This window comes from Micromonospora sp. MH99, from assembly GCF_021442385.1.
Classification (GTDB): domain Bacteria; phylum Actinomycetota; class Actinomycetes; order Mycobacteriales; family Micromonosporaceae; genus Micromonospora.
Window position 1 is genome coordinate 1 of record NZ_MUZA01000058.1, and the last position, 40,817, is coordinate 40,817.

The following is a 40,817-nucleotide window of genomic DNA, read 5'->3' on the forward strand; positions in this document are numbered from 1 at the left end:
GTCGCCCCGGCCAGGCTCAGCGGGTACACCTGCACGCCGGCCGCGGCGAGCAGCGCGCTGAGCCGCGCGCCCCCGGCGTCGTCGGCGAGCGCGGTGACCAGCACCACCTCGGCGCCCTGCGCGGCCGCGAAGACCGCCGCGAGGCCGGCGCCGCCGGGCCGGTCGACGGCCGACGTCTCGTCGAGCACCGGGACCGGGGAGTCCGGGCAGAGGCGGTTCACCACCCCTTCCACGTCCCGATCGAGCAGGGTGTCCCCGACCACCACCACGGGTCCCCTCACGCTTTCCTCCTCATCCTCACGCGTCGACCTGCTGTCCGGCCCCGCCGTCGAGCACCACCTCGACCCCGGTCCGCACCGGCCCGGACGCGAGCCGACCGGCCGGCGCCGGCTCGGCGGGCACGTTCGCGGCGGCACCTGTCACGGCGAGCGCTGCGGGCAGTTCCTGTTCGAGGTACTCGCAGAGCAGATGGCTGGTCACGAGATGCAGCTCCTGGACGACCTGACTGTCGGCCGACGGCACCGCCAGTACCTCGTCGCAGGCGTCGGCGAGCGGGTTGGGGGCGGGCCCGGTGAGCGCCCAGGTGGCGAGGCCGGCGTCGCGCGCCGCGTGCGCGGCGGCGAGCAGGTTGCCGCTGGTGCCGCTGGTGCTGAGCAGCAACAGGACGTCGCCGGGCCGGCCGTGGGCGCGCACCTGGCGGGCGTAGACATCGGCGTAGCCGTAGTCGTTGGCGATGGCGGTGACCGCGCTGCTCTCGGCGTGCAGGGCGATGGCCGACAGGGGCTGGCGGTCGTCGCGCAGCTTGCCCACCAGCTCTGCGGTGAGGTGCTGGGCCTCGGCGGCGCTGCCACCGTTGCCGGCGACGAGCAGCCGTCCACCGCTGGCCAGCCGGTGCGCCAGGGCCGCGCCCCAGCGCGCCAGCTGCGGTTCACACCTGCGGTACGGCGCCAGTGCCGCGGCGAGGTTGGTCAGGTGCACGTCGAGCGGGCTGCCCGCCGGCATCAGGCCACCACCCGGCTCGGCCGCCGCACGGCGGCGACCTCGCCGTACACCTCGGCCAGGCGTTCCGCGGTGACCGCCCAGGAGTAGCGCGACCGGACCCGCTCGCGCGCCGCCGTGGCGTACCGGAAGCGGCGGATCCGGTCGTCGAGCAGCCGCTGGATCGCGGCGGCGAGGGCGTTGGGGTCCCGGGCCGGTACGAGGTCGCCGGTCGTGCCGTCGACGACTGTGTCGCGGATGCCGCCCACGGCGGTGCCGACCACCGGTACGCCGCACGCCATCGCCTCCAGCGGGGTCAACCCGAACGGCTCGTACCAGGGCGCGGCGACCAGCAGGTCCGCCGAGCGGTACCAGCGGCCCATCTCCTCCCGGGGCACCGCGCCGACGAGGTGCACCCGGTCGGCGACCCCGCACGACTCGGCCAGGGCGCGCAGCCTGCGGGCGTACGGGTCGGTCTCCAGCAGCCCCTCGGGCGGGCCGCCGGCCACCACACACTCGGCGTCGGGCACCAGCGCCATCGCACGGACCACCGTCTGGAAACCCTTGCGCTCGACCAGCCGGCCGACGGTCAGGATCCGGGCCCGGCCCGGCGCACGGTCGGCGACCGGCCCGAGCGGGGAGAACGAGGCGAGGTTCACCCCGGAGGGCACGACCGTCATCCGGGACCGGGGCACGCCCATCCGGACCAGCTCTCCAACCTCGTCGCGGCACTGGGCGACCACCCGGTCCACCGAGCGGCCCAGCTCCCGCTCGTAGGAGATGCGCCGGGCCGGACTGGTGTCCTGCACGCCCTGGTAGCGGCGCTTGACCGTGCCCAGCGCGTGGTACGTCTGCACCACCGGCACCCCGGTCTGCCGACCGGCGTTCAACGCGGCCAGGCCACTCATCCAGAAGTGCGCGTGGATCACCTCGGGCGTCCAGTCCCCGCCGCGCCACCGCTCGACCAGCCAGCGGCTGAACTCCCGCATGTGCGGCAGCAGCGCGTCCTTCGCGACCGGCTCGGCCGGACCGGCCGGCACGTGCACCACGTCGTACCCGTCCGGGGCGCGCACGGTCACCGGCAGGTCGAGGGCGTCGCGGCGGGTGTAGACCCGCACCTCGTGCCCGGCGGCGACGAGCGCGGCGGACAGCTCGGCGACGTGCGTGTTCTGGCCGCCGGCGTCCTCGCCTCCGAGGATGGCGAGCGGGCTGGCGTGCTCCGAGATCATCGCGATCCGCATACTTCCTCCTCCAGCAGCCGGTCCCAGTCAGCGAGGAAACGGTCGAGGCCGTACCTGTCCCGCGCGGCGGCCCGTGCCGCCACGCCGGCCTGACGTGCGGCCGCCGGCTCGGCGATGAACCGGCGGGCGGCGTCGAGCAGGGTGTCCATCCGGGTGGCGAGCGCCCCCGCCTCCGGTGGCACCGCGGTCACGGCCTCGGTGGTGGCGAGCGCGACGACAGGCATGCCGATCGCCATCGCCTCGATGAGGCTGAGCCCGAGGGAGGTCCAGCGGCACAGGTGCAGGTACGCCCGCCGACGGGCCAACTCGGCGTGCATCCGGTCCTGGGGCACGTCGTCGTGGCTGGTGAGCCGGTCGGCGGGCAGCCCGAGATGGTCGGCGAGTCCCGCGACGCCCATGCCGAACACGTCCAGCGGCGCGATCGCGGCGAACTCGGGCAGCAGGTCCGTGCCGGTGACCCGACCCCGCCGCACCGGCTCGTTGATCACCACGGCGAGCCGGTCCAGTTCACCCGTGTACGACACGGCCGGCGCGACGATGCCGTGGTCGACCACCGTCGTGCGGGTCGCGCCGGTGTCCCAGAAGATCTGGTTGAACCCGGTGACGTGGGCGACGAGCAGGTCGGCGCGGTCGGCCATCGGGTGGCGGGTGTTCGGCACGTCGCCCTTGGGGGTGTTGTGCTCGACGTAGATGGCGGGCACGTCGCGCCCGGGGCGCCTCCCGAGCCACTGCTCGGCCAGGTCGATCTCCTCCGGACGTTGCAGGATGACCAGGTCGACGTCGCTGCCGGGCAGGTCGTCGGGGGCGACCTCGACGGCGCTGTCCGGCCACGGGTAGGTGCGGGCCCGGCCGAGGCCGTACGGGCCACGGTCGGGTGTGGTGGGGATCAGGTAGCGGTGGCTGCCGTGCACGAAGGACGTGGTCCAGGAGCCGTGCACGTGCCAGAGCAGGATGTTCATCGGTTGCCACCACCGCTGGGCACGAGCGTGCGTACCGCCTCGACCACCTCGGCCGGGTCGACGCCGCTCAGGCACGGGTGCCCCGGGACCGGGCAGGTGGCCGCCCGGGTGTCCCGGCAGGGCGCGCTCGCGTCGCCGAGCCGGACGGTGGGCACCCGGTACGGCCCCCACTGCCCGAACGGGACTGTCGGCGCGAACAGGCTCACGACCGGCACCCCGGCTGCGGCGGCCAGGTGCGCGGGTCCGGTGTTGCCGACCACCACGGCGGCGGCGTCCGCGACGAGCGCGGCCAGAGCGGCCAGGTCGGTCCGGCCGCCCAGGTCGGTGCCGCCCGCCGCCGCGACCCGGGCGGTGACCGTACGCTCGTCGGGCCCGCCGGTGACCAGCACCCGGTGCCCGGCGGCGGTCAGCGCGGCGGCGATCCGTGCCGCCAGCTCGGTCGGGCAGGCCCGGCTCGACGCGGCCGACCCTGGGTGCAGCACCACGTAACCGGGGTCACCGGCAGCGGCCGGGCGCGGCGCCACGGCGTCGGCCCGGAGCCGGAGCACTGGTTCGTCGCCGACCGGCAGCCGGTAGCCGGCCGCCGCGGCGAGCGAGAGCGCCCGCTCGGGTTCGGGGACGCCCACCGGCACCCGGTGGCGGATGTCCACCAGGGAGCCCGGGTAGTCGTCGCTGATCGCGGCGATCCGGGTGATCCCGGCCATCCGCAACAGCAACGCGAGCGGCAGGGCGGACTGGTGGAACGACGTGAACACCACCGCCTCGTCCGCGCCGACAGCGGCGAGACGGGCGGTCAGGTCCCGCATGGCGTCCGGGTCGACAGGTGCCGGCGCGGGGTCGATCCACGGCAGCGGGTGCTCGATGATCTCGTCGACGCCGGGCAGCAACTCGGCGGCGGCGCGTCCCCGGGGGCCGCACAGCAGCACCACCCGCCGCGCGCCGGCCGCGACGGCGCGGATCGCCGGCCCGGTGACCAGCACGTCCCCGGCCGAGTCCGACCGCACCACCAACGCCGTGCCCACCCGCTCGCCGATCTCGGCGGGTTGCACGGCCCGCTGGCGGCGCAGGATCTCGTCGACCGCCGAGGGCAGGTCCGCGGCCACCCAGCCGGCGGCGGCGATCTCCTCCGGTCGGGTCACCGGGGTCGGCACCAGCACCCCCGCCGCCCCGGCGGCCAGTGCGGCGCCCACGTCGCGGCCGATGTCGCCCACCAGGACACAGCGCGACGCGCTCGTGCCCAGCTCGCGGGCGGCGGCGTGCACCAGACCGGGCGCGGGCTTACGGCAGTCGCACCGGTCGGAGTCGTCGTGCGGGCAGACCAGCCAGGCGTCGAAGTCGCCCAGCAGCTCCTCCACGCGGGCGTGCACCGCCCGCATCTGCTCCTCGCTGAAGTAGCCCCGGGCCAGGCCCGACTGGTTGGTCACCACCGCCAGGCGCAACCCGGCGGCCCGCAGCCGGTCCAACGCGGCCCGCGCCCCGGGGACCGGACGGACCTTCTCCGGGTCGCCGTTGTACGGCACATCCTCGATCAGGGTGCCGTCGCGGTCGAGCAGGACCGCGTCGTACAGGACTCCCCCGGCGGGTGCGACAGGCCCGCGACCAGCCCGGCCAACACCGGCGTAAACCCGGGCTGACCTGCACTGATACGGATCCTCCTGGTCCTGTCGCACAGCCGGCGGGTTCCCGGCGCCCCGAGGAGTAAACGTCGTCGTCGGCGCCGTGGGCCAACGCCGCCGGCGGTGCCCCGGGTCGGCCTTACCCGCCACTTCCGAGAAGCTAACCCGCAGGTCCGTTAGCCTCCGCCGAGAGGCGGGTATGGGAGCCCAGTGGCGATAGTGGAGAAAGTGATCGACGCTGGCCCGCAGCAGGTGTTCGACGTGCTGGCCGACGGGTGGACGTACAGCGACTGGGTGGTCGGGACCGCGCACGTGCGCGACGTGGACGACGCCTGGCCGCGGGTGGGCAGCCAACTGCACCACCGGGCCGGGCCGTGGCCGTTCTCGTTGCAGGACGCCTCGACGGTGCTGGCCTGCGAGCCGCCGCACCGGCTGGTGCTGCGCGCCGGCCTGTGGCCGGCCGGCGAGGCGATCGTGGCGTTCACCCTGGAACCGGTCGACGGCGGCGCGACCCGCGTCCGCCTCGGCGAGGACTTCGCGGCCGGTCCGCTGCGCTGGGTGCGCAACAAGGCCAACGACCTGGTCCTGCACCTGCGTAACCGGGAGACGCTGGACCGGCTCTCGGACATCGCCACCCGACAGAAGGGTGCCCGGTGACGCAGACGGTGGTGGTGACCGGCGCGAGCGCCGGCGTGGGCCGCGCGGTGGCCTGCGCGTACGCGGCCCGGGGCGCCCGGCTCGCGCTGCTGGCCCGGGGCGCGGCCGGGCTGGCCGCCGCCGAGCGGGAGTGCCGTTCGCTGGGCGCCGCCGATGTACGGGTGTACCAGGTGGACGTCGCTGACGCCGGCGCCGTGCAGCAGGCCGCCGACGACGTGGTGCACCACTGGGACGCCATCGACGTGTGGATCAACAACGCCATGGTGTCGGTGTTCGCGCCGGCCTGGGAGATCCCGGCCCGCGAGTTCCGCCGGGTCACCGAGGTGACGTACCTGGGCACGGTGCACGGCACCCTGGCGGCGCTGCGGCACATGCGCGCCCGTGGTCGGGGCGCGATCGTGCAGGTGGGCTCCGCGCTGGCCTACCGGGGGATTCCGCTGCAGTCGGCGTACTGCGCGAGCAAGCACGCCGTGCAGGGGTTCAACGACTCGCTGCGGGCCGAGCTGCCGCACGACTGCCCGGGCGTGAAGCTGTCGATGGTGCAACTGCCCGCCGTGAACACGCCGCAGTTCTCCTGGGTGCGTACCCGGCTGCCCCGGCACCCACAGCCGGTGCCGCCGATCTTCGCGCCCGAGGTGGCGGCGCGGGCCATCGTCTGGGCCGCCGACCGGGGCACCCGGGAGTTGAACGTGGGCGGCCCGACGTGGCAGGCCCGCCTCGGCGACATCCTGATCCCCGGCCTGCTGGACCGCAAGCTGGCCCGCGACGGGTACGACAGCCAGCAGACCGGCGACGAGATCGACCCGGCGACCTGGCGGGACAACCTGGACCACCCCGGCGACGACGACCGGGACCGGGGCGCGGCGGGCATCTTCGGCGAGCAGGCTCGGCGGCGCTCGGCGGCGCTCTGGGTGGGCACTCACAAACCGGCGTTGTCCGGCCTCGCCCTCGCCGGCGTCGCGATGGCCCTCACGGCGATGGCCCGTCGCCTGCGCTGAGCGGGCCGCCACCTGCGGCCGCCCGATCGACGGGGAGCCTTTTCAATCCGGGTCGGGCAACTGGCTACCCTCTGAGGTAGCCCAGTCCGCAAACCGAGGATGTCCGACATGATCGAGCCCGTCCAACTGCCGTCGCCGTGGCGAGACGCACAGCTGACCGTCGTCGTGCCCACCTACAACGAGGCGGGCAACCTCCCGGCGCTGGTCGAGCGGCTGCTCGCGCTGCCGCTGCCGGGCCTGCGCATCCTCGTCGCCGACGACAACTCCCCCGACGGCACCGGCGAGGTGGCCGACAAGCTGGCCATCGAGTATCCGGAGCGGATCGAGGTGATGCACCGGGCCGGCAAGGAGGGCCTGGGTCGGGCGTACGTGGACGGGATGAGCCGGGCTCTCGAGGGCGGCGCCGAGTTCGTGGCACAGATGGACGCCGACCTGTCGCACCCGCCGGAGGCGCTGCCGGGGATGCTGGGCGCGCTGCTCTCCACCCAGGCCGGCGTGGTGATCGGCTCGCGGTACGTGCCCGGTGGCGAGCTGGACGAGAACTGGCCGCTGTACCGGCGCGCGCTCAGCGGATGGGCGAACCTCTACGTGCACACGCTGCTGCGGGTGCGCATCCGGGACCTGACCGCCGGCTTCAAGATCTGGCAGGCCGACGCGCTGAAGGACATCGGTCTGCACCGCGTGCAGTCCAACGGCTACAGCTTCCAGGTCGAGATGCACTACCTGGCGACCAAGCTGGGCCACACGATCCTGGAGGTGCCGATCCGCTTCGAGGAGCGGCGCGACGGCGTCTCCAAGATGACCACCGCGACCAAGGTCGAGAGCGCCCTGATGCCGTTCCGCCTCCGCAGCAAGCACCGCAACATCACCAACTGACGCACCTCGTCGACCGGGAGGTTCGCGTCGCGGACCTCCTGGTCGACGGATCAGGTCGGGGGGTAGACGGCTCGGTGCGCGGTGGCGATCGCCGCCGCGTAGGCGGTGCCGGTCAGCGCGCGGTCGCGGGCCAGGGCCGCGCGGGCCGCGTTCGCGCCCGGTGCGCCGTGCACCCCGCCGCCCGGGTGCGCCGACGAGCTGGCCAGAAAGAGCCGGTCCACCGGGGTGTCCGCCCTTCCCAGGCCGGGGATCGGGCGTAGAAACAGCTGCTGGTACGCGGCGGCGGTGCCCCCGCCGAGCGCGCCCCCGACCAGGCTCGGGTCGCCCTTTTCCAGCTCGGCGGGCCCGGCCACGTGCCGTCCCACGATGAGCTGCCGGAAGCCCGGGGCCGCCGCCTCCAGCACGTCCTCCATGCGCTGCACGTGCCCGGCGATCTCCTCGGCCCGCCAGTCCTGCCGGAACGGCAGATGGGTGTACGACCAGAGCGACTCGGTGCCCGGCGGCGAGTGGCTCGGGTCGGCCACGGACATCTGCCCGACCAGCAGGAACGGGTCGCGGGGCAGTTCGCCGCGGGCGAGCTCGCCGGCATAGCGGGTCAGTCCGTTCAGGTCCGCGCCGAGGTGCACGGTGCCGGCGCCGGCGACCTCCCGGTTGGTCCACGGCACCGGGGCGGAGAGCGCCCAGTCCACCTTCAGCGTCGAGCCGTCCCACCGGAAGTGCGCCAGGTCCTCGACCAGCCGGGACGGCAGCGCCGCCGGCCCGACGAGGTCGAGGTAGAGGGCCGGGGCCGGTACGTCGGCGAGGACGGCCCGGCGGGCCCGCCACAACGCGCCACCTGAGGTGCGCACGCCCATCGCCCGGCCGCGCGCGGTGAGCACCCGGTCGACCCGCGCGCCGTAGAGGATGCGGCCACCGCGCTCGGACAGGCGGGCCACCAGCGCGTTGGTGATCTGCCGCGCGCCGCCGTCGGGCACCGGCCAGCCGACCTGCTGGCCGAGCATGGCCAGCAGCCAGCCGTACACGCCGGAGCCGGCCTCTTCCGGGGACAGGTCGGTGTGCAGGGCGCAGCCGGCGAGCAGCGCCGGGCCGCCCGGACCGTCGAACAGCTCGTCGCCGAGCTTGCGCACGGGCACCACGAGTCGGCGGGCCAGTCGCAGGGCGCCCGCGACCCGTAGCCGGCGCAGCAGGCCCAGGCCGCCGCGCACCGGCGGGAACGGCGTGGTGATGGTGGTCAACATGGGCTCGGCCACGTCGAGCCAGTCGGTGTACGCGTTCAGCCAGCGCTTGCCGTCGCCGGGGGCGAACTGCTCCAGGGAGGCGGCCGTGACGTCGGGATCCCGGTTGATCACCGCCGCCCGGCCGTCGGGCAGCAGGTGTGCCAGCACGTCCGGGGCGTGCCGCCAGGACAGCCCGTACCGGCCCAGGTCGAGGCCGTCGAGCACGGGCGAGGCGTACCCCAGGGGGTAGAACGAGCTGTAGAGGTCGCTCAGGTAGCCCGGGGCGGTCACCTCGGCGGACTGGACCGCGCCGCCGGGTACGGCGGTCGCCTCCAGCACCACCACGTCCCACCCGGCGTCGGCCAGCAGGTTCGCCGCGACGAGGCCGTTGTGCCCGGCTCCGACGACGACGGCGTCCGCGCTCTGCGCGCCGGTGGTAGTCACCCGATCCGCCTACCCGGCGCGCAACCGGGCGAAACGCGTTTGTCTCGCCGGGGCCGGGGCATCCAGCGCCGCATGTACACGGTTGCGCAGCTGGTGGGCGGGGTGTGGGGCGCGGGCGGGGCCGGCGGCGAGCTGGTCGTCCACGATCCGGCGGACGGCGAACCGGTCAGCTCCGTGCCGGTGGCCACTGCCGACGAGGTCGGCAAGGCGGCCCAGGCGGCGCGGGAGGCGGCGGCCTCGTGGGCGGCGACCGCACCGGCGGAGCGGGCGGCGGCGCTGCACCGGGCGGCGGACGCGGTCGCGGCCGTCACCGACGAGCTGGCGGCGGCGGTCACCGCGGAGATGGGCAAGCCGCTCGCGGACGCCCGCGGCGGCGTCGAGGCGGGCATCGGCACCCTGCGACAGTACGCGGAGCTGGCCCCGCTGCGCGGCGGGCGGACGTTGAACGGCGCGGCGGACGCGGTGGACTTCATGACGCCCCAGCCGCGGGGCGTGGTCGCCGCCATCACCCCCTGGAACGACCCGGTGGCGGTCTCCTGCGGACTGCTCGGCGCGGCGGTGGTCACCGGCAACGTGGTGCTCTACAAACCCAGCGAGCGGACGCCGGCCACCGGCTGGCTGCTGGCGCGGGCCCTGGACGAGGCGCTGCCCGCCGGGGTGCTGTCCCTGCTCACCGGTGGTCCGGAGGTCGGCGCGGCACTGGCCGCACAGGACGTGGACGTGGTCGCGCACGTCGGTTCCACAGCCACCGGGCGTCAGATCGCCGCCGCCGCGGCCCGCACGGGCGCGAAGGTGCTGCTGGAGAACGGCGGCAGCGACCCGTTGGTCGTCGACGCGGGTGTCGACCCCGAATGGGCTGCGGAGCAGGCCGCGCTCGGGGCGTTCGCCAACGCCGGGCAGATCTGCGTCGCGGTGGAACGGATCTACGTGCACCGGGAGGTGGCCGACGACTTCGTGGCGGCGCTGGTGCGGCGGGCCGGCGCGCTGCGGGTCGGGCCGGGTCGGGACCCGGGCACCGAGCTGGGCCCGCTCGTCGACCGGCGGCACCGCGACCACGTGCACGGGCAGGTGAGCGCGGCGGTGGCGGCCGGCGGTGGTGGTCGACTCCTTCGACGAGGCACTGACCTGCGCGGCGGACTCGGAGTACGGGTTGGCCGCGACGGTGCTGACCGCGTCGATGAGCCATGCGCAGCGGGCCTGGCGGGAGCTGCCGGTGGGCACCGTGAAGATCAATTCGGTGTTCGGCGGGGCGCCCGGCGGTGCCGCGCATCCCCGTCGGGCCAGCGGGCAGGGCTTCGGGTACGGCCCGGAGCTGCTGGACGAGTTCAGCGCCACGAAGGCGGTGCACATCGAGGCGCCCGGCGGCGGGCACTGGTGAACGGTACGGGCGGACGCAGGGGTGGCGCGTCCGCCCGTACCGTGCTGTGTGTGGGTCAGTCGCCGCGAGCCTTGCGGGTGGCCCGGTCGTTGGCCTTCTCGATGGCCGTGACCAGCTCCGGCTTGGTCATGCTCGACCGGCCGGGTACGTCCAGCTTGCGGGCCACCGACATGAGGTGGTCCTTGCTGGCGTTGGCGTCCACCCCACCGGCGGTGGGTGCGCGCCGCTCCGGGCCGCCGCCGGCGGCCTGGCGGTCGCTCGGGCCCTTGCGGCCCTTCGGCTCCCAGTGGTCGCCCACCTTCTCGAACTGGTGCTTCACCGCGGCGAAGGCGGTGCGGTGCGACCGCTCGCCCTCGCCGTAGGTCTCCACCGCCGAGTCGTGTGTCTTCTCCCAGGTGCGCTGCGCCTTGTCCGGGGAGCGTCGCAGCGTGCTGGGCATGTCCTCGCGCCCGGGCATCTCGTCCTCCTGGATCCTCGACAGGGTCATTGATGACCGTTCCCCGCGGGCGGCACGGCAAACACGGCGATGTCGGCACGGGTTTGTCGATTTCCCACTCCGGGTACCGGCCCGCCAGGCCCGACCGGACGACCGGTCATCCGGTGGCCGGGGCGCAGGGAGCGGGCATGACGACCACGGAGCCCGGTACGACGCGCGACGGCGCGGACGACACGCGTGTTCCGCGCCGGGTGCGGCAGCTGAGCTGGCGGACGTGGCGTGGAGTACTGGTGCGCAGCGTGCAGAACTTCGTCACCGACAACTGCTCGGACTGGGCCGCCGCGCTGACCTACTACGGCGTTCTGGCGCTCTTTCCGTCCGCCATCGTGGTGGTGGCCCTGGTCGGTCTGGTCTCCACCGGAGAGCGGACCGTCGACACGGTCGTCGACCTCGCCAAGCAGGTGGGCGCCGGCTCGGTGCTGACCGACGACGAGAACGGCGTGATCGGGGTGATCCGGGCCGTGGTGCTCCAGCAGAGCAACCCCAAGCTGCTGCTGAGCTTCGGTCTGCTCGGCGCGCTGTGGTCCGCGTCGGGCTTCATCGGGGCGTTCACCCGGGCCTCCAACGCGATCTACGGGGTGACCGAGGGCCGACCGGTCTGGAAGCTGCGGCCGTTGCAGATCGGCCTGGCCGCGATCACCCTGGTGCTGCTCGCGGTGGTCGCCCTCGGGTTGATCGTCAGCGGGCCGGTCACCGACGCGGTCGGCGACCTGATCAACGCCGGTGGCCTCGCCCGCACGCTGTGGAGCGTGGCGAAGTGGCCGGTGCTCGCCATGATCATGATGGCGTTGCTGTCGCTGCTGTTCTGGATCGCCCCGAACGTCCGCCAGCCCCGGTTCCGCTGGCTCACCCCCGGCGGCGCGGTGGCCCTGGTCTCCTGGGCGGCGGTCTCCTTCGGCTTCGGCTTCTACGTGGCGACCTTCGCCTCGTACAAGACGACCTACGGCAGCCTGGGCGCGGCCATCGCGTTCCTGGTCTGGCTCTACCTGTCCAACTCCGCCCTCATGCTCGGGGTGCAGATCAACGCCGAGGTGCAGCGCGGCCGGCAGTTGCAGGCGGGCGAGAAGGACCCGGAGGATCCCGTGCTGCCACCACGAAAGGCCGCCGACTCCTAGGGCCTGTTGTCCGCCCGGATGTCCGGCCCGGGAGCCGGTTCGTGACGCGGTGCCGGTTTACCGGGCGGGGTGCCGGGTAGCGCAGAAGGCATGGAGCGTGGCAACAGCAAGCACGGACCGAGGATCGACGACCAGATGAGCCAGGAGGTCAGCGGCCTCGTGCAGGGGCCGGGGACCGGTGGCTCCCGGGTCGAGGAATCCCGAGTGCCGGAACCGGCCGGCGAGGACCAGCCGGAAACCACCACGGCCCCGGCGGGCGACCTGCGCACCGGCACGCCGCAGGGGATGAGTTCCACCGACGTCGAGCAGCGCAGCCGGCTCGGCCGGTTCATCTCCATGAGCGCGCTGCCCGGCGACCGACTGGTGCTCATCGCCAGCGCCCGGGAGAACGAGGCGCCCGACGACATCGTGGCGGCGCTGGAGCGGCTGCCCGAGGGCACCGAATACCAGACGGTCTCCGAGGTGTGGGCCGCGCTCGGCCACAAGAACGAGACAACTCGCTGGTGAGCAGGATCGTCCCCCGATCCGGCCATCACCAGCGACCAGAGGAGGGTTCCTGATGAGTGGCGTTACCGAACACGTCGAGGTTTCCGTACCCGTTCGCACCGCGTACGACCAGTGGACGCAGTTCGAGGAGTTCCCCCAGTTCATGGAGGGCGTGCAGGAGGTCCGGCAGCTCTCCGAGACGATGACCCACTGGACCGTCGACATCGCCGGCGTGAAGCGCGAGTTCGACGCCGAGATCACCGAGCAGCTGCCCGACGAGCGGGTCGCCTGGCGCTCCACCGGCGGCACCCAGCAGGCCGGCGTGGTGACCTTCCACCGCCTGGACGAGACCAAGACCCGGGTCACCCTCCAGCTCGAGTTCGAGCCGCACGGGGTGGTCGAGCAGGCCGGCGACAAGCTCGGCATCGTCGACCGGCGGGCCAAGGGCGATCTGGAGCGCTTCAAGACGTTCATCGAGCGGCGCGGTCAGGAGACCGGCGCCTGGCGTGGCTCGGTGGACCGCCCCCAGCCGTGATCCCGCACACCGCCCGAGGATGGCCGCCGGAGTTCCCGGCGGCCATCGCCGTCTCTCGGGCCGGCCGGTACCCGTTTGCGATCATCGCGCCCGGGTACGGCTGAGGTCATGACGGACGACAGGGTGTGGCGCGACGAGGAACGGCTTCCGCTGGAGGAGTTGGAGCGCGCCGTGGCGGGCTCCAGCATCGACGGGCAGGCCGACGACGTGACCGGCAACGACGCCGGTGAGGAGGCCGCCTTCGGGCACGGGCCCGCGGCGGCCGACCGGGGCGGACAGGCCGAGGGCGCGGGGCTGGAGCCGACCGACCCGGAGCGCGCCTACCGCCCCTCGACGACCGGTCGGACCGGACCGGACAACGGATAGTCCGCGTCATCGGGTCGAGCGGTCCGGGACCGGGACGGCGTCCCGGACGCGGCCGACCCGGCCGTTGACGGCCCGGACGCGGCCGACCCGGCCGCTGGAGGCCCGGACGCGTCAAGACCGGGCCCGGACGCATCGGAGCCGGGCCCGGCCTGCTCCGGTCCACTTCCGGCGGCGGGCCGGCGGGTGCCCAGCTCGTGGAGCACGATCAGCGCCAGCGCGAGCCCCAGCAGGGCCGAGCCGAGCACCTGCACGGACACGGTGCTGATCAGCACGCCGAGGCCCGTCGGGACGAGCGCCGCGCCCAGACCGGCGGCACCGATCTGCAACCCGATGGCCCGGTCCGCGTGCGCAGCGCCGACCCGGTCGGCGGTGGTGAGGGTGAGCAGCGGAAACACCGGCGCGGCGGCGAACCCGAGCACGACCAGGCCGAGCACGGCCAGCGCTGCCGACCCGGGCACCGCGATCAGTGCCGCACCGAGGGCCATGCCGCCGAGGCTGGCCCGCAACACCAACCGGGGCCCGAGCCGTTCGGCCACCACGCCCTGCACCACCCGACCGACGAAGAGACTGCCCCAGTACGCGGAGACGCAGCCGCCCGCCACGGCGGCGCTCAGGCCGCGCCCCTGGGTGAGCAGCAGGAACGCCCAGAGTCCGGCGGACACCTCGATGGCCACGTACAGCGCGAAGGCCAGCGTCCCCGACCAGACCGCCGGCAGCCGCAGTGTGGTCAGGATCGGCACCCGGACCGCCGGCGCGGCGTCGGTGGTCCCCACCCCCGGCTCGGGAGCGCGGCGCCGCCACGCGCGGACGGTGAGCGCGAACGCGGTGGCGAGGACGAGTTGGGCGCCGGCCACGATGCCGTACCCCCACCGCCAGGCCAGCCCGGCGCTGAGCGCCGCCGTCATGATCAGTGGACCGATCGCCACCCCGAGGCCGAAGAAGGCGTGCATCCAGTTCATGTGTCGCGGGCCGAAGGCCCCGGCGGCGTACGCGTTGAGCCCGGAGTCGATCGCACCGGAGCCCAGCCCGAGCACCAGCGCGCAACCCACGAGCACGGCCAGCCCGGGGCTCACGGCGTAGCCGGTGAGCGCCAGGCTGGCCAGCAGGGTGCTGCCGGCGAGCAGCGCGCCCACCCCGAGGCGGGCCAGCGTGAACCCGGCCAGCACGCTGGAGGTGAGATAGCCGACCGTGCCGGCGGTGAGCAGCAGTCCGACCGCCTCGGTGGGTACGCCGAAGTCCGCGCGGATCGACGGTCAGCCCACGCCGAGCAGGCCGTCGGGCAGGCCGAGGCTGACGAACGCGAGATAGGCCAGCAGGAGCAGCGTGGCGCGGGGCGGCGCGGGCGAGGTGGACACGGGTCACCATCCTGCCGCAGCGCACCTTACCGGCGGCGGGAGCCGCCCGTCCGTCGCGACAAGAACTCGTGTCCGGACGGTCGAGAAAGCGGACAGCTCAGTCAGAATCGACCGATCGGAGGACGGCAAACGGGTCAGTTCGCGTAAGAATTTCGGGATGCATCAAGGCTCCGGAATCCTCTCCACGCGTCAGCGCCGCCTCGCCTGGCTCGGCTTCCTGCTCGCCGCGCTGCAGGCGCCCGTGTCGGCCTGGCTCGTCTCGGACGAGTCCTGGCTGTTCAGCCTCTGCGTCGCGCTCATGGTGGCGACCGTGATCATCGCCGACGACGCCGCTCGCCGCCGGCCGGCCAACGCGACCGACTAGCCCTCGCCGGCCGGCCGGGCCTCGTGTCCCGGTCGACCCCGGGTGCGGCGGCGTTCCTTCATCTCCGCCTCGTACAGATGACGCCGCCCGCCCACCAACTCGTCACGGGCCTGCCGGTCCAGCTCGCGGAACAGCGCGTGGTAGCCGTCGTCGAAGTCCTCGACGATCTGGAACGTCCACCGGCCGGCGATCACGTTGCGGCCGAGCAGTTCAGCGTCGATCCGTTCGGCGATGTGGGGATGTCCGGCGGCGCGGAACTGCTCCACCGCGTCGTCGAGCATCAGGTCGGCGTGCCCGATCAGCTGGTGCAGCGAGTACAGGTGGCCACGGGCCCGTTCCACGCACTCCAGCGCCTCGCTGAGCTTGCCCAGCGCCGCAACCGTCTCGTCGCTCACCCCTGCCGGCCGCCGGTGCCGCTCGTCCGGCCCGTCCGTCGGGTTCCCCATTGGTGCCTCCACGCTGTCCGCCGACCTGACCCGGCGCCGCCCGCGCTCTGTGCCGCGCTGCGCCGTCCCTCTCCTGCTGCCCCGTCTGTGCCGGATCAACCCCCGCGGCCAGCACCGACTCGTCCGGTGGCACAACCGACACCCGCCGAGCGGCCGAGGCCGACCCGGTGACCGGTCGGTTAGCCTCGGTCACCATGCGTGTGTCGTTCAACCGGGTCGCCTCCCGGACCGCCGTCGATTCGGCGCGGTCCTCCCTGGCCGCCCTCACCGTCTCCGTGGGCACCGCCGGTCTCGCCGCCGCCGCCGCGCGTCCCGGACTGCTGGCGCTTGTCGACCAGCACGCCGCCGCCGTGCGGGACAGCCTGGACGGCGACCGGCGGCCGTTGACCGCCGCGACGCTCGCCGGCTACGCCGAGGGGGTACGCGAGGCCGCCCTGGAGCACGGGTGGACGCCGCCGCGGGGTCCGGTGGACTGGAGCGAGCCGGAGTGGCCGCTCACCCGGCTCGTCGCCGTCTGCGCGCTGGCCCGTTCGCTCGACCGTTCCTGACCGGCCCGGTCACCCGTACGACACCGGGACGCGGGAAGGACGCCCGCGTGACGCGGACGCCCTTCCCCTCACGATCGCCCCGCTACGGGCGGTACTGCTGGGTCTCGTCGGCCGCACCGGACTGGTACGTGCCGCGCCCACCGGACATCGTCGACTGCTCGTCGACCCGGGGCATGGCCTGGGTCCGGTCGCCGCCACGGTCGGCCATCTGCCGCTCCATGTCGCTGCGCCCGGCCGTGTTGGCCCGCCGGTGCTCCTGCACCGCCCGGGCTTCCTGGGCGGCCCGGTCGAGCCAGCCGTCCCAGCGATTCTGCATCGGCTTCACCAGACCACCGCCGACGCCGACGATCAGGATGCCGGCGACAGTGGCGAGCACCGCGATCAGCACCGGAGTGGTGACCGTGGTGGCGATACCCACCTGGTTCAGCGCGGCGATCACGCCGAGCGCGATGATGAAGATCGCCGTCAGGTCGGCCAGAACCTTGCCGTACGAGAGCCCGCCCAGCGCCCCGGTGACCAGATCACGGGCGGCGTTGGCGATCGCGGCCGCGATCACGACGATGACGATCGCGATGAACGCGCGCGGCAGCCAGGCCACCACACCGCTGATCAGGTCACTGATCGCGTTGGGTCCCCAGACTCCGAAGGCGAACTGCAGGGTGAACAGCAGGACGGCGTAGTACGCCAACCTGGCCAGGATGTCGCTGGCGTCGTACTTCGTTCTCTCCAGTGCCCGTTTGATGCCTCCGCGTTCGACGGCCTCGTCGAAGCGCACCCGTTCCAGCACCGCATCCACGATCTTGAGGACCGCTCTGGCGATGAGCCAGCCGACCACGAGGATGACGATGAAGGCCACTGCCTTCGGGATGAAGAGCAGCACCGACCTCCAGGTGTCGGCGATGGCATCGCCGATGTCGGCCTGCCGAACCGCGAGGGTTTTCAGCATGATGTCCCTCCTGTCGCATGGACTGCGCCGGGCGCATACCCGGCCACCGGTGCGGCAGTCCGCGCGGCTCGCTGCCATTTTTCCGACAAGTCGTCAGACAGGGGCCCTGACCTGCCCTAACAGTCACTCCGCCAGGGTCAGCCGCGACCCGCACACATGATCGGATGCGGCTGACCGACGGCCGGCTAGGCTGCGAACATGCCAGGAACGGTCGGGCGAGTCCCCACGCCAGCAATTCCGGTCCCCGGCGCATCCACCGGGCCCGGTGCGGCCGCCGTGCTCGCCCATGACTGGTCCGCCACCGCCCTCGGCCCGCGCGAGAGCTGGGATCCGGCGGTCCGGGCCGTGGTCGAGCTGGTCCTCGCCTCGCCGATGCCGATGGCACTGGCGTACGGCGACGACCTCGTCCTGCTCTACAACGACGGCTACGCCGAGTTGTTGGGGAGCAAACACCCCGCCGCCCTCGGTCGACCGGCCGCCGAGGTGTACGCGGAGGTCTGGACGCTGCCCGGCTTCGGTGACGTGATCGAGCGCGCCTACCGGCAGGGTGTGCCCTTTCTGGAGAAGGAGTCCACGCTCCCCCTGATCCGGGACACCTCCGGGGTGGTCGAGCAGGTGGTCTTCACCAGAGGTCACTCGGCCGTACGCGACAGCGCCGGGCAGATCGTGGGAACCCTGACGGTGGCCGCCGAAACCACCCACGCGACCGAGCAGTTGCAGAGTCTCAGCGAGGTCGCCGCCGCGCTCGCCGGCACCCTCACCCTCGACGACGTGGCCCGGGTCGCGCTGCGCCACACCATCACCACGTTCGACGCCGACCGGGTCGCCTTCGTGGTGGACGAGGGTGGCGGTGGCTGGCGGATGGTGCGCCGGGTCCGCGGTGAGCTGATGGACGAGGCCGACGAGCGTCTGCCGCCGCTGTGGCGGCGGACGCCTGCGGACTGGCTGGGCCCGGTCACAACCGCGGCCCGCTCGGGCGAGTCGTCGTTCACCCACGACGGGCAGCCGCTGCGTGACACCGCGGTGGACCGCCACGATCAGAAGATCCGCTCGATGGCCGTGCTGCCGCTGGGCACGTCGGTGATCCGGGGTGGGTTGACGGTCGGCTACCAGGTGCCGCACTCGTGGTCGGCGGCCGAGCGGGCGCTGCTGGCCGCCTCGGCGGAGCTGATCGGGCAGGCGGCGGAGCGGGCCCGGCGGTTCGAGACCCAGCACGGCACCGCCCAGTTGCTGCAGCGCAGCATGCTGCCGGAGCACCTTCCCGACCTGCCCCGGCTGCGGATCGCGGCCCGTTACGACCCGGGGGTGGACGGCAACGCGGCCGGCGGTGACTTCTACGACGCGTTCCTGCTGCCCACCGGCGCGCTCGGTGTGGTGCTGGGCGACGTCGCCGGGCACGACGTGCAGGCCGCGGCGCGGATGGGTCAGGTGCGGGCGGCGTTGCGGGCGCTGGCCCTGGCCGATCCCGCGCCGGACGCGGTGCTGGCCGGGCTGGACCGGCTGGTGACCAGCCTCGGTGTGGAGGCCGGCACCCATGAGCTGTTCGTGACTGTGGCGTTCGGGGTCATCGACGCCGAGCGCCGGGAGCTGACCCTGGCCAGCGCCGGTCATCCCGCTCCGCTGATCCGCCGCTGCGACCCGGACGGCCGGTCGCACGCCGAGTACGTGGACCTGCCGGCCGGTCCCCCGCTGGGGTTGGGTGGGCGCCCGGGCACCGTCACCGTCGCGTTCCCGCCCGGCGACACCCTGCTCTTGTTCAGCGACGGCGTGGTGGAGCGCCGGCGGCAGAGCCTCACCGCCGGGCTGGACACCCTCGGCGACGCCGTGGCCAAGGCCGGCACCAGTGACCCTCGCGCCCTGTGCGCGGTGGCCACCGCCGCCGTGTCCGGCGGCACTGAGGACGACGTGGCCGTGCTGGCGGTCGAGCACGCGCTCAAGCCGAGCCGGTCGGCGGCGATGGAGGTGCCGGCCGAGCCGACCGCGCCCAGCCGGGTCCGGCACTGGATGACCGGCCAGCTCACCGAGTGGCAGGTGCCCGAGTCGGTGATCGGCGCGGCGGTGCTGTGCACCAGCGAACTGACCACCAACGCGCTGCTGCACGCCGGCACGGCCGCCCGCGTGGAGATCGACCTCAGTCCGGAGCGGCTGTTGGTGTCGGTCGCCGATTCCGGCACCCGCGGCACCGTGACCCGGGCCCGCACCGACACGTTGAGCAGTCGCGGGCGCGGGTTGGGCCTGATCGAGGAGCTGAGTGACGCCTGGGGCACCGACCCGTCGGTGCGCGGGTCCACTGTCTGGTTCGAGATCCTCGTCCCGCCGGCCGAGCCGCGCTGAGTCCGGCCGGCGTCGGCGATCCCGGACGAATCAGCCGACCGCCGAACGGGTAGGAGTGCGCCCATGGCCACCGAACAACCCCACGGGGTGCTCTTCGACATCGACGGGACGCTCGTCGACACCACCTACCTGCACACCGTGAGCTGGTGGGAGGCGCTGCGCCAGGCCGACCACCCGGTCCCGATGGCGACCGTGCACCGCTCGATCGGCATGGGCTCGGACAAGCTGCTGGACCACCTGCTCGGCCCGGAACGCGACCGCGACGACGACCCCAAGCTGCGCGAGGCGCACAACACCCTGTACACCGAGTACTGGGAGCGGCTGACGCCGCTGCCCGGTGCGGCGGACCTGCTGCGGGCGTGCGCCGAGCGGGGGCTGCGGGTGGTGCTCGCCACCTCCGCCGCGGAGCACGAGGTGGGTGCGCTGCGTCGGGCCCTGAACGCCGACGACGTGGTGGACACCGTCACCTCCTCGGCGGACGCGCAGGAGAGCAAGCCGGCACCGGACATTCTCGAGGCGGCGCTGGAGCAGTCCGGGCTGACCGCCGAGCGCGTCGTCTTCGTCGGCGACTCGGTCTGGGACGTCGCCGCGGCCGGCAAGCTCAACATTCCCTGCGTCGGGTTGACCTGCGGCGGCACCAGCCGTGGGGAACTCGCCGGCGCCGGCGCGGTGGCGGTGTACGACGACCCGGCCGCGCTGTTGGCCGAGCTGGCGGATTCCCCGCTCACCCGGCCGAGGTGAGACTCACTCCGGTTCACCGGGGCGCACGCGCATAGCCGCACATCTTGCGGGGCATGGTCTGTGGCCACCTGCCCGCACCGCGCGGGTGCGGCGAAAGGGTGGTGTCCGTGGAACCGGTAGATGTCGCGTTCGCGCTGGTGGGCCTGGGCGCGCTGCTCGCGGGCATCCTGCCCCGGGTGTTGGAGCACCGTCCACTGTCCATGCCGATCGCGTTCCTCGCCCTCGGCATGCTGGTCTTCCTCCTGCCGGTCGGGCTGCCGACGCCGGATCCGCTGGCCCACCCCGACCTGACCACCCACCTGACCGAGATCGGGGTGATCGTCGCCCTGATGGGCGCCGGGTTGAAGATCGACCGGCCGTTGAGCTGGTCCCGGTGGTCCTCCACGTGGCGTCTGCTGGTCATCGCGATGCCGTTGTGCATCGCGGCGGTGGCGCTGCTCGGGTGGTGGTGGGCCGGCCTGGTGCCGGCCGCGGCGCTGCTGCTGGGCGCCGCGCTGGCGCCTACCGATCCGGTGCTCGCCGCCGACGTGCAGGTCGGCGAGCCGACCGATGTGGAGGACTCCGAGGACGAGGTCCGTTTCGCTCTGACCTCGGAGGCGGGCCTCAACGACGGGCTGGCGTTCCCGTTCGTCTACGCGGCCATCGCGATCGCCTCGACCAGCCTCGCCCCGCGGGAGTGGATGGCCGAGTGGTTCACCGTCGACGTGCTCTGGAAGGTGGGCGTCGGGGTGGGCGGCGGCCTGCTCATCGGCTGGCTGCTCGGCAAGCTGTTCTTCCGGGCCCCCAGCGAGCTGCGGCTGGCCCGGCACGCGGAGGGGTTCCTGGCGCTGGCCGCCACCTTCCTGGCGTACGGGCTGGTGGAGGTTGCCGGCGGGTACGGCTTCCTGGCGGTGTTCGTTGCCGCGCGGGCCATCCGGGCCGCCGAGCGGACCCACGAGTTCCACTCGGTGCTGCACGACTTCGCCGAGCAGGTCGAGCGGTTGCTCACCCTGGTGTTGCTGCTGCTGCTCGGCGGCGCGATCGTGGGCGGTCTGCTCGCCCCGCTGACCTGGCCGGCGGCGGCCGTGGGGCTGGCGCTGGTCTTCCTGATCCGGCCGGCTGTCGGCTGGTTGTCGCTGCGCGGCGCACCGGGCCGGCCGGCGGAGCACTGGGTGATCTCGCTGTTCGGCATCCGCGGGGTGGGCTCGTTCTACTACCTGGCGTACGCCACCACGAAGGCGGACTTTCCGCAGGCGGAGCTGTTGTGGGCGACGGTCGGGCTGGTGGTGCTCGTTTCGGTGGTGGTGCACGGCGTCGCGGCGACCCCGGTCATGCAGTTGCTGGACCGCGAGGGCGAGCGGACGAAGGACCCGTCCGAACGCGAGGCCCAGCCCGTCGCCGCCGCTGGGCACGCCTGAGCGCCGGGCAGCGGCGCTCAGCCGAGGCGGGCGGCCAGCGCGCGGCCGAGGTCGCGGCCGGAGCGCCAGGCGCTCTGCACGCGGGGCTTGCCGAACGCGTCGCCGGCCAGGCCGATCCCGTCGGCGTCGAGGTGGTGGGTGTTCCCGGTGACGTCGCCGGCGGGCTTGGCGTACGTCCAGCGGTGCACGTGCACGTCGGTGGCCTCCGCGGCCAGCCCCAGCACGTCCCGGACGGCCTGTTCGATAGCCGGTCCGGCGCCGGAGGGTTGGGCCAGGTGCCCGGCGGCGAACTCCGGCACGGTGTGCGCCACCAGCACCGGCGCGTCGTCACCGCGCCGGTCGCCGTCGTCGCAGATGAGCGAGAGCACCGGATGGTCGTTGACGAACGCGCCGTGAAAGTGCGGCCAGCGCCGGGACGGGAAACGCAGCACCGCGGCCAGGGTCGGCGACCAGGTCTGCGCCTGCACGACCCGGGTGGCGTCGGCCAGGGCGGGATCGAGCAGCAGGGCCGCCTGCGGTCCGGGCATGGCCAGGGCGACCGCCGCGTACGGCTCGCCGTCGACGGTCGGACCGGGCTCCACGGCCAGCACCAGCCGGTCGACGGTCACCGGCACCGCGCCGGCCAGGTGTTCGACGAGCGACCGCAGCCCGCGTGGCGCGGCGTAGCGCAGCGGACCGGGCGCGTCGTGGCGGCCGTTCGTGTCGTACGACCAGAAGGTGTCGGTCCACTCGCGGACCAGGCCGGCGGCACGCCACTCGTCGACCACGACGGCGAAGTCCGGGTCGCTGACGGTGAAGTACGCGGCGCCGATGTCGGCGGGGCGGCCGTCGAAGCGTTTGCTGGCCATCCGACCGCCGCGGACGTGTCCCCGTTCCCGGACCTGCGCCGGCACCCCGGCCCGGGTCAGCTCCACCGCGCAGGCCACTCCGGCGATGCCCGCCCCGACCACCACCACGCCCGAGGAGTTCACGCTCATCCGGTGATCCTAGGTGCCGACTGTCGCGGTGGACGGGCATGAACCGGCGGTGATCGGGGTACTGGCACACCTGTTCGAAGAAAGGGTGATGATGATGACGGACCGCAGCAACGACCAGGCCGACCCGCGCGGCGCGATCAAGGACCCGGACGAGTGGGTCACCGGCGACGAGCCACCCACGGCGGCCCAGGAGTCGTACCTGGCCACGCTGGCCCGGGAGGCGGACGCGACGCTGCCGGACGACCTGACCAAGGCCGAGGCGTCCAAGCGGATCGACGAGCTGCAGGCCGAGACGGGTCGCGGCCAGTAGCTCGCCGCTCAGGGTCGGGGCAGGGTGTGCAGCCGGACCCGCGTCAGGCGGGCTCCGGTTGTCTCGGCCTCCAGGTAGGTGGCGTGCGGCTGGGATCGGCGGTCGGTGGGCGACCCGGGGTTGAGCAGGCGCAACCCGTTGGGCGCCACGGTGTCCCAGGGGATGTGCGAGTGCCCGAAGACCAGCAGGTCGACGTCGGGAAAGCGGGCCGCGCACCGCTGTTCCCGGCCGGTGCGGGGGCCTGTCTCGTGCACCACGGCGACCCGTAGCCCGTCGAGGTCGACGCGGGCCACCTCCGGCAGCCGGGCGCGCAGCGCGGGGCCGTCGTTGTTGCCGTACACGCCGATGAGTCGCCGCGCGCGGGCGGTCATGGCGTCCAGCAGCGACTCGTCGACCCAGTCGCCGGCGTGCAGCACCACGTCCGCCGCCTCGATCGCCGTCCACAGCGGCCCCGGGAGGTCCCGGGCCCGCTTGGGGAGATGCGTGTCCGCCGTGAGCACCAGCCTCATGCCGGCATCATCCCCCGTGTGGGCGCCGTCCACCCGGGGACGCTCACGGGGGCGGTCAGCTCCCGGCCGTTCAGCGCGACGTGGGTGTGAAGTACCCGGCCGGCATGCCACGCCGGCGCAGCGCCGGGTTCTGCTCGACGTCACTGAGCACACCTGCGGCGTTGATCAGGCCGATGTGCGAGAACGCTTGGGGAAAGTTGCCCAACTGTTCGCCGGTCGACGGGTCGATCTGCTCGGCGAACAGTCCCAGGTCGTTGAGCCGCCCGGCCAGCGCGTCGAACAACTCGTGCGCCCGGTCCCGCTCACCGGCCAGCGCCAGGCAGCACACCAGCCAGAACGAGCAGATGAGGAACCCCGCCGGGTCGCCGTTCCAGCGCCGCAGCAGGCCGTCGTGCGACAACTGCTCCTCCACGGCGCGGATCGTCGAGCGCATCCGCTCATCGTCGGCCGGGAGGAACCCCACCAGCGGCATCACCAGCACCGACGCGTCCAGGTCGTCGGATTCGAAACTCCCGGTGTACGCCCCGAGCCGGTCGTTCCACCCCCGTTGCAGCACCTCCGCGCGCACCTCGTCGCGGGCGGCCGCCCAGCGGGCCACGTCCGGCGGCTCACCGAGCCGTGCGCCGAAGCGGACCGCCCGGTCCAGGGCCGACCAGCACTGCACCTTCGAGGACACGTGGTGGCGTTCGATCCCGCGCTCCTCCCACATCCCCGCGTCCGGCAGCTTCCAGTCCCGCTCCGCCTTGTCGGCCAGCGACCGGAGCAGGTGGTACACGTCGGGTTCCAACGGCTCCAGCCGGTCGCGCATCAGCCAGGCCGCGTCCAACGCCTCACCGAAGATGTCGGTCTGCCGCTGCCGCCACGCGTCGTTGCCGATCATCACCGGCGGGCTGTCCCGGTAGCCGGCGAGCTGATCGAGGCGGTGCTCGGTGAGGTCCCGCTCCCCCAGCACCCCGTACATGATGGGCACCGGCTCCTCGTCGATCCGGCCCATGGCGCGGCCCAACCAGGCGAACTGCCGCTGCACCTCGTCGTAGCACGCCGTCCGCCACAGCGCCCGCAGTGTCAGGCTGAAGTCGCGCACCCACACGTAGCGGTAGTCGTAGTTCCGGTCCCCGCCGAGCTTTTCCGGCAGCGACGTGGTCACCGACGCCACCACCGCGCCGCTGGGCCGGTACGTCATGCCCTGCACCACCAACGCGCTGCGCCGCACGTGCTCGGCGTAGATCCCGTTGTACTCGTGCTGCCGGACCCAGGAGCGCCATCCTTCGGCCGTGTCGGCGATGGTCCGGTCGGCCGCGGGCACCTGCGGCTGCGGCGCGTCGTAGGTCGGGGCGTACCCGAGGGTGAAGTTGTGGATCGTGCCGGGGCGGACGGTGAACGTCCCGGAGGCCTCACCGTCCCCGCAGGTCAGCCGCAGATCGGTGACCAGGACGAGCCGGCTCGCCCCGCCGACGGCCTCCAGGGCGCCGTCGCGCTCGACGAGGAACGGCGTGGTCCGGCCGTACTCGAATCGGGGTCGGTAGTGCACCCGCATCGGCACCTCGCCGGAGAGGCCCCGCACACTGCGGACCAGCACCTGCGGCGAGCGCAGACCGATGTCGTGCTCGCGCGCCCCGGGCTCCAGGGCGAGCGCGTCGCTCAGCTCCACCTCGCCCTGCGTGGTACGAAAGACGGTCCGCAGCACGAGGGTGCCGTCGAGGTAGCAGCGTTCGACGGTGAAGTCGGCCTCCGGACGGATCGACCAGTGTCCGGCGTGCTCGCCGATCAGCCGCGCGAACACCGACGGCGCGTCGAACCGGCCCGGGCACCACCAGTTCACCGAGCCCGAGCGGTCCACCAACGCGGCCGTGCGGCCGTCGGCGAGGAACCCGTGGTCGCTGATCTGTCCGCTCTGCACCCGACTGCCTACCCGGACCGTTCCCGCACATGCCTCACCGGCGACACGGGCCCCACTCCGGCGGCGGGTGTTACCGCCCGGCGCTGGCGGGAACGCGGTCGGCTGACGAGGGAGGATGCTCATGACCTCAGCTTCGGGGCCGGCCGCCGCGTGGCGGCCCGGCGCACACAGTGGTGACGTGCTTCCGTCCGGCCCGGCAGGCCGCCTGTCGGCACCGGCCGGGGACGGGCACGGGCCGCAGGGCGGCCCGCCCACCGTGACGATCGGTTCGTATCCGGACTATCCGTCCGCCCAGAAGGTGGTCGACTACCTGGCCGACAACCGCTTCCCGGTGGAGCACAGCGCCATCGTCGGCACGAACCTCACGCTGGTGGAGACGGTGCTCGGGCGGATGACCACCGGTCGCGCGGCGCTGCTCGGCGCCGGCACCGGCGCCTGGTTCGGACTCTTCATCGGCCTGCTGTTCGGCATCTTCACCGTCGGCAACTGGCTGGCGGTGATCCTGGTCGGCCTGGTCATCGGCGCGATCTGGGGCGCCGTGTTCGGCGCGGTGGCGCACGCGATGACCGGCGGGCAGCGCGACTTCACCTCGGCCAGCTCACTGCGCGCCGGCCAGTACGCGGTGACCGTCGACGCACAGCTCGCCGACCAGGCCCGGCAGCTGCTGGGCCGGATGCAGGTGCCCGGCTCGACGCCGGCGAACACCCGCTGACGTATCGGCACGACCGGCCGTCCCGGCAGTTCGCCGGGGCGGCCGGTCAGTCGTGGTACGCCAGCTCGCCGGCCCGCAGTGGCACGTCGACGCGGTTCTCCGGCGGGGCGAGCGGGCAGGCCCAGCGGTCGTCGTACGCGCAGCTGGGGTTGTAGAGGTAGTTGGCGTCCAGCCGGACCCGGTCGCCGGGCAGCAGCTCGACGCCCCGGCCGAAGGTGCCCTTCACCGTGTCGGTGAGGTACCGCCCTCCGCCGTAGGTCTCCTGACCGCAGGTGCCGTCGCGCAGCGGCACGAAGAGCCCACCCCCGTACGCCTCGATCCACCACAGCGTGAGCGGCCCCCACGGCGTCTCGGCAACCGCCACCCGCCGGTACGCGACGACCCCGTCCGGGCCGCCGGTGTCCACTCGCAGCTCGCCGCTGGCCGGCCGAAGGGGCGCCTCCACCACGGCCTCCGGGTTCGGTGCGAAGTAGCGCACACCGGTGAAGCCCTGCCGCTCGGCCGGCGGGATCGGGCTCTGCGGGTGGGTGGCGAAGAGCTCGTCGCGGCCGGCGCGGAAGCCGGCGAGGTCGACGTCGGACAGGTACAGCCGGGCCACCCGCTCCCGCCAGTCGGCCAGTTCCAGATCGGTCAGCATGCGGCGGACTCCTGATCGAGGGACAACTCGCCGGACCGCAGGGGCCTGCCGCACGCCTGGCAGCGGACCTCGGCGACGAACACCTCACCGCACACGTCGTGGATGAAGTCGACCTTGGGCACCTCGGCGTCGCTGTAGGTGTCGCCCCAGCGCTTGAGCACGAGGATGACCTGCCCGAGGTCCTTGCCCTTCTGGGTGAGCTCGTACCCCGCGACCTTGCCGTCCTCGGTCGATCGCGCCTGCAGGATGCCGGTCTCGGCGAGCTTTCGCAGCCGGGCGGCGAGCACGTCCCGGGGTGCGCCGACCGCCCGCAGGATCTCCGTGTACCGGGAGGCCCCGAAGGCGAGCGCCCGCACGATGTGCAGCGACCACCTGTCGTTGACCGCGTCGAGCGCCACAGCGAGCGTGTCCCGAGCCGGTTTGGAATTCAAACCGGTGGTGCTACGGTTCGTCTGGTTGGACATTCAAACCACACTACCCGAGGAAGCACCCATGACGTCGCCACCCGAATCACGTACCGAGCGGGAAACGCCAGTCGTCACCCACCGCCGAGCCTGGCTCTCCCTCGTGCTCACCGGGCTGATCATCGGTACGGCCTTCATCGCCGTCTACGTCGGGCTGCAACGCGGTCCCGAGCCGCGCCACCTGCCGATCGCTGTGGTCGGCGAGCAGCTGGCCACCACCGCGCACGCCGGGTTCGGCGACGCCGTCGCCGTCACGCCGGTGAGCACCGTCGAGGACGGAACGGCCCTGGTCCGCGACGGCGACGCCGTCGCGGTGCTCGGCGCGACCGCCCCCGGCAGGCTGACGCTCGACTACGCCGGCGCGAGCGGATTCAGTGAGAGCGGCGCCGCCCGGCAACTCGTCGCCGGTCTCGCCCGGCAGGCCGGCGCGACAGTCCAGGAGAACGACATCGTGCCGCTGGCGAGCTACGACAGCCGGGGGCTGTCCGCCTTCTACGTGGTGTTCGGGGTCACCCTGTCGTCGTTCGTCCTCGCGCAGGGGCTCACCGCGGCCACCGCGAAGGTGCGCCTGCGTCACCGGCTCTACGCCATGGGCGGATTCGCCGTAGCGATCGGCGTGATCGCGGCGACGGTCGCGGGCCCGGTCTACGGGTCACTGACGGCGCCGTTCCCGCTGCTCGCCCTGTCGCTCATCCTGTTGTCGGCCGCCAGCGCCTTCACGACCAAGGCGCTCGGGGCCTGGCTCGGCCCGATCGGGATCGCGCTGGCGGTGCTCACCCTCACCACCATCGGCAACGCGACGAGCGGAGCGACCATCGGGATCGACCTGCTGCCGGGATGGGCGCAGTCGATCTCGGCGAAGCTCCCCCCGGGCGCGGCAGTGCGGGCGGTCAACAACTTCGGTTACTTCAACGGCTCGCACACGCTGGTGCCCCTGGCCGTCCTCGCCACCTGGTTCCTGGCCGGCCTGGGCTTCGTCCTGCTCCGACAGCGGACCGCGCAGCGCCGCCCGCTGGCGTCCCGTGCGGACGCGGCCGCGACACCCTGATCCGGCTGTGCAGACGATCGGGTGGGCGGACGACGTGCGCCCACCCGACCGTCATCCCCGCGGCCAGTTGCTCAGGACGGCGTCGAGGGCGTCGAGGGCGCGAGCCCAGGACTCGTCCGTCGAGCGCGGGGTGTGGCGGAACCCGCCGGTCCGCTCCAGGCTCACGAAGCCGTGGAACGTGCTGTGCATCATCCGGACGGCGTCGGTCTGGTCCGGCTCGGAGAGCCGGTAGCCGCGCAGGATCGCCCGGGTCATCTCGGCGTGCCGGACGCCCGCGCTCGCGGCGGCCGTCTCGGGGTCAAGGTCGATCTGCATCGCGGCGTAGCGACCCGGATGCCGCGTCGCGTAGTCCCGGTACGCGTTGGCGAAGGCGACCAGCGCGTCCTTGCCGGCCCGGCCGGCGAGCGCGTCGGCGACCCGGTCGGCCAGCTCGGCGAGCGCCAGCAGCGCGATCCTGACCCGCAGGTCGTGTGCGCTCCTGATGTGGAAGTACAGGCTCGCGTCCTTCACGCCGAAGTGCCGCGCGAGCGCGGCCACTGTCACGTTCTCGACGCCCACCTCGTCGGCCAGGTCGGCCGCCGCCAGGGCCAGCCGCTCGGCGGTCACTCCGGCACGTGCCACGCACCACACCCCAAAAACTAGTCTCGTTAATCGTTTGCCTAGGAGAGCTAGGCTACTACCTATGTTAGCCCTCACCGAATCCGCCATCCGCGCCTCCTTCGTCAACTGCACTCAGGGCGAGGCGAAGCGGCTGGCCATACCGAACGATCTTGAAATGCGCCCCTGGGACGACCTGGACTTCCTCGGCTGGCGGGACGTCGCCGCGCCGCAGCGGGCCTACCTGATCGCCGAGGCCGACGAGGGCCTCGTCGGGGTCGCGCTGCGGGTGGCGCCCCAGCAGGCCGGGCGGGTCCGGCGCAGCATGTGTTCCTTCTGCCTGACCACCCACACCGGCGACGGCGTGTCGTTGATGACGGCCCGCAAGGCCGGCCGGGACGGCCGGCAGGGCAACTCCGTGGGCGCGTACGTCTGCTCCGACCTGGCCTGCTCGCTCTACCTACGCGGCAAGAAGAGGGACGCCGGGCGGCGGATCGAAGAGACCATCACCCTGGCCGAGAAGATTGACCGCACCACCGGTCACCTCACGGCGTTCCTGCGCCGGGTCACCGAGTGACGGCCGGCCGGCCCGCCTGAGCGGGTTGGTTCGGCCCGGCCGGTCCCGAGCCGGGGCCGCCCGGGTGGGTGCGCGCCCCGGCCCGCCCGACCTGGGCCGCTCTCCGACGGGCGTCGGCCGGCTAGCGGTCGGTGGCCAGGCGGGCGTGCAGGTGCTCGTCGTAGCGGCGGCCGTCGCCGTACTGGTACGACTCGCGCAGCGTCCCCTCGGCGAGATAGCCGGCCCGCTCGGCGACCCGGCAGGACGCCGCGTTGGCCACCGCGTGGCACAGCTCGACCCGGTGCAGCCGAAGGTCGTCGAACGCCCACTCGGTGAGCCGGACGACGGCCCGCGTCGCCACCTGACGCCCGCGCGCCGCCGGCATCGTCCAGTAGCCGATGGAGGCGTCGCCGTGGTGGATGTGGTGCAGCGACACCGAGCCGAGCAGCTGGCCGTCGGCGGCGTCGGTCACCGCCATGGAGGCGTGGTCACCGCCGGACCAGTCGGCCCGGCGACGCACCCAGAGCAGGGCGGCGTGGTCGTCGACCGGGCCGCCGCCCTGCGGGTTCCACTGAGCGATGTCGGGGTCGCGCAGGGCGTCGCGCACGGCCGGGGCGTCCGCCTCCCGCCACGGGCGCAGCAACAGGTCGGCGGCGGCGAGTTCCACGTGTTCCACGAGGCCGGAGTCTGGCACAGACCGCCCGGGCACCGCCTCCCGATTGACCCGCGCTTTCTTCAAAACTGCATCAAGCGAGCCACCAACCGGACAGACGTGACGCAGGCAACGCTCAACAGCACTAGTTAAATTTTGAACTAGTGCTACCGTGGTGGACGTGACAGACAGCCTGGACAGCACCCGAGCGGCCGCCTGGCGTGCCTACATCGAGGCCAGCCAGCGCCTGTTCACCCAGTTGGAAGACGACCTGCGCACCGACAGCGACCTCACCTTCGCCGACTACCACGTGCTGGTCCTGCTCTCCGAGGCACCGGGGCAACGACTGCGGATGGGCGAGCTGGCCGGCCGGCTGGTCTTCTCCCCCAGCCGACTGACGTACCAGATCTCCTCGATGCAGCGGCGCGGCCTGGTCAGCAAGGAGGCCTGCCCGGACGACCGGCGCGGCAGCGAAGCCGTCCTCACCGCCGCCGGGCTGCTCACCCTGTCCGAAGCCGCACCCCACCACCTGGCGTCGGTGCGTACCCACCTGATGGATGACCTCGACGACGCCGAGGTCGCCTGCCTCACCCGGGTCTTCGACCGGCTCGGCCGCCGCCTGCGGGCGACCCGGACCACGTCGAGCACCCACGCCACACGTTAAGGAGCCCCCCGATGCCCGCGATCACCGTTGACAACGTCCTCGTCCTGCCGCGCCTGCCCCAGCTCGACGAGACCACCAGCTTCCGCAAGGTCCGCACGGTGACCACCGCGCCCAGCGGCTTCGAGGGCGAGGGCTTCCCGGTCCGCCGGGCCTTCGCCGGGGTGTCGACGACCGACCTGGACCCGTTCATCCACCTCGACCAGATGGGCGAGGTGGACTACGCGCCGGGCGAGCCCAAGGGCACCCCGTGGCACCCGCACCGCGGCTTCGAGACCGTCACCTACATCATCGACGGCGTCTTCGACCACCAGGACTCGCAGGGCGGCGGCGGCACCATCACCGACGGCGACACCCAGTGGATGACGGCCGGCAGCGGCCTGCTGCACATCGAGGCGCCGCCGGAGCACCTGGTGCTCAGCGGCGGGCTCTTCCACGGCACGCAGCTCTGGGTCAACCTGCCCCGCGCGGCCAAGATGAACCCGCCCCGCTACCAGGACATCCGGGGCCGGGAGTCGGCCCTGCTCACCACGCCCGACGGCGGCGCGCTGATCCGGGTCATCGCCGGTGAGGTGGCCGGGCACCGGGGGCCGGGCTCGACGTTCACGCCGATCACCATCACCCACGTCACGGTGCAGCCGGGCGCGCAGGTCGACCTGCCCTGGAACCCCGACTTCAACGCGCTGGTGTACGTCCTCGGCGGGCGCGGCACCGTCGGCGCCGAGCGCCGGCCGGTCCGCACCGGTCAGCTCGCGGTGCACGGTCCGGGCGACGCGCTGCGCTTCAGCGCCGACCCCACGCAGGACAGCAACACCCCGGCGCTGGACCTCTACATCATGGGTGGTCAGCCCATCCGGGAGCCGGTGGCGCAGTACGGCCCGTTCGTGATGAACACCCGCGACGAGCTGCTCCAGGCGTTCGAGGACTTCAAGGCCGGCCGCCTCGGCGTCATCCCCACCGAGCGGGTGCCGCACACCGACGGCCAGGGCCCGCGTCCCTGACCCGGACCGACCGCTGAAACCAGCGCCGGCGCCCCGTCTCCCCGGGGCGCCGGCGCCGCCTCACGAGACCGCGAAAATCCCCGCGACGCCCAGAATCACCATCAGCAACACCGCTACCAGCGCACCCCGTTCGCTCTCCACCGCCGGCTCGCGGTACTCGGTCACGGGGTTCGTCGTCTCGCGGGGCATGGTGTGGCCTCCTCGGCTGTTGTCACGTGCTCGCGTTGGGCGTCATCCAGGTCACCGGGCGGTCGGCCTGGCATGCGGACCCGCGTCGGGGGTCCTACCGTGAGGACGTTGTCGACCTCCGGGGGGCTGGACGTGCCGTTACAGGACTGGTTCCTCACCGCACAGGAACGCGCCAACCCGGTCTCTGGGTTACCCGTCTGGACCAGGGGAAACCTCGCCGAGCCGTTGATTCACGGCGCGGCGTACTTCGACCGGCTGGTCGAGGAGGTGGAGGCGCTGACCGCCGGTGACCACCTCTTCTTCACCGACTGGCGGGGCGACCCGGACCAGCGGTTGCGCCCCGACGGCCCCACCGTGGCCCAGCTCTTCGCCCAGGCCGCGCAGCGCGGCGTGGTGGTCAAGGGGCTGATCTGGCGCTCACACCTCGACGCGATGGCCTACAGCGAGGCGGAGAACCGCAACCTCAGTGAGACGGTCTCCGCGGCCGGCGGCGAGGTGCTGCTCGACCAGCGGGTCCGCCGCGGCGGCTCGCACCACCAGAAGCTGGTGGTGTTGCGGCACCCGAACGCCCCGGAGCGGGACATCGCGTTCGCCGGCGGGATCGACCTGTGCCACAGCCGGCGCGACGACGCCGCGCACGGCGGCGACCCCCAGGCGGTGCAGATGTCCTCCCGGTACGGGTCGAACCCGCCCTGGCACGACGTGCAGCTCGCGGTGCGCGGCCCGGTGGTCGGCGCGCTGGACACCGTCTTCCGGGAGCGCTGGACCGACCCGATGCCGCTGGACTCGGAAAATCCGATGGCGTACGCGCGGGACCGGCTGCGCGGCGCGGACCTGCGGCCGGACCCGCTGCCGGAGCAGCCCGCCGACCCGCCCGAGTGTGGGCCGCACCAGATCCAGGTGCTGCGCACCTACCCCGCCGTCCGGCCGCGCTACTCCTTCGCGCCCGACGGCGAGCGGACGGTGGCCCGGGGCTACACCAAGGCGGTCCACCGCGCGCGACGGCTCATCTACCTGGAGGACCAGTACCTCTGGTCGACCGAGGTGGCCAACCTGTTCGCCCAGGCGCTGCGGGAGAATCCCGAGCTGCACCTGGTCGCCGTGGTGCCCCGGCACCCGGACGTGGACGGCCGGCTGGCCCTGCCGCCCAACATGGTCGGCCGGGAGCAGGCGCTGTCGCTGTGCGAGCGCGCCGCGCCGGACCGGGTCCACGTGTTCGACGTGGAGAACCACGCCGGCACCCCGGTGTACGTGCACGCGAAGGTCTGCGTGGTCGACGACGTCTGGGCCAGCGTCGGCAGCGACAACTTCAACCGCCGTTCCTGGACGCACGACAGCGAGTTGTCCTGTGCGGTGCTGGACGACACGCGCGACGAGCGGACGCCCACCGACCCGGCGGGTCAGGGCGACGGGGCCCGCGTCTACGCCCGGGACCTGCGGCTGCGGCTCTGGCGCGAGCACCTCGACCGTGATCCGGACGGCGCGGACGACGCCGACCTGCTCGACCCGGCCGACGCCGTCGCGGCCATCACGGCCGCGGCCGACGAACTGCAACTGTGGTACGACGGCGGCCAGGTCGGCGATCGTCCGCCCGGCCGGCTGCGCCCGCACCGCCCCGAGCGGCTGCCCTGGTACACCCGCACCTGGGCGCTGCCGGTGTACCGGCTGGTCTACGACCCCGACGGCAGGCCGCTGCGAGCCAGGCTGGCCGGCACCTGGTGAGTCTGCCGGGCCGGCTCGGGAGGGCCGGCCGCGCCGGGGTGCACGGTCAGCCCGCCGGGGTATGCGAACGAGGAGCGCGGCGAGAAGTAGCCGAAGCCGATGGTCAGCGGGTTGGCGGGACGCAGCGCGTACATCGGGTGTCGGGGTTGCAGGAACTCCACCGACTCGATCTCGAACGGTGCGACCGGCTCGGCCACGAACGGGTAGACCGAGCTGAGCAGTTGGCCGTCGCGGCACGTGAAGTAGCGGTGGTGCCCGCTGCTGATCACGTGGCCGGTCTCCCCCACCCGACACCGGGCGCGGATCAGCGGCGCACCCTCCGCCTCGGTCTCGGAGAGCAGCGCCTCGCCGCTCACCTCGATCCTGGTCCGGCCGGCGAGCACCGGGGCGCCCCGCGCCGCGGCGTACTCGCGGACCAGCCGGCTGGAGGCCACGTAGTGGGTCCACCAGCCGCCCGGGTTGAGCCCGCCGGGCGCGTCCACGCCGGCGAGTGAGACGCCGAGGTACGTCAACGAGTAGGCGCCGAAGCCGGAGGTCTGCGTCTCGTCCTCGACGACGTACTGGTTGAGGAACACCTGCCGGTCCGCGCGGGGGCGCAGCCCGGCGGGGACGAGGGCGGCGACCGCGTCGGGATCCGCCGGCAACCAGCTGAAGTACAGGGTGCGACTGTTCACGACGAGCTGGGGAGCGGCTGGATCGAGCATGGTGCCTCCGAACCGGGTGTCTACCAGCGACGCTACGGCCGGTCCCGCCGACGGGACAAGGACGGATAGTCGACAGTGCTGCCCAGTTGTCGGATTTCATGTTGACCGGTCGGCGGGGGATGCGACACCGACCGGTCGGGCCGGATGGGATGACCGGGTGCCGCAGGATCGCCCGTTAAACGGGTAAGAGACCTCACAAACTCTTCGCCAGCCGCTACTTTTGGGCGTTTTGTGGTCCGACACGCCTTAAGTACATCAACCTTTCGGCTAGATTTCCGGGAGCCGATCAGGCTAAGGTGAGTCCCGAACGGCCCATTCGAAGCTAAACCAAAGCGTCACGTCTTTTTGTCCGCGGACGAGGTGCAGGGAGGACCACCCATGACCGCGCCAACGATCACCGAGCAGGCGAGCACCACGGCTGCCGAGCAGACGAGCACCACCAAGCTGGACCCGCGGGCGCTCACCGACAGCGCCGCCGACCTGCTCAACGCCATGGCCGCACTGCCCGCCAACCACCCGTCGCGCGCCGCCCTGCGGGACCGCGCGATCGAGGCCTGGCTGCCGCTGGCCAACCACCTCGCCCACCGCTACAGCGGGCGGGGCGAGCCGACCGACGACCTGGCGCAGACCGCCGCCGTCGGCCTCATCAAGGCCATCGACAAGTTCGACCCGTCCCGCGGTGTCGACTTCGCCGGCTACGCGATCCCCACCATCATCGGCGAGCTCAAGCGGCACTTCCGCGACCGCACCTGGGACATCCGGGTGCCGCGTCGCCTCCAGGAGCTGCGGCTGGCCATCTCCGACGCCAACAGCTCACTGCTGCAGACCCTCGGCCGTTCGCCGACGGTGGCCGACATCGCCGCCCACCTCAAGCTCACCGAGGAAGAGGTCCTGGAAGGCCTGGAGGGCGCCCGCGCGTACAACGCGGTGTCGCTGTCCACCCCGACCGGCGACGGCGACCGGGCCACCGAGCTGGGTGACATGCTCGGCGGCGAGGACAACGAGTTCGAGCTGGCCGAGCTGCGGGTCGCCCTCGGCCCCGCGCTGGCCACGCTCGACGAGCGTGAGCAGAAGATCCTCACCCTGCGGTTCTACGGCAACCTGACCCAGTCGCAGATCGCCGACCAGATCGGCGTTTCGCAGATGCACGTCTCCCGGCTGCTGGCCCGGGCGCTGACCAAGCTGCGCGGCCAGCTCGACGGCACGTACTAGGCACCACACGACGAAGGGCCGGGTCAGCGTGGACCCGGCCCTTCGTCGTGCGTCGGCACCGGCGCACCGGCCGGGTCGTTCCCCCCGAGGGGCAGCGGCCCGGCCGGCCCCGTCAGCGGCCTGCGGGCTCCCGCCACATCGGCCAGAACGGCATGCCGTCGGGCACCCGGAAGGGCTCGCCGGCCCGGTAACCGTGCCGCGCGTACAGGTCCCGGCTGCGCGGGCTGCTCGCCTCCAGGTAGGCCGGCATGGCGTTGGCGTCCAGCCAGGCGTGGTGGTGCCTCATCAACGCGGTGCCCAAACCCTGCCCCTGCCGTCCCGGCTGCACGGCCAGGAAGGCCATGTGGTGATGGTCCGGGTGCGGGTGGTTCGCCGCGAACAACTCGTCGAGATGCTGGAACCGGTCGGTCCACTCGCCGCAGGCCGCGGCGAGCCGGGCGTCGTAGTCCGGCGGCGGCGGGGCCGGCTCACCGACCGACGGGAACCAGACCGCGACACCGGCCCGGTCCGTGGTGGCGTGCACGAACCCGTGCCGCATCGCGTGGTCGACCAGGATCTCGAAGTCCCCGGCCAGCACGGCCTCGCGCTTGCTCGCGTCGGGGACCAGCCAGGAGGTCACCTCCAGGGCGATGAACGCCTCGGCGATCCGGTTGGCGACCAGCTCCGTGTCCTGCGGCCCGAGCCGTTCGATGGGCGCGCTCATCGGGACACCTCCGCGGCGGTCGGCGTCGTCGCCTGCTGCTCCCCCGACCGCACGGCCGCCGCGGCGCTCGCCGCGCCGAGACCGATCCGGGCGTACGTGTCCGGGCGGTTGTTGCGCAGCAGCAGTGCCCAGGCGACGCCCAGCGCGGCCGCCACCGGGTAGACGGCGGGCAGTGCCCAGCGCAGGCTGGAGTCGGGTGCGACGCCGAGCAGGTTGGCGAAGTTCGACACGGCCAACCAGATGATCACGACGAGCGCGATGGTGGCCAGGCCGGGCGCGATGGCCCGCCGCCAGAGCGTCTCGTCACCGCCGAAGCGGGCGAAGTAGGCGATCACCGCCACCGAGGTGGTGGCGATCAACAGCAACACGCCGAAGCCGCCGCTGGTGCCGACCCAGAAGAACAGCTTGACCACCGGGTCCCAGCCGTTGACGGTGTAGAGCAGGATGACCAGCAGGCCGAGGGCGCTCTGTGCCAGCGACGCGGCCCGCGGCGAGCCGGTCCGCGGCGAGGTCTGCCCGAACACCGCCGGCAGCACCCGCTCCCGGCCCAACGCGAACGTGTAGCGGGCCGTGGTGTTGTGGAAGGAGATCATCGCGGCCAGCAGCGAGGTCAGGAAGAGCACCTGGCCGATGGTGACGGCGGTGTCCCCGAGCTGGGCGCCGGCCAGGTTGAAGATCAGCCCGACGCTCTGCTCACCGGCCTCGGCGACGATCTTGTCCGGGCCGACCGCGACGGTCATGGTCCAGGAGGAGAGCGCGTACAGCGCGGCGACGATCGCCACCGAGAGGTAGGTGGCGAGCGGCACCGTCCGCTTCGGGTCCTTGCTCTCCTCGCTGAACACGACGGCGGACTCGAAGCCGACGAAGCCGAGGATGGCCAGCACCAGCACCGCGCCCACCCCGGGCACGAAGAGGTTGTCCGGCGAGAACCCGGCGAAGCTGACCTCACCGCCGGCCGGGTTGCCGAGCTGGCCCAGGTCGAAGATCAGGACCACGACGATCTCGGCGACCAGCAGCGCCGCCAGCACCAGGCCGTTGATGTCCACGCGGAGCAGGCCGAGCAGGCCGACCAGCGCCCAAGCCACCAGGGCGACGATCGACCAGTGCGGGTGCCCGCCGAAGATCCGGTCGAGCACCGGCTCGGCCGCGACGCCGATGGTGCCGTAGAGCCCGACCTGGAGCGCGTTGTACGCGATCAGCGCCACCCAGGCGGCGCCGACACCTGCCGGCCGGCCGAGACCCCGCGAGATGTAGGCGTAGAAGGCGCCGGCGTTCTCGACCCGGCGGGACATCGCCACGTAGCCGACCGAGAACAGGGCGAGCACCGCGGCGACCACGAGGAAGGCCAGCGGGATGCCGGTCACGCCGATGACGCCGTAGCCGGTGGTGACGACGCCGGCCACCACGGTCAGCGGCGCGGCTGCGGACAGGACGAAGAAGATGACCGAGGGGACGCCGAGGCGTCCCCTCGCGAGGGCTTCGGAGACGTTGCTGGGTCGGTCGACTGTCGATGTCGATGGCATACGACTACTCCGGTTGTCGAGGGGAGGGGTTGGGGTTACCGGGGGGATCAGGGGATGCCGCGCAGCACGGCTGCGCCGACGGCGGCCTCGGTGTGCCCGACAAGCTCCTTCAGGGGCGCCGGCAGCGCGGGGATGAGAACGCTGAGCCGGTGGTGGGCGCGGGGGCCGGCGCTCCACAGCACCTCGCGGGTCAGTCCGGCGGCCACGACCAGGCCGAGCAGCAGCGCGTCCGGCACGCTCGGCGGGTCGGGGCGTTCCAGCAGGGCCCGCAGCCGGGTGGCCGGCCAGGCCACGGCGTTGAGGTCGATCGGCAGGTAGCTGACCGAGGTGCGCAGCAGCCGCCGGCTCTCCTGGCGGCGCAGCACCCCGGCGCGGGCGAGTCGCTCGCCCACCGAGGTCGTCGCGCTCTGCGCCAGAAAGCTGAGCCAGACGTTGACCTCCCGGTGCTGCGACTCACCGATCAACTGGTCGAGCACGGTGTGCGCCAGCGCGTCGGCGGGTGGGCGCCGGTCGATGACGGTGACCTGTCCACCGGAGACGGTGATGTGCCCGTAGAGGGTCAGCTCACCGAGGAGTCCGGCGGCGAGGCCGAGGCCGGTCGCCGCGGGGTGGAGCTTGGCCTTGCCGCGGGTGTCGTTGTGGGCGATGAGGAAGAACTCGTCGGCGATGAGCAAACGGTCCTCCCGCTCAGCTGTGTCCACAGTGTCTGCGCCCGGAAAAGGATGCACCGACAGCTACTGCAACGCAACTCCCAGATTTGAAAGTTGCACTCCGTGCTGGCGCGACCTGCGGATCTTGTCGTGACAGACTCGGACGGTGACCGCCGCTTCCACCATCCGGCCCACCGCCAGCCCCACCGTGCGCCGTCGGCGCATCGCTCGCGAGCTCCGCCAGCTCCGGGAACGGGCGGGCATGACCCTCGACGTGGCGGCCCGTCAACTCGACATGTCCAAGAGCAACCTGTCCCGGATCGAGAACGCGCAGATCGGCATCAAGCCCCGCGACGTGCGGGCGGCACTCGCCCTGTACCAGGTCACCGGCGCGGACGCCGAGGCACTGATCGAGATCGCCCGGGGCGCGCAGCAACGCGGCTGGTGGCAGAACTACAGCGACGTGCTGCCGGAGTGGTTCGAGTTCTACGTCGGACTGGAGGCCGAGGCGGCGACGCTGCGCACGTACGAGGCCGAGTCGGTGCCCGGGCTGCTGCAGACCGAGGCGTACGCCCGGGCGATCTTCCGCCGCACCGCCGGCGAGGACGGCCTGGAGCGCAAGGTCGCGGCCCGGCTGCGCCGCCAGGAGGTGCTGCACTGCGACGACCCGGTCGGGTTGTCGGTGGTCCTCAACGAGGCCGTGCTGTTGCGCCCGGTCGGCGGCCCCGCAGTGATGGCCGAGCAACTGGTCCACATGAGCCACATCGCCCAGTTACCCAACGTGACAATTCAGGTACTGCCGTTCGCGGCCGGCGAGCATCCGGCGATGACCACCCCGTACGTGATCCTCAACTTCGCCGACGCCGCCGACGCGTCAGTGGTTTACCTGGATAACCTGACGATGGGCCTGGCTCTGGAGGATGCCGATCATGTGCTCGGGTATAGCCTTCTGCACGAGGAGCTGTGCCGGATGGCACTCGATCCGGGGGCGTCGCTGACCCACCTCAAGGAGGCTTCTCGTAACTTTGCGTGACCGCGTCTGCGGCACGCCGACGCAGACGAGAGGTACCACGGATGACGGCGCTCGACCTGACCCGGGCGGACTGGCGCACCAGCACGCGCAGCAGTGGCAACGGCAACTGCGTGGAGGTCGCGACAGTCGACGGTCGGATCGCCGTCCGGGACAGCAAGGACCGCTCCGGCCCGGTGCTCGCGTTCGGTCCGGCCGCCTGGCGGTCGTTCCTGCACGGTCTCGGCGAGGTCCGCCGGGGCTGAGTCTCCGGCACCGGTGCGAGACTGGGCCGTGCTCTCCGACGTAACAGTGGACCTGCCGGTCCGTCCGGCGTTGCCGGCGCTGCTGACCGCGCTCGACGCGGCCGGCGCCGCGGTCCTGGTGGCCCCGCCGGGCACCGGCAAGACCACTCTCGCGCCGTTGGCGGTGGCCGACCGGGTCGACGGCCGGGTGGTGATCGCCCAACCCCGACGGGTGGCGGCGCGAGCCGCGGCCCGGCGGATGGCCGAACTGCTCGGCGAGCGCGTCGGCGACCGGGTCGGCTACGCCGTACGCGGTGAGCGTCGGGTCGGTCCGGCCACCCGGATCGAGGTGGTCACCACCGGCCTGCTGGTCCGCCGGCTGCACCACGACCCGGAGCTGCCCGGCACGGGTGCGGTGCTGCTCGACGAGTGTCACGAGCGGCAGCTCGACGCGGATCTCGCACTGGCGTTCACGGTGGAGGCCCGAGCCACCCTCCGGCCGGACCTGTGGCTGCTCGCGATGTCCGCCACGCCGGACACCGACCGGTTCGCCGCGCTGCTGGGCGGGACCACCGCCGCACCGGTGGTCCGGGCCGAGTCGGCGCTGCACCCGGTACGGCGGATCTGGGCGCCTCCGGCGCGGCCGGTCGCGCCGTCGGGGGCCGGGCCGGTGGACCGTGCCCTGCTCGACCACGTGGGCGCCACGGTCCGGCGGGCGCTGCGCGAGCACGACGGCGACGTGCTGGTGTTCCTTCCCGGGGCCGGTGAGATCGCCGCAGTCGCCGGCCGGCTCGGCGACCTGCGGGACACCGTCGACCTGCTGCCGTTGCACGGTCGCGAGCGCGCCGCCGAGCAGGACGCGGCCCTGCGACCCCGCGGCCCGGACGGCCGGCGGCGCGTGGTGCTGTCCACCGCGCTGGCCGAGACGAGCCTCACCGTGCCGGGCGTGCGGGTGGTGGTGGACGCCGGACTCTCCCGGGTGCCCCGCATCGATCTGGCCCGTGGGCTGGGCGCGCTGATCACCGTGCCGGTCTCGCGGGCCGCCGCCACCCAGCGGGCCGGCCGGGCCGGCCGGGAGGCCCCGGGGTACGTCTACCGCTGCTGGTCCGAGGCGACCCACGAGCGGCTGCCCGCCCGGCCGGAGCCGGAGATCGCCACGGCCGACCTGACCGGGTTCGCGTTGGAGCTGGCCGCCTGGGGGCGCCCGGACGGCGTCGGGCTGGCGCTGCCCGATCCGCCGCCGGCCGCGGCGATGGCGGTGGCCCGGGACACCCTCGAGACGCTGGGCGCGGTCGATCCGACGGGCCGGATCACCGGGCGGGGCCGGGTGATCGCCTCGGCCG

At 73.1% G+C, this 40,817-nt stretch carries 45 protein-coding genes and 1 pseudogene; 24 read left to right on the forward strand and 22 right to left on the reverse strand.

Annotated elements, in window-relative coordinates; genetic code table 11:
• The 5 genes from B0E54_RS24495 to B0E54_RS24515 form a co-directional block, all read right to left on the reverse strand.
• The coding region (locus B0E54_RS24495) for a PfkB family carbohydrate kinase (RefSeq protein WP_234588359.1) at positions 1-281 on the reverse strand (281 nt) is incomplete at its 3' end.
• A 16-nt stretch (positions 282-297) separates the two neighbouring features.
• Positions 298-1,005, reverse strand: a complete 708-nt coding sequence (locus B0E54_RS24500) for an SIS domain-containing protein (RefSeq protein WP_234588397.1) — start codon at positions 1,003-1,005, stop codon at positions 298-300.
• Complete coding sequence (locus B0E54_RS24505; protein WP_234588360.1) at positions 1,002-2,219, reverse strand: glycosyltransferase; 1,218 nt, start codon at positions 2,217-2,219, stop codon at positions 1,002-1,004. Before B0E54_RS24505 ends, B0E54_RS24500 begins: the two co-directional genes overlap by 4 nt.
• Positions 2,204-3,178 carry a glycosyltransferase gene (locus tag B0E54_RS24510; RefSeq protein ID WP_234588362.1) on the reverse strand — a complete coding sequence of 325 codons (975 nt, stop codon included), beginning with the start codon at positions 3,176-3,178 and terminating at the stop codon, positions 2,204-2,206. Before B0E54_RS24510 ends, B0E54_RS24505 begins: the two co-directional genes overlap by 16 nt.
• Positions 3,175-4,848, reverse strand: a complete 1,674-nt coding sequence (locus B0E54_RS24515; protein ID WP_374109313.1) for an HAD-IIIA family hydrolase — start codon at positions 4,846-4,848, stop codon at positions 3,175-3,177. Before B0E54_RS24515 ends, B0E54_RS24510 begins: the two co-directional genes overlap by 4 nt.
• A 156-nt stretch (positions 4,849-5,004) precedes the next feature.
• Here B0E54_RS24515 and B0E54_RS24520 point away from each other — a divergent pair, with 156 nt between their 5' ends.
• The 3 genes from B0E54_RS24520 (at position 5,005) to B0E54_RS24530 (ending at position 7,325) form a co-directional block, all read left to right on the forward strand.
• Positions 5,005-5,451: an SRPBCC family protein gene (locus tag B0E54_RS24520; RefSeq protein WP_234588364.1), complete on the forward strand. Its 447-nt coding sequence runs from the start codon at positions 5,005-5,007 to the stop codon at positions 5,449-5,451.
• Entirely contained in the window at positions 5,448-6,449 is a 1,002-nt protein-coding gene (locus B0E54_RS24525; protein WP_234588365.1) for an SDR family oxidoreductase, read from the forward strand. The genes B0E54_RS24520 and B0E54_RS24525 overlap by 4 nt, the downstream gene beginning before the upstream one ends.
• Positions 6,450-6,557: 108 nt before the next feature.
• Positions 6,558-7,325 carry a polyprenol monophosphomannose synthase gene (locus B0E54_RS24530; RefSeq protein WP_234588366.1) on the forward strand — a complete coding sequence of 256 codons (768 nt, stop codon included), beginning with the start codon at positions 6,558-6,560 and terminating at the stop codon, positions 7,323-7,325.
• A 50-nt stretch (positions 7,326-7,375) separates the two neighbouring features.
• Here the strand turns inward: B0E54_RS24530 and B0E54_RS24535 are convergent, their stop codons facing one another.
• Positions 7,376-8,986 (reverse strand): NAD(P)/FAD-dependent oxidoreductase, encoded by a 1,611-nt coding sequence (locus B0E54_RS24535; protein ID WP_234588367.1) that lies wholly within the window; start codon positions 8,984-8,986, stop codon positions 7,376-7,378.
• Positions 8,987-9,058: 72 nt separating this feature from the next.
• On the opposite strand from B0E54_RS24535, the pseudogene B0E54_RS24540 reads away from it, so the two are divergent.
• Positions 9,059-10,364, forward strand: a pseudogene (locus B0E54_RS24540) (aldehyde dehydrogenase).
• Between the two features lie 55 nt (positions 10,365-10,419).
• On the opposite strand, the gene B0E54_RS24545 reads toward B0E54_RS24540, so the two are convergent.
• Positions 10,420-10,821 carry a ChaB family protein gene (locus B0E54_RS24545; protein ID WP_234588399.1) on the reverse strand — a complete coding sequence of 134 codons (402 nt, stop codon included), beginning with the start codon at positions 10,819-10,821 and terminating at the stop codon, positions 10,420-10,422.
• Positions 10,822-10,988: 167 nt separating this feature from the next.
• On the opposite strand from B0E54_RS24545, the gene B0E54_RS24550 reads away from it, so the two are divergent.
• The 4 genes from B0E54_RS24550 to B0E54_RS24565 all read left to right on the forward strand — a co-directional run bounded on the left by B0E54_RS24550 (position 10,989) and on the right by B0E54_RS24565 (position 13,362).
• Positions 10,989-11,975: a YihY/virulence factor BrkB family protein gene (locus B0E54_RS24550; RefSeq protein WP_234588368.1), complete on the forward strand. Its 987-nt coding sequence runs from the start codon at positions 10,989-10,991 to the stop codon at positions 11,973-11,975.
• Positions 11,976-12,065: 90 nt separating this feature from the next.
• Positions 12,066-12,482 carry a DUF2795 domain-containing protein gene (locus B0E54_RS24555; RefSeq protein ID WP_234588369.1) on the forward strand — a complete coding sequence of 139 codons (417 nt, stop codon included), beginning with the start codon at positions 12,066-12,068 and terminating at the stop codon, positions 12,480-12,482.
• Between the two features lie 52 nt (positions 12,483-12,534).
• The gene (locus B0E54_RS24560) at positions 12,535-12,996 is read left to right on the forward strand and encodes an SRPBCC family protein (RefSeq protein ID WP_234588370.1); all 462 of its coding nucleotides are present in this window, start codon (positions 12,535-12,537) and stop codon (positions 12,994-12,996) included.
• A 108-nt stretch (positions 12,997-13,104) separates the two neighbouring features.
• Complete coding sequence (locus B0E54_RS24565) at positions 13,105-13,362, forward strand: hypothetical protein (protein ID WP_234588371.1); 258 nt, start codon at positions 13,105-13,107, stop codon at positions 13,360-13,362.
• On the opposite strand, the gene B0E54_RS24570 is transcribed toward B0E54_RS24565, so the two are convergent.
• Positions 13,317-14,609, reverse strand: a complete 1,293-nt coding sequence (locus tag B0E54_RS24570) for an MFS transporter (protein WP_308195393.1) — start codon at positions 14,607-14,609, stop codon at positions 13,317-13,319. The genes B0E54_RS24565 and B0E54_RS24570 overlap by 46 nt on opposite strands.
• A 265-nt stretch (positions 14,610-14,874) precedes the next feature.
• On the opposite strand from B0E54_RS24570, the gene B0E54_RS24575 reads away from it, so the two are divergent.
• Positions 14,875-15,081 (forward strand): hypothetical protein, encoded by a 207-nt coding sequence (locus B0E54_RS24575; protein ID WP_234588372.1) that lies wholly within the window; start codon positions 14,875-14,877, stop codon positions 15,079-15,081.
• Here B0E54_RS24575 and B0E54_RS24580 read toward each other — a convergent pair.
• A complete protein-coding gene (locus B0E54_RS24580; protein WP_234588373.1) occupies positions 15,078-15,527 on the reverse strand; it encodes a hypothetical protein in 450 nt (149 codons plus the stop codon). The genes B0E54_RS24575 and B0E54_RS24580 overlap by 4 nt on opposite strands.
• Positions 15,528-15,721: 194 nt before the next feature.
• Here B0E54_RS24580 and B0E54_RS24585 point away from each other — a divergent pair, with 194 nt between their 5' ends.
• Complete coding sequence (locus tag B0E54_RS24585) at positions 15,722-16,075, forward strand: DUF6401 family natural product biosynthesis protein (RefSeq protein ID WP_234588374.1); 354 nt, start codon at positions 15,722-15,724, stop codon at positions 16,073-16,075.
• 82 nt (positions 16,076-16,157) lie between these two features.
• On the opposite strand, the gene B0E54_RS24590 is transcribed toward B0E54_RS24585, so the two are convergent.
• Positions 16,158-17,021: a hypothetical protein gene (locus B0E54_RS24590; RefSeq protein ID WP_234588375.1), complete on the reverse strand. Its 864-nt coding sequence runs from the start codon at positions 17,019-17,021 to the stop codon at positions 16,158-16,160.
• A gap of 198 nt (positions 17,022-17,219) precedes the next feature.
• Between B0E54_RS24590 and B0E54_RS24595 the strand changes: the two genes are divergently transcribed.
• The 3 genes from B0E54_RS24595 to B0E54_RS24605 all read left to right on the forward strand — a co-directional run bounded on the left by B0E54_RS24595 (position 17,220) and on the right by B0E54_RS24605 (position 21,493).
• Positions 17,220-19,355, forward strand: coding sequence for a SpoIIE family protein phosphatase (locus B0E54_RS24595; RefSeq protein WP_234588376.1), 2,136 nt, complete (start codon positions 17,220-17,222; stop codon positions 19,353-19,355).
• Between the two features lie 63 nt (positions 19,356-19,418).
• Positions 19,419-20,096 carry an HAD family hydrolase gene (locus tag B0E54_RS24600; protein ID WP_234588377.1) on the forward strand — a complete coding sequence of 226 codons (678 nt, stop codon included), beginning with the start codon at positions 19,419-19,421 and terminating at the stop codon, positions 20,094-20,096.
• Positions 20,097-20,203: 107 nt separating this feature from the next.
• Positions 20,204-21,493 (forward strand): cation:proton antiporter, encoded by a 1,290-nt coding sequence (locus B0E54_RS24605; RefSeq protein ID WP_234588378.1) that lies wholly within the window; start codon positions 20,204-20,206, stop codon positions 21,491-21,493.
• Positions 21,494-21,510: 17 nt separating this feature from the next.
• On the opposite strand, the gene B0E54_RS24610 is transcribed toward B0E54_RS24605, so the two are convergent.
• A complete protein-coding gene (locus B0E54_RS24610) occupies positions 21,511-22,449 on the reverse strand; it encodes an NAD(P)/FAD-dependent oxidoreductase (protein WP_234588401.1) in 939 nt (312 codons plus the stop codon).
• A 115-nt stretch (positions 22,450-22,564) separates the two neighbouring features.
• Here B0E54_RS24610 and B0E54_RS24615 point away from each other — a divergent pair, with 115 nt between their 5' ends.
• Positions 22,565-22,780, forward strand: coding sequence for a DUF3072 domain-containing protein (locus B0E54_RS24615; RefSeq protein ID WP_357119772.1), 216 nt, complete (start codon positions 22,565-22,567; stop codon positions 22,778-22,780).
• A gap of 8 nt (positions 22,781-22,788) precedes the next feature.
• On the opposite strand, the gene B0E54_RS24620 is transcribed toward B0E54_RS24615, so the two are convergent.
• Entirely contained in the window at positions 22,789-23,289 is a 501-nt protein-coding gene (locus B0E54_RS24620; RefSeq protein WP_234588379.1) for a metallophosphoesterase, read from the reverse strand.
• Positions 23,290-23,359: 70 nt separating this feature from the next.
• Entirely contained in the window at positions 23,360-25,189 is a 1,830-nt protein-coding gene (locus tag B0E54_RS24625; protein ID WP_234588380.1) for a glycoside hydrolase family 15 protein, read from the reverse strand.
• Positions 25,190-25,310: 121 nt separating this feature from the next.
• On the opposite strand from B0E54_RS24625, the gene B0E54_RS24630 reads away from it, so the two are divergent.
• Complete coding sequence (locus B0E54_RS24630) at positions 25,311-25,901, forward strand: general stress protein (RefSeq protein WP_234588382.1); 591 nt, start codon at positions 25,311-25,313, stop codon at positions 25,899-25,901.
• A 46-nt stretch (positions 25,902-25,947) separates the two neighbouring features.
• On the opposite strand, the gene B0E54_RS24635 is transcribed toward B0E54_RS24630, so the two are convergent.
• Both B0E54_RS24635 and B0E54_RS24640 read right to left on the reverse strand, forming a co-directional pair.
• A complete protein-coding gene (locus B0E54_RS24635; RefSeq protein WP_234588403.1) occupies positions 25,948-26,535 on the reverse strand; it encodes a DUF1684 domain-containing protein in 588 nt (195 codons plus the stop codon).
• Positions 26,532-27,002, reverse strand: a complete 471-nt coding sequence (locus B0E54_RS24640) for a helix-turn-helix domain-containing protein (RefSeq protein ID WP_234588383.1) — start codon at positions 27,000-27,002, stop codon at positions 26,532-26,534. The genes B0E54_RS24635 and B0E54_RS24640 overlap by 4 nt, the downstream gene beginning before the upstream one ends.
• A gap of 28 nt (positions 27,003-27,030) precedes the next feature.
• Here B0E54_RS24640 and B0E54_RS24645 point away from each other — a divergent pair, with 28 nt between their 5' ends.
• Entirely contained in the window at positions 27,031-28,050 is a 1,020-nt protein-coding gene (locus B0E54_RS24645; RefSeq protein WP_234588384.1) for a hypothetical protein, read from the forward strand.
• 51 nt (positions 28,051-28,101) lie between these two features.
• Here B0E54_RS24645 and B0E54_RS24650 read toward each other — a convergent pair whose 3' ends face one another.
• Entirely contained in the window at positions 28,102-28,671 is a 570-nt protein-coding gene (locus tag B0E54_RS24650; RefSeq protein WP_234588385.1) for a TetR-like C-terminal domain-containing protein, read from the reverse strand.
• A gap of 61 nt (positions 28,672-28,732) precedes the next feature.
• Here B0E54_RS24650 and B0E54_RS24655 point away from each other — a divergent pair, with 61 nt between their 5' ends.
• On the forward strand, positions 28,733-29,224 hold the full coding sequence (locus tag B0E54_RS24655; RefSeq protein WP_234588386.1) for an FBP domain-containing protein: 492 nt from the start codon (positions 28,733-28,735) through the stop codon (positions 29,222-29,224).
• A 121-nt stretch (positions 29,225-29,345) separates the two neighbouring features.
• Here B0E54_RS24655 and B0E54_RS24660 read toward each other — a convergent pair whose 3' ends face one another.
• A complete protein-coding gene (locus B0E54_RS24660; protein ID WP_234588387.1) occupies positions 29,346-29,879 on the reverse strand; it encodes a GNAT family N-acetyltransferase in 534 nt (177 codons plus the stop codon).
• Positions 29,880-30,036: 157 nt separating this feature from the next.
• Between B0E54_RS24660 and B0E54_RS24665 the strand changes: the two genes are divergently transcribed.
• Both B0E54_RS24665 and B0E54_RS24670 read left to right on the forward strand, forming a co-directional pair.
• Complete coding sequence (locus B0E54_RS24665; RefSeq protein ID WP_234588388.1) at positions 30,037-30,519, forward strand: MarR family winged helix-turn-helix transcriptional regulator; 483 nt, start codon at positions 30,037-30,039, stop codon at positions 30,517-30,519.
• Positions 30,520-30,530: 11 nt separating this feature from the next.
• On the forward strand, positions 30,531-31,517 hold the full coding sequence (locus B0E54_RS24670; RefSeq protein ID WP_234588389.1) for a pirin family protein: 987 nt from the start codon (positions 30,531-30,533) through the stop codon (positions 31,515-31,517).
• 60 nt (positions 31,518-31,577) lie between these two features.
• Here B0E54_RS24670 and B0E54_RS32540 read toward each other — a convergent pair whose 3' ends face one another.
• A complete protein-coding gene (locus B0E54_RS32540; RefSeq protein WP_255787601.1) occupies positions 31,578-31,706 on the reverse strand; it encodes a hypothetical protein in 129 nt (42 codons plus the stop codon).
• Positions 31,707-31,838: 132 nt separating this feature from the next.
• Here B0E54_RS32540 and B0E54_RS24675 point away from each other — a divergent pair, with 132 nt between their 5' ends.
• Positions 31,839-33,428: a phospholipase D-like domain-containing protein gene (locus B0E54_RS24675; RefSeq protein ID WP_234588404.1), complete on the forward strand. Its 1,590-nt coding sequence runs from the start codon at positions 31,839-31,841 to the stop codon at positions 33,426-33,428.
• On the opposite strand, the gene B0E54_RS24680 is transcribed toward B0E54_RS24675, so the two are convergent.
• Entirely contained in the window at positions 33,377-34,132 is a 756-nt protein-coding gene (locus B0E54_RS24680) for a hypothetical protein (protein WP_234588390.1), read from the reverse strand. The two genes, B0E54_RS24675 and B0E54_RS24680, sit on opposite strands and share 52 nt — an antisense overlap.
• A 378-nt stretch (positions 34,133-34,510) precedes the next feature.
• Here B0E54_RS24680 and B0E54_RS24685 point away from each other — a divergent pair, with 378 nt between their 5' ends.
• Positions 34,511-35,344 carry a SigB/SigF/SigG family RNA polymerase sigma factor gene (locus tag B0E54_RS24685; protein ID WP_007458025.1) on the forward strand — a complete coding sequence of 278 codons (834 nt, stop codon included), beginning with the start codon at positions 34,511-34,513 and terminating at the stop codon, positions 35,342-35,344.
• A gap of 112 nt (positions 35,345-35,456) precedes the next feature.
• Here B0E54_RS24685 and B0E54_RS24690 read toward each other — a convergent pair whose 3' ends face one another.
• The 3 genes from B0E54_RS24690 to B0E54_RS24700 are packed head-to-tail and all read right to left on the reverse strand — an operon-like array spanning position 35,457 to position 38,244.
• Positions 35,457-36,047 (reverse strand): N-acetyltransferase, encoded by a 591-nt coding sequence (locus B0E54_RS24690; RefSeq protein WP_234588392.1) that lies wholly within the window; start codon positions 36,045-36,047, stop codon positions 35,457-35,459.
• Complete coding sequence (locus B0E54_RS24695; protein WP_234588394.1) at positions 36,044-37,570, reverse strand: APC family permease; 1,527 nt, start codon at positions 37,568-37,570, stop codon at positions 36,044-36,046. The genes B0E54_RS24690 and B0E54_RS24695 overlap by 4 nt, the downstream gene beginning before the upstream one ends.
• Positions 37,571-37,617: 47 nt before the next feature.
• Positions 37,618-38,244 (reverse strand): GPP34 family phosphoprotein, encoded by a 627-nt coding sequence (locus B0E54_RS24700; RefSeq protein WP_234588405.1) that lies wholly within the window; start codon positions 38,242-38,244, stop codon positions 37,618-37,620.
• A 184-nt stretch (positions 38,245-38,428) separates the two neighbouring features.
• Between B0E54_RS24700 and B0E54_RS24705 the strand changes: the two genes are divergently transcribed.
• The 3 genes from B0E54_RS24705 to B0E54_RS24715 form a co-directional block, all read left to right on the forward strand.
• On the forward strand, positions 38,429-39,253 hold the full coding sequence (locus tag B0E54_RS24705) for a helix-turn-helix transcriptional regulator (protein ID WP_308195394.1): 825 nt from the start codon (positions 38,429-38,431) through the stop codon (positions 39,251-39,253).
• 41 nt (positions 39,254-39,294) lie between these two features.
• Positions 39,295-39,495 (forward strand): DUF397 domain-containing protein, encoded by a 201-nt coding sequence (locus B0E54_RS24710; protein WP_234588396.1) that lies wholly within the window; start codon positions 39,295-39,297, stop codon positions 39,493-39,495.
• 28 nt (positions 39,496-39,523) lie between these two features.
• The coding region (locus B0E54_RS24715) for a helicase-related protein (protein WP_308195392.1) at positions 39,524-40,817 on the forward strand (1,294 nt) is incomplete at its 3' end.

Coding starts and splice junctions, on each gene's coding strand:
- B0E54_RS24685 (WP_007458025.1), top strand. CDS start 34,511: ATGACCGCGCCAACGATCACCGAGCAGGCGAGCACCACGGCTGCCGAG.
- B0E54_RS24580 (WP_234588373.1), bottom strand. CDS start 15,527: ATGGGGAACCCGACGGACGGGCCGGACGAGCGGCACCGGCGGCCGGCA.
- B0E54_RS24630 (WP_234588382.1), top strand. CDS start 25,311: ATGACCTCAGCTTCGGGGCCGGCCGCCGCGTGGCGGCCCGGCGCACAC.
- B0E54_RS24710 (WP_234588396.1), top strand. CDS start 39,295: ATGACGGCGCTCGACCTGACCCGGGCGGACTGGCGCACCAGCACGCGC.
- B0E54_RS24545 (WP_234588399.1), bottom strand. CDS start 10,821: ATGCCCGGGCGCGAGGACATGCCCAGCACGCTGCGACGCTCCCCGGAC.
- B0E54_RS24670 (WP_234588389.1), top strand. CDS start 30,531: ATGCCCGCGATCACCGTTGACAACGTCCTCGTCCTGCCGCGCCTGCCC.
- B0E54_RS24690 (WP_234588392.1), bottom strand. CDS start 36,047: ATGAGCGCGCCCATCGAACGGCTCGGGCCGCAGGACACGGAGCTGGTC.
- B0E54_RS24590 (WP_234588375.1), bottom strand. CDS start 17,021: ATGCTGAAAACCCTCGCGGTTCGGCAGGCCGACATCGGCGATGCCATC.
- B0E54_RS24615 (WP_357119772.1), top strand. CDS start 22,565: ATGACGGACCGCAGCAACGACCAGGCCGACCCGCGCGGCGCGATCAAG.
- B0E54_RS24505 (WP_234588360.1), bottom strand. CDS start 2,219: ATGCGGATCGCGATGATCTCGGAGCACGCCAGCCCGCTCGCCATCCTC.
- B0E54_RS24585 (WP_234588374.1), top strand. CDS start 15,722: ATGCGTGTGTCGTTCAACCGGGTCGCCTCCCGGACCGCCGTCGATTCG.
- B0E54_RS24510 (WP_234588362.1), bottom strand. CDS start 3,178: ATGAACATCCTGCTCTGGCACGTGCACGGCTCCTGGACCACGTCCTTC.
- B0E54_RS24575 (WP_234588372.1), top strand. CDS start 14,875: ATGCATCAAGGCTCCGGAATCCTCTCCACGCGTCAGCGCCGCCTCGCC.
- B0E54_RS24620 (WP_234588379.1), bottom strand. CDS start 23,289: ATGAGGCTGGTGCTCACGGCGGACACGCATCTCCCCAAGCGGGCCCGG.
- B0E54_RS32540 (WP_255787601.1), bottom strand. CDS start 31,706: ATGCCCCGCGAGACGACGAACCCCGTGACCGAGTACCGCGAGCCGGCG.
- B0E54_RS24645 (WP_234588384.1), top strand. CDS start 27,031: ATGACGTCGCCACCCGAATCACGTACCGAGCGGGAAACGCCAGTCGTC.
- B0E54_RS24560 (WP_234588370.1), top strand. CDS start 12,535: ATGAGTGGCGTTACCGAACACGTCGAGGTTTCCGTACCCGTTCGCACC.
- B0E54_RS24530 (WP_234588366.1), top strand. CDS start 6,558: ATGATCGAGCCCGTCCAACTGCCGTCGCCGTGGCGAGACGCACAGCTG.
- B0E54_RS24640 (WP_234588383.1), bottom strand. CDS start 27,002: ATGTCCAACCAGACGAACCGTAGCACCACCGGTTTGAATTCCAAACCG.
- B0E54_RS24565 (WP_234588371.1), top strand. CDS start 13,105: ATGACGGACGACAGGGTGTGGCGCGACGAGGAACGGCTTCCGCTGGAG.
- B0E54_RS24600 (WP_234588377.1), top strand. CDS start 19,419: ATGGCCACCGAACAACCCCACGGGGTGCTCTTCGACATCGACGGGACG.
- B0E54_RS24695 (WP_234588394.1), bottom strand. CDS start 37,570: ATGCCATCGACATCGACAGTCGACCGACCCAGCAACGTCTCCGAAGCC.
- B0E54_RS24555 (WP_234588369.1), top strand. CDS start 12,066: ATGGAGCGTGGCAACAGCAAGCACGGACCGAGGATCGACGACCAGATG.
- B0E54_RS24595 (WP_234588376.1), top strand. CDS start 17,220: ATGCCAGGAACGGTCGGGCGAGTCCCCACGCCAGCAATTCCGGTCCCC.
- B0E54_RS24550 (WP_234588368.1), top strand. CDS start 10,989: ATGACGACCACGGAGCCCGGTACGACGCGCGACGGCGCGGACGACACG.
- B0E54_RS24680 (WP_234588390.1), bottom strand. CDS start 34,132: ATGCTCGATCCAGCCGCTCCCCAGCTCGTCGTGAACAGTCGCACCCTG.
- B0E54_RS24655 (WP_234588386.1), top strand. CDS start 28,733: ATGTTAGCCCTCACCGAATCCGCCATCCGCGCCTCCTTCGTCAACTGC.